Origin of the sequence: Cysteiniphilum sp. 19S12-1 (genome assembly GCF_052030685.1) — a bacterium.
Classification (GTDB): domain Bacteria; phylum Pseudomonadota; class Gammaproteobacteria; order Francisellales; family Francisellaceae; genus Caedibacter.
In genome coordinates this window covers 57,672-99,436 of sequence record NZ_JBQAJM010000006.1, presented here as the reverse complement: position 1 = coordinate 99,436, position 41,765 = coordinate 57,672, and the positions used below count along the sequence as shown (strand labels likewise).

Sequence of the window (41,765 nt, the reverse complement as noted above, 5' to 3'; positions counted from 1 at the left end):
AACGTTGGCATCAAAGGATTGCGTAAGAAAGCAGCCTGGGGAAATCAGACTTTAAGCACTATTTTGGCTCAAGGTTTGTAGATGGGACAGCCGTGCAATTTTAAACAATAGATCTTCCGTTTTATTATGCATTGCTGCCAAGTCTCTTATATCTTGGGCAATGGTTAATAGTGATTGTGCTTTGTCAATAATCTGCTGTCCAATAGCGGTCACAAGTACGCTTTTTTGGAAACGTTCAAAAATGGCAACACCTAACTCATCCTCAAGCTTTTTGATTTGCATGCTAAGTGCCGGTTGGCTGACAAAGCATTCTTGTGCTGCTTTATTGAAGTTTTTATGTTTAGCAACGGCAATAATGTATTCTAGATCACGGATATTCATAATTTTCCATTCGAGGCAGCATTTAGATTTAAGATTACTCGATTTTGTGCCAGAATAAACGATAAAATTAGACATAAAATAATAAGCACCATTTTGTTATGAATCAATACACTGCTCAATCCATTGAAGTTCTATCAGGTCTTGACCCTGTTAAACGACGTCCAGGGATGTATACTGATACACAAACCCCTAATCATGTCGCACAAGAGGTGATTGATAATGCAGTGGATGAGGCATTAGCAGGACATGCCAATAAACTTAACATCAGAGTTTATGATGATGGCAGTTTTGAGGTTGAAGATAATGGTCGAGGGATGCCGGTTGATATTCATCCAGAGGAAGGAATATCAGGTGTTGAGCTCATTATGACACGGCTGCATGCGGGTGGTAAATTTTCAAAAGAAAATTATCTTTATTCAGGTGGACTTCACGGTGTTGGTGTGTCTGTAGTCAATGCATTAAGTTTGCGTGTTGAGGTGTTTATCAAGCGTGATGGTAAGCGTTATTTTATTGCTTTTGAGCATGGTGATAAGGTTGAAGAATTAAAAATAGTATCTGAAGTTGGAAAAAAGAACACAGGGACTACGGTGCGCTTCTGGCCAGATCCTAAATATTTTGATACACCCAAATATGCAACGCGTAAATTAAAAAATTTATTAAAAGCCAAAGCAGTATTGTGTCCAGGTCTTATTGTTGACTATCAAAACGATGAACAAAACGATCGTATGACTTGGCAATACGATGGTGGATTATTGGCGTATTTGCAAGAGAAAATTGACGGTCTTGAGATATTGCCAGCGGTTCCCTTTTCAGGCTCTTTTAGTGATGGACAATATGTTGTTGACTGGGCGCTTTGTTGGCCACAAGAAAGTGATAATCTGATTACAGAAAGCTATGTTAACTTGATCCCAACACCGTTAGGTGGCACGCATGTTAACGGCTTAAGGTCGGGACTGTTAGATGCAATGCGTGAATATTGTGAGCTTCATAATATTTTGCCGCGTGGTGTTAAGATTATGCCAGATGATATCTTTGCAGGCCTTTGTTATGTATTATCACTTAAGATGCCTGAACCGCAATTCTCAGGGCAAACTAAAGAACGATTATCATCACGTGATTGTGTGAACTTTATTGCCACACATGTCAAAGATGCCTTTAGTTTATGGTTAAATCAAAATATTGAGACGGCAAATCAAATTGCTGAAGCCATTATTTCGCGGGCGCAAAAACGCCTTAAAGCCGAGAAAAAGGTTGTGCGTAAGAAAGTAACACAAGGCCCACAATTGCCTGGTAAACTCACAGATTGTGTAACGCAAGATACGCAATATAGTGAGCTATTTCTAGTGGAAGGGGATTCCGCAGGTGGTTCGGCAAAACAGGCGCGAGATCGTGAGTTTCAAGCCGTAATGCCATTAAGAGGGAAAATTCTAAACTCATGGGAAATTGATTCATCAGAAGTACTATCATCACAAGAGATCCATGATATTGCAGTGGCCATTGGCGTTGATCCAGGTAGTGATAATATAGAAGGGTTAAGATATGGTAAGATCTGTATTCTCGCGGATGCGGATTCAGATGGTTTACATATTGCGACATTACTATGTGCTTTGTTCTTGCGTCACTTTAAACCATTGGTTGAGAAAGGGCATATCTATGTTGCTATGCCGCCGTTATTTAGAATTGACGTTGGCAAAGAAGTGCATTATGCGTTAGATGAAGCAGAGAAGAATGTGATCTTACATAAAATAGCTCAAAATAAAAAATCAGCTAAAGCCAATGTTTTGCGCTTTAAAGGGTTGGGTGAGATGAACCCAATGCAACTAAGAGAATCAACAATGGCAATGGATAGCCGACGCCTTGTGCAGTTAACGTTATCCACTGATGAGCGTTTTGATCTGGAGGAAATGGATGAGATGCTTGCTAAAAAGCGTTCATTAGATCGCAAGCATTGGCTAGAGCAAAAGGGTAATTTAGCTGATTTAGAATGATTCAGTAAGAGAAGTTACAAAAAAGAAACTTCTTTATTGTCATAAACATAAGTCAAATATGAATCTAATGTATAACCCTGTGAACGTACTGCTTTAATTGGTGAGCTTGAGTTGTGTCCTTGGGTTAATTTATTACGCAGTCGGTGAACATGAATATTGACATCACGCACGATGCTCTCTTTGACATTTAGATTAAGATATTTGGCAATTTCTTCACGCATAAACGTTTTACTTGGATCAGATAGCAACAGCTTAAGTAAAGCACCTTCTTTGTCGGTTAGGTAAATGTCTGCGTTATCTGGGTGTGTAACTAATGACTTACGCGGATGGTATACCCATTTACCAAATTGGATTTGGTTATAATCACTAATGTTTATATCCTCAATATTGACTGAGCCTGTAATAGCATATGGTGATTGCGTGGTATTGCGATCACGTAGTTTCGCCTTGATACGCGCCATAAGAACGTGCTGGTTGTAAGGAATTTCAATATAGTCATCAGCGCCTGCTTCAAAGCACAATACAATTTCGGTGGCATCGGTACTTTTTGAGACAAAGATAATTGCCATGTTTGGATAGCGTTCGCGAATGTTTTTGCATAGTTCAATGCCGTACATATCGGGTAGTAATAAATCAAGGAGCACTACTCTGGTATTTTTATTAGCAGCCAACCAGTCCAGAGCTTCTTGTCCTGAAAGTGCAACGTTGGTTTGGTGTAAGTAACGTTGAAGTAACGCTTGCAGGTCTTTGGTGTTTTCTTTATTGGTGCTAACCAATAATATACTATTATCTTCTTTCATGGTCTCTCTCATCATCTTTAGGTTAAAAAATCTCCCAGATCATTGTTAATAGTAAATTGAACTCAGTAACACATGATCTTATTGAGCATAATTATATTTAAAATATTTCGGATTTTCCATGTTGTTTATAGCATAACTGCTTAAAAAGTGATTTATTATTCATAATTTGTTGCAAGTTGACAGATAAAAAATATAAAAAACCGATCGATTGTACTTTTAGTGTTTTTAGTGCTTTATGTAATTTACTCTTAATTGTGTTTGGCTTCTTTGTGATCTATAACTTAATAGATTGATAGATAAATTGGAGTGATAAAATGTTGCGATATTTAAAGTTTGCGAGTTTGCTAGGGTTTTATATTTTGACGCAATTTAGCTATGCTGAGTCAAAGATAGCAATTTTTGCTGGAGGTTGTTTTTGGTGTGTCCAAGCGGATTTTGACAAACTTAAGGGCGTTGTCAAAACTGAAGTGGGTTACGATGGAGGGACGGCCTTATACCCAAATTACAAACACGTATCACAAGGGAAAACAGATCATTTAGAAGTTGTTAAAATTTGGTATGAAGATGATGTTCTGGGTTATACTCAACTTTTGAATTATTTCTTTAAACATATTGATCCAACGGTTAAAGATCGACAATTTTGTGATTTGGGTGCGCAATATCAAAGTGCCATTTTATATCTAAGCAATGAACAAATGCTAATAGCGCAAACAGTGATTGAAAAAACTAAAACTTATCTAAACAAGCCAATATATACACAACTACGTCCGAGTACCATGTTCACGGCAGCCGAGGAGTATCATCAAAAATATTATCTAAAAAACCCCGTTAGTTATGCATTTTATCGTTGGCAGTGCGGACGTGATGCGCGGCTAAAGGAAATCTGGCAATGAATCTACAATCTATTTAATCCATTTAAAGCGGCAACTCGATAGGCTTCTGCCATGGTAGGGTAGTTGAACGTTGTATTGATAAAATACATCAATGTATTGGCTTTACCTTTTTGTGACATGATCGCCTGTCCGATGTGAATAATCTCAGAAGCTTGACTACCAAAACAATGAATTCCTAATAACTGCAGTGTCTCACGGTGAAAAATAAGCTTAAGCATGCCAGCGGTTTTGCCTGAGATTTGCGCGCGCGCAAGATCCTTAAAAAACGCGTGCCCCACTTCGTAAGGAATTTTTTCTTCGGTGAGTTCTTGTTCTGTTTTACCAACAGAGCTGATTTCAGGCAAGGTATAAATACCCGTTGGAATATCTTTGATTAAATGATTGGTGCACCTGCCTTTAGCAATATGCGTTGCGGCAAAGCGACCTTGGTCAAAAGCCGCAGAAGCAAGAGAGGGGTAACCAACAACATCGCCAACAGCATAAATATGTGGGTGTTTGAGCGTTTGATAGTTTTGATTAACCTCGATTGATCCACGTATGTTCGCCTCAATATCAATCGCATCAAGCCCTAGTTGATCGGTATTTCCCGTACGTCCTTGGGCAAATAATAAGTAGTCTGATTTGATAATTTTATTTGACTTTAATTTTAGAATTACCTCGTTATCATTGGCATCAATGGTATCATAGTGCTCGTTATGATGCGTGCGAATACCGTGCTCGCGAAAGTGGTAACTCAAAGCATCAATAATTTCATTATCAAGAAAAGATAATAAGCGCTCTCGGTTATTAATCAAATTGACACGGATTTTTAATGTGCGGAAAATAGAGGCATACTCGCAACCAATAACCCCCGCACCGTAAATGGATATGGTCTTGGGGTTGTCATCAAGGTGCAGAATACTATCACTATCCAAAATACGAGGATGATTGAAATCAATATCTTTAGGGTGATAAGGTCTGGAACCTGTGGCAATAACAAAATATTTTGCTTTGAACTGTTCCTTGGTTTGTTCGTCTTCGTCTGCTGAGCAAATACAAATGGTATGTGGGTCTATAAAGCGTGCAAAGCCATGCAACATGTCAACATTATTGCGTTTGTAAAACCCTGTTTTTAGCTCGGTTTGTGCATTGATAACACGTGAAGCATTCTCTAACATTTGTGGGTAACTGTAGTCATGATATTTTGCATGAAAAGAAAAGTGAGATACTGCATGTCGCAGTGCTTTACTTGGGATTGTGCCTTTATGTGTGCAGTTGCCACCGATAGTCTCGGATTCAACAATTGCCACTTTAAGACCTGACTTAGCCGCTTTGATTGCAGCGCCCTCACCACCTGGCCCACTGCCGATGACAATGACATCGTAGTCAAAAGAGTTAAAAGAATCAAAAGAATCGAATTGCATGATATTTACGCCTTTCTTGAAATTTGCTGCAAATTGTAGCATATGGGCTGTGGGCATGTGGAACTTTTTAAGCATTGTTTCAGCACAATGATTGCCAAGTGTCAAAAGCGCGCTACAATAAAAGCTGTTTTAGGCTTATAAGGAAGAGTAATGTCACTGCTAAATTGGCTTGATTGGGTTTTTATTATTATCGTGTTTGGTTTTGCAATTATTGGCTTTTCACAAGGATTTGTGCGTGGATTAATCTCTTTGCTCACTTGGTTGATTGCCGCAGTATCTGCCTACTTTTTTGCAGATTCTCTTGATATGAATATTGTTACAAATTGGTTTAATTCACCTGAAGTGGCATTTTGGATGTCGTTTTTTGCGATTGTACTCTTTGTTTGGCTTTTAGGCGGTGTGGCGCATATTATTTTTGGTGTTTTTCGTAAAGATCATCAGACAGTTACAGATCGCTTATTGGGCTTTTTGTTTGGCGTTGTTAAATCAACGCTTGTTGTTAGTTTAATTGTTGGTGTCCTTAGTTATAACAAGGCATTGACTGAGCAAGAAGCTTGGCAGGGTTCATTATTGGTACCATGGTTAGTCAAAGGTGCAGTTTGGGTTGACCATAAATTGCCAGAAGATGTCCATCAGAAAATACATGATAATAGTATTTATAAAAATGATGATAATGATAAAAGTGGGTTTGGAAGTAGCGATTCTGATCGCAGTAACTCAAAGGGTCATCAAGAGCAGGAGTTTCATAAATCAAAAGCTGAATTGGAGGCCATAGGCTAGTCAGAATTTTTATAGTGCCGCCCATATCTGCCGCTGCTTACATGGCTCTTGAACCCTCAAGAACCAAGTGGGTGCGTTTGCTGTTCGTTGGGCTTCTCAGTCAGACCGAGCATGCACGCTAAAACAAGTATCTACGCTCCCGATATAAATACATCGGCTCAAGAATGTAAGGACTGGCTAACAGCACAGGCAACACTAAACTTACACTTGAAATCATAGAAGCATATGTTACTAAGTGCAAGTGATTTGTTGTAAAAAAAATGATACGATAGCGACATCTTGATTTTAATGATAAAAACACTCATGCAAATAACGGAAAAACAAGTTTTACCTGATTACCAGGAAGTGACTGCTGCACTACGTAAAATTAATGCATTATCTGAAGCTTCTGAGGCACATGCTTTGTTGTGTGCGCTTTTCACAGGCGGTGCTGAAGTGCGTATTGAAGCATGGATGGATTCACTAATGGCTGAACCCATTGAAGCAGGTGATGTTGTCGCGCAAGGTGCATTAAAAGTATTAGCTGAAATGTATCAGCTAACAAAAGCCCAGTTTTTAGCCCAAGATATGCATTTTGACTTGTTGCTGCCAGATGACGATGAAAAATTTCATATGCGAATTGATGCGTTAGCGATGTGGAGTCAGGGCTTTTTGTCAGGACTTGGACTCATGGAGATTAACTACACCAAAGGTTCTGCCGAGGTTCAAGAGGCAATCGCTGATTTAATCGATATGTCGCGCTTGCAGTATGATGATGAAGTCACGGGACAAGAAGATGAAGAAAGGGCCTATATGGAGCTAGTTGAATATACTAAGGTCGCAGTGCTTCTTATTCATAGCGAGTTTGGGCTTAAACGCCTATATTCATAAATATATTGTAAGGAAAAGCATTCGTGTTAAATAATAAAAAAGTAATCATATTATTAATGGATTCTTTTGGTATTGGTGAGGCTAAAGACGCCAAGCTATTTGGTGACCAAGGTGCTGATACCTTGGGGCATATTGTCGATTATCGTGCGCAGTATAAAAGATCATTAGATTTACCAAATCTTGCCAGACGCGGTTTGCAGAAAGCCGCAGAGTTAAGTCGTGCGCGTAAGCTCACAATTGATTTATTCAAAGAAGAGCCTGTTGTAGAAGCTAAATATGGTTATTGTGTTGAAAATAGTAAGGGCAAAGATACGCCAAGTGGTCATTGGGAGATTGCCGGAGTGCCGGTAATGTTTGATTGGCATTATTTTGTGGAAAGTAATCATGCTGAAGATGAAGGTGAATCGGTATTTCCTAAAGCATTTATTGATGAATGGCTAAAGCGCAGTGAGTTAACACAAGGTGTTATTAATGCAGGTCATGCATCAGGCACTGAAGTGCTTAAAACATATGGTGTTAACCACTGCTTGACAGAGAAGCCGATTATCTACACCTCAGCAGATAGTGTTTTTCAGGTGGCAGCCCATGAAGAGTATTTTGGTTTAGAGCGTTTGCTTAAGATATGCAAAATTGCACGTGATCTTCTGGATGAAATGGGATTAGTGGTGGGTCGTGTGATTGCGCGACCCTTTATTGGTGAATCAGCCAATGAATATGTTCGCACGGGAAATCGCAAAGATTATTCAGTATTGCCGCCAGAACCTACCTTGCTTGATAAATTAAAAGAAGCCGGTGGCGAAGTGATCTCAATTGGTAAAATCGCGGATATTTACGCTCATCAAGGAATCACACAAAGTATTAAAGCTACAGGACTCACAGAGTTGTTTGATGTGACAGTGTCTACTTACCAGCATGCTACACCTAATTCGCTCATATTTACAAATTTTGTTGACTTTGACTCAAGCTTTGGTCATCGCCGTGATATTGAAGGTTATGCCAAAGCATTGGAGTATTTTGACTCACGCCTGCCCGAGCTTGATCAACTATTAGATGATGATACGATGGTTATTATTGCAGCGGATCATGGTTGTGATCCAAGTTGGCAGGGAACAGATCACACGCGTGAGCATATCCCTTTTCTGGTATGGGGCAAAAATATCACAACTGAATGCATTGGCGAGCGTATGAGTTTTGCAGATATTGGTCAGAGCATTGCCGACTATATGGGGTTAGCGCCCTTAAGCTTCGGGCAATCTATTTTCAAGTCAGCGGATATAGCACATGTTGATTGATCAAAATCAGTTAGCGGAAATTGTTTCTCTTATTGATCTGACATCACTCAATAAGGCAGACACTCAGGCAAATATCGATCAATTGTTACAAAAAAGCGTTAATCATCTAGGTACAGTAGCTGCAGTTTGTATTTATCCGGAGTTTATTTCATATGTTAAACCCAAACTTAATCCAGATATTGAGATTGCAACGGTGGTTAACTTTCCTCATGGCAAGGCTTCTGTTGATACTGTCGTCATCGAAGTTAAAAATGCGATTAAACTTGGTGCTAACGAAATTGATCTAGTCATTCCCTATACAGAGTATCTTAAAAATGGCGCATCGCCACACGCGATAAATATGGTGAAAGCGGCAAAAGACTTATGCCAAGATCATAAGCTAAAGGTGATTATAGAATCTGGTGAGTTACCACCTGAGCTTATCCAAATCATCAGTCGCGATATGATTAATGCCAAAGCAGACTTTATTAAAACCTCAACAGGTAAAACAGCTGTTGGTGCAACGCTAGAAGCGGCTAAAATCATTTTGCAGGAAATTGCTTTATCAGATCGACTGGTTGGCTTTAAAGCGTCAGGTGGCATTAGAGATTATGTTGGAGCATTAAAATATATTCAATTAGCACGTTCAATATGTGGTGATCACTATATTAATAAACAGTATTTTCGCTTTGGCGTTAGCGGTTTATTGGATAATTTATTAAATTTTGATTCAAGCATAAGCAGTTATTAGAGATGAAAGAAAATAGACAGAATAATCAAAATAACCAAAATAACCAAAAAGCACAGTTTATTGCCATTGAAGGCTTAGAGGGGGCGGGTAAAAGTACCGCGATTGAATTTGTTCGTGAAATATTGGCGCAAAAAAAAATTGAGTCCGTTTTCACACGTGAACCAGGTGGTACTTTCTTAGCTGAAAAGATACGTAATATTTTAATTACATCGTATGACGAAGAAGCGTTGTGCCCTGAAGCTGAGTTGCTGCTTATGTACGCAACACGTATGCAGCATGTTGAAAAGTTGATAAAACCTACACTTAACAGTGGCAAGTGGGTGGTGAGCGATCGTTTTAATTGGTCAAGTTTAGCTTACCAAGGAGGTGGTAGAGAGCTTGGGCTTGATAAAGTTAAGCAATTAAATGATTTGTTGCTACCATCCTTTCGCCCAGATTTAACGATTTACTTGGATATTGATCCAGTAATTGGACTTGAGCGTGCCAGATCAAGAAATGTATTAGACCGTATTGAGCAGGAGAAAATAGCGTTTTTTAATCGTGCGCGCGAGGTGTTTTTAAAGCTTGTTACAGAGAACCCGCAAACGAGTGCTATGATTAATGCCAATAATACCCTTGAAGACGTTCAGGCACAGTTAACCGACGCGTTTTCAAGGTTTATTAAGTAGTGAATCAAGAATAAGTTGCGCTTCAATTATTCCCCTCACCCGTGCAGCTTAAGCTGAACGACCTCCCCCGCAAGGGGAGAGGTACTAGCTGACGCAACTTATTATTGATTCATTACCATAATATTCTTATAGTTTGTTACCAGCAGTCGTGACTTGATCTAATGCGCCTTCAGGGATATTGAGTGTGGTCGTTGGAAAAGCAATTTGGGCACCATTTTGTTCAATGATCTCGCCAATTTTTAGCATGATTTCATCTTGTGCGGCTTGAAATTTGACCCAGTTGGTGGTTTTGGTAAAGGTGTAAACCATAAAATTAATCGAATATGAACCAAAGACGCCTTCAGTATTTGAGCCCATATTGGTGTTACCATTGACAATGCATACCAAAGTTATACATTTTTGATCGATTGCAGGGTGTTTTTTTAGCATCTCACGAGCATCACTTAAGATCTTATGCACTTTACTAAAGTCTTGATAACGCACACCAATATACTGCAAAATTCGACGATTAGTCATGCGTGATGCATTAACAACAGCAGCGGTTAGGAAAGTGGCGTTTGGTACATAAATAGGGCGTCGATCAAATCCACGAATAATGGTGAGTCTAAAGCTGATTTTTTCAACCGTTCCTTGAATACTACCATCAACGGTATAGATCCAATCACCAACAGCAAAAGGTCGGTCAAGATACAGTACGGTGCCGCCAAAAAGGTTTTTGATAAGTTCTTGTTGTGTAATTGCGAAAAAACCCGTTACTACGGTAGCCATACCTGCTAAAGCGACAATAGGGATATCAAGAGCACCAAGCACGCTGAAAAAGAGTAAAATTATAATGATTGCTTGAGCAGCCTTATAGACCGTTTCAATCATGCTAAAGTCATTATAACCGCCATCGGTACGCGTGTTTTTGTCAATGAACAGTTGGCGCATGCCGCGAGCAAATCGTAACAGTATCCATGCGATGCACAAGATGACTAAGATTTTCACAGTTTTATTGGCGATTGCAAAGATCATTTGCGGCTGCTCACCTTGCCAATTAATGAATTGAGTTAGAATGATCCATAACCCAATGATCCATGTGACGTAACGTACAGGGCGATTAACTGCTTGATAAAATATGCGCAAGTAAGGTGACTTTTTAGCAAGACTCTTATCAAAAATAGCAAGTACAATACGAATAATTACATTAACCAGTAAAATAGCGATAATCACAATCGCAGCATGAATATATTCAGCATAAGCTTTGTTAACATCCATATATTGTGTAATAGGATCCATAAATCACTTAATAATATTTTGTAATGAATGTTATTTTAGGGAAATTCTTGAGAACTTCAAGATGGCTATTGTTGCAAATCGTTGTCAAAAAAATGTTGAAAGCACTGCCAACGGTCATTAAAGGTTTTATCATCCTGATAATTATCATTATTAAAAACATTGAGTATTTCATTGATGATAGCAAACTCATTACATAGTAAAGCGATGTCTCCTCCAGCATCAAAGAATTTTTGACAGTTATATAGTTGATGTTTATCAGTTTGAGTTGCAGCAGCCATGCCGAAATCGTCACTAAAAATAATGCCATTAAAACCAATCTTTTGGCGCAGATAAGTGTTAAGCCAAAAGCTTGATTGTGAAGCAATTTCACTATCTATTTGCGGATAAGACAGGTGAGCCACCATAATGCTGTCAGCCTTATTTGCGTTAATAAGTGTGGTGAATGGCAACAAATCGGTTTGCTCTACCTCATTCAACGTTCGCTGATCGATAACGCTTTCTGTGTGGGAGTCAGCCGCGAGGCTACCATGCCCTGGGAAGTGCTTTAAAACACTAGGTAAGTTGTGTTGATGCATGGCGTCAATGTAGTCAGTCGCATGATGTATTACTTCATCGGCATCTTTAGCAAAAGCGCGTGTATTAATCACGCGGCTTGCTTGAGAATATAAGTCAACCACCGGAGTGAAGCTAAAGTCAATGCCATGATATTTTAGCTCATTGGCAAGTGTTGCAACATGCTGTTTAAGTTGTGTTTTATCATTTGCTTGTGCAAGTTCATAGAGTGAGGGTAGTGGTGTGAATTGGTCGCTTTTAAAGCGTTGAACACGTCCACCTTCTTGGTCGACACAAATAATAAGATCATTACGACATGATTTGATGGCTGTCGTTAGTTTCTGTAGTTGATCTGTATTTATGAAGTTGCGAGTAAATAGAATGACGCCAACAACATGTTTGTTTTGTAGGCGGCTAATGTCACAAGTCGTCAGTTGAGTTGATTCAATGCCAATAATAAAGCGAGCAGTGGTTGAGTTACTGTGCATTTTGTTGCTCAGTTAATTGTTGTTGTGTTGCATCACTTGGTTGAAGTGTTGTAGGTGCTGCAGTATTTATTGCTGCTGATTCGCTTGTAGGATTAATTGTTGTCGCATTACTTGTATTAGGTATTGTTGTGTTTGGTGTTGCTACAGTATCACTTGTTTGGTTATTAGCTGGAGGTGAAGTTATTGGACTTTCTTGTTCGGCTGAGCTAGAAACAATAGGTGCACTCAAGGTAACAATACTTTGTTTTAGTGCATTAGCTTTTTGTTGTTGATATAGCGCATAAACCGTGTGCCCTAATAGAGCAATTAAAATAAGAATAACCAAGCGATTAAGGTAATCAAATGGCTTTATTTTGCCTTTGCGTGAGCGCTTATAATCCAAATAATCAATTCTATTTAACATACTCACAATCTTGCGCTCAGGCATCCCAAGGCATTCGCCATATTTGCGATAATAGTTTTTAAGTGATTGAGTGGGTAATTCAAGCGAAAATAAATCGTCTGTATCCTCTAGCATTTGAATGGTTTGTGCCGTGAAGCTCATTTTGCTGGCGACACCGTCGACGGTTAGTTGTTGATGTTCACGTAAGTGCTTAAGTTGTTGCTGAAAGCTATTCATTATAATTGATGCTAGATTTATTGTGACTGCACTGAATTATATACTCAACATAAACCATTTTATAGTCTTTCTTGCGTTGCTTTAAGGATGAATCTAATCAAATGTCAATTTCTTTTAGGTTTTTTAGAAAAAATTTGATAGAATGCTGCGAAATTTCGACATCCGTATTTATCAAATCGTGCGAGTTAATGCTTGAATAGTCAGGCGATTAAAAAGCATTGAGATGTAATATATAAACAAAAGGGTATATAAAACGATGGCACTAGAGCATTTGCTACATCCGACAACAGTGAATAATCTTGAGAAAAATGACAAAGAAGCAAAGATTATTTTGGAACCTTTAGAGCGTGGCTTTGGCTACACGCTTGGATTCTCATTAAAGCAGATTTTAGCTAATGCATTGGCAGGGACTGCGTTAACACGTGTTAAGTTCAATGATGGTGATGATCTTTCTGTTCAGTTGCCAACGGTTGAAACAATCGAAGAGATCTTACTTAACTTGCAAGCTATTGAGTTTAAGCTTTCACCTGAACATAAATCAGCAGAGATTGCGATTAAACTCTCAGGTAAGGCGAAAGATATTTACGCAGCAGATTTAACAGTCTCTGAAGGAGTGGAGATTTTAAATCCTGATGTTTATATTTGCCAATATGAAGGCAAAGAAAAACTATCAATCGATGGACAGATTGAACTTGGTGTTGGCTATGTTGCTGCAGAAGAAGCTTTTGCTGATGGCTGGTTTGTGTTGGATGCGTCTTATTCACCTATTGTAAGTTGCAGCTATAATGTTGAAAACGCGCGTGTTGCGCAAAAGACAGACTTAGATAAGTTGATTCTTGAGATTAAAACAGATGGTAGCTTAACACCGTCTGAAGCGTTGAGTTTGGCAGCACAAAAAATTAAAACACAAATGTCGAATATCGTTGATGAAGACGAATTGGCAGAGCGCTTATATGTTGAAGAAGAGCCACAGATTGATCCGTTCTTATTGAAAACAGTTGAGGAGCTAGATTTGACGGTGCGTTCAGCAAATTGCTTAAAATCAGAGAATATTCGTTACATCGGTGAATTGGTGCAGCGTACTGAGTCTGAGCTAATGAAAACACCAAACTTTGGTCGTAAATCATTAAATGAGATTAAAGAAAAATTATCTTCTTATGGTTACTCATTGGGTACGATCGTTGATGATTGGCCAAAAGAGTTGATCTAAAACTAACTAACGTTGGCTGAGCGTTAGTCGAAGCCAAATTCCCTCATGCGTGATATTTCCTGTTTGACTTGCCTTAGGATGTAACTTACAGCGATTATTAGGTGATCGTTTGATTGAGATTTAAATCCATTAATTATATTTTTTTATCTCGTTAGCTGTGGTAATTTAAAGACACTTTAAATCTAAAAAATCATCACATGCCATCATTAGCACAATCCAATCTTTTTTCACGTAAACTTCTCAAAGGCTGGCTTTTTTTCTCATTAGCGGGCATTTTCTTTTTGTATGAGTTTTTCTGTCGCGCTTCATTTGGCTCAATGAATGCGATCTTCGCCCATGATCTGCATCTAGATGCATTAACGGTCAGTAGTATTTCATCGGCATATTTTTTGGCATATTCCTTGATGCAATTGCCAGTGGGGATACTGATTGATCATTTTGGCGTGCGCAAGGTTGGTACTTTTGCGATTATTGTTACCGCACTTGGCGCTTTATTATTTAGCTTTGCGACAACGGCAATTATTGCTTGGGTTGGGCGTTTTGCCATTGGTTTGGGATCTGCTTTTGCTTTTGCAATGATGTTTAAAATTATTCTTGATTGGTTTCCGCATCAGCATCTTGGCGTAATGGGTGGTATGACGCAAATACTTGGAATGATTGGACCGATTTTAGCGGGAGCCCCTTTTGTGCTCATGCTTGTTATCACGGATAATGACTGGCGACTAATCTTTCATGGCGTATTTGTTGCTGGATGTATTTTGGCGTTGTTTTTCTTTTTATTTGTTAGAGATAAGTCTAAACATCAAGAGGATAAGACGGAAGTAAGTAGCAAGAGTGCATTAACAGTTAAACAAAAACTTGTGATGTTGATCAAAATAAAGCAGGTGTGGTTAATTGCAATCTTTGCTTTTTTTGTTTATCCAGCAGTTGAAGTGATTGGTTCAATGAGCGGTGTTGGTTATCTGCAGCATTTTTTTAGTCAAACAATATCTGCAAGTGCCGTATCATTTGTGTGGCTTGGTCTGGGTTTGGGCAGTCCATTGATCGGACTATTATCAGATAAGCTCGGCAGACGCAAGCAAGTGCTTTTAGCATGTGCTGTATTTGGTGTGGTTATTAGCTTGTTACTTAATTGGTTGGCTGTTGATAGCTATGTGATATTTTCAATCTTAATGTTTTTGCTTGGTGTGGCAGCGGGTGCACAAACCTTATCTTTTGCCATTATGATTGAAAATGTACCTACCTCATTAACGGCAACTGCTGTGGGATTTAATAATATGTTTGTGCTATTAGGGGCTTGGGCTGCGCAAAATGTCACAGGTATTGTGCTCAATCAATTTTCTAAAAATGGCGAGAGTATTAGTGTTCATGGCTATCAAGTTGCACTTACTATTGGTTGTACTTTGTTTTTTGCCATTGCTTTTGTCATTGGTTTGTTGACTGTCAAAGAAACTAATTGCAAACGTTTGTCGACTTTGCCGGAATAAAGCTTAGGACAACGGCAATAATTAACCCGATTAAGATAGGTAGTAAGGCGGTTTGAAACCCACCTAAGGTGTTAGCGCTACATTGATAAGCTGATTGATACCAACTTAAAATCCAACCGATGAAAGGTTGCAGTATGGGACCACCTAGACCAATAATAATCATATTGGTAAAGCCCATTGCCATGCCTTGAGCATCAGGGTGCGATAATTTCTCTATTGAGCCAAATGGCAGAATATAGGCACCTGAACCAAAGCCCATTAGGAAAAGCAAAATATTGCCAAGATAAAAGGGAATGGCAATATATAAAAGGACGATAAAGCTACTCAGGGCAATAAGGCTAAATAACTGCATAACATGGATACAGCGAATTTTGTTAGCAAGCCAGCCACTAGATGCAGCACCTAAGGCGGCACCAATAAAAATAAGTGCTGTAGCATGCGATGCCTGACTGCTTTGCTCAGGATAAAGCACTTGGATAAAGCCAATACTCCAAAGAGATGCAAAGGCGCTGATAATGGTGAAAATCAAACCGCCAAATAGGCTATAGCGCCATACATCAGCATTCTTTAATAGTGCCATGAAGTGCTTTAAGGTATGTGTTTGGCAGTTGCTTTGTTTGTCAACTTCACAGCATTCATGGGCATTTCCCTTGACGAAAATCAAAATCAAAGCAGCAAGAACCAAGCCGATAATAGCGCAAATAATCATCGCGGTGCGCCAGCCATAACCATTTATCGCATGCTCAAGAAAATAATCACCTGCAGCACCTCCAAGCATCCCCATCATTTCAATCAAGCCTGCGACAATAGTGAATTTCTTGGGAAACCAACGTGCAGCAAGATACATAGCGCATGCAACGCCTGGCGCACTTGCAATACCCATAATGATTCGAGAGATATTAGCAGTGGCAAAGCCTTCAGAAAAAGCGAATCCTAATGTGCTCAAACCTAAGATAAGCGCACCAATAAATAAGGTTTTCTTAGGGCCGAATTTATCAATGATAAAGCCAGATGGAATTTGCAAAAGAATATAAGGATAGAAAAACGCAGAAGATAAAAAGCCGATTTCAGTGAGGTTAATGCATAAATCACGCATTAATGTTGGCACCATTAAACTGGTTGAGCCTTGCAGTAGGAATTGGTAAAGCACAAAAAAGCCGCCAAGAAAACAAATCCAAGCGGCTAGTATATTGCGTTGTTTTTTGATCATAAGCTTATCACTAGCGCATTTTTTTATGCGCTTATTTATACTGAAAAACAGATCAAATGTCGAAGGATGTTTTGAGTTTTCAGTGAATGTTTTTACTTATGCTAGATTTTTATTAACTAATTCTGCAAGTTGGTAAGTAATCACATAATAAGCTTGCTCATCAGTAATATGAAACTGTTGATCTTGCGTATTAGCATTGATGTTTTGTGCAAGCATCATTGACAAGGTAACCATTAAACGTGCAAACATATTATCATCTTGTGCATTTTTGATGTTGTTATAATCTGCAGCTACTGGAATATTTGTTTGACCGTCTGTTGTTGTGGCTAATAGGAAGTTCAATGCACTTGTCGTATCGTTAAAACCAGATTTTTGTAATGCACTTTTCACCATATCCTGCAGCTGTTTAGGGATTAATTTAATTTCAATGGTTTTACCTAAAAACTTAAAGCTGTAGCTTAAGTTCAAGAAATCATTAATAGCGACATTAATATCGTTAGTTGTTTCAGATAATTGTTGAACTTTGGCGTTATTTTGTACATTTTGTAAGACTGAAATAACCATGTCTTTATTGATGCCGTAAACCGCGTCAATTGCCATATCACGTGCTTTATAGTAAATATCAAAAGCACTCATTGGAATGCTATAACCTTGCTTGTTTAGTTTTACGTAAAAAGCTTTGGTTTCATCAATGCTTTTACCTTTTTGTAAGACATTAACACCATTGACCGTCAGGTAATTTAATAAATAATTAAACGCATAAGCTTCTTGCTCGCCTGACTCACCGTTTAAGAAAGTAACACGGTGATCCCAGGTTAACTGTAATTGCTTATGTGCCTCTGTTAAGTATTGATCCATGATATCTAGTTTAGGATATGCAGTAATAGTATCTTGAAGCGCATCATTAAAACCAACGAAAAAACTGGTGTATGCTTCATTCAAGTCTGTTGATTTTGTGAATGCTTGATATTGTGGTACAACGATTGAAACTAAATTGGCTGTGTTGACAACAGAGGCAATATAGTTTTTTGCTTTGGCATTTTGTACTAATTTCTTAAGCTGTTGAATGTTTTCAGTGCCTTCTTGGTCTGAAAAGCTGACATCGTTGACATGTGTTACGGCATTGGCAACATCATCAGATGTTACATTTGTTGCAGCAAAAGCGCTTGTTGATATGAATAAAGAGCTTGCGATTAGTAGGCTTAGTTTTTTCATTTTTTTCTCCTTGTGTTTGTGTTGCAGGAAGAAATTTACCGTTTTTTGATCACCAGTGGAAATTAGTATTCCTAATAGGGATATTAGTTTTTTAAATAACTAGAACTTTTGCGCTAAAATCCTATGCGTATTTAGGCTTTGCTTGTGTATAATGACGTTACCTTTTTCCAAGTAAAGTAGTCATGAAATTTAATAAAATCACTGCATGTACACTTGCAATTTTAAGTATCAGCACGTTGGCGGGGTGCTCGTCAACCAGTCATTTTTTCCGTAATCGTGATTTTGATTACGCGCGTCAACCCGTTGAACAAAACAAACCATTGGAAGTACCAAAGTCCGTCTCAACAGATCCTAATATCCATCCAGCATTGGTGATTCCAGAAGGGCAAACGAGCTTTACAAAGAATCAACTGTCTCAGGCACAAAATGCGATGTTACCACCTAATTTCACATCGAATTATGATGTGAGTGCAGTTGAGCAAAAGCAGCTTTATGTTGTGACAGCGAAATTAAATTATGATAAAGACAATCAAGCTAAATTAGTCATTTACGAACCACATGCGGTGACATGGATGATTGTAGAGTCTGCACTAAAAGATAAGCTGTCTAATGTGGCAATTGAAAAAACAGATAAAGAGAATAGCCGCTTTGTGATCAAAGACAAAGCTTCTGGTGAGTCTTATTATGTATTTATTGCGCACGTTAAAAATGAATTTAGACGCGCTGAGTTATCTTTATTCACAATGGATGAAAAGCCAGCAGTTACCAAAGAAGCAACTAGCATCGTTGAGCAAATTCAAAAATCAATAGAAGGTCAAAAAGTCACTGAGGAAACTTTGGTTAAAGCCCAATTTGGCTTTATCAATAGTGAGAGTGGTTTGAAGTTCCAGCTTTATACTAAGGATAAGGTTGCCTCTATTGTATTTGTTGGTGATGAGAAATCAGCAAGAAAGACCTTGGAAAGCGCGTTAAAAGCAGCAGGCTATAAGTACGTTGCCTATGATGCTAAAGAACAGACTATTCTGTTTGAAGATAACAAAGATCAAAGCTATTTGTTGTATCTGTACCCATATACACAAAACGGCTCGATCTTTAGTGATATGAGTAATTGGCGTAATTTCTTCAGAGAAGAGCAACACCAGTTAAGAGTTTCATTGTTTGATACCAAACAAGTGTTGATTCCAGTGGATAAGGCAAAGCCAATTTTAGCGGCAATTGCATCGCACATCCCGCTTAAATAACACCTAAATAGCTAGAAAGTAAGAAGAGGATAATGAAAATGGTTAAAGAGTTGATATACCAAGGAAAGGCCAAGTCTGTTTACCAAAGTGATGATGCCGATCATGTTATTATTGAATATCGTGATGATGCCACAGCATTTAATGGTGTTAAAAAAGAAGCGTTAACAGACAAGGGGCGTGTTAATAATCTTTTTAATGCTTATATTATGCAAAAACTTGAACAAGAAGGGGTTAAAACGCACTTTGTCAAAACGTTAAACGATAATGAAAGTTTGATGAAGCGCCTTGAAATGATCCCTGTTGAATGTGTTGTGCGTAATTATGCAGCCGGTGGAATTTGCAAACGCTTAGGTCTGGAAAAAGGCATGAAATTTGAGAAGCCGGTGTTTGAATTCTTTTTAAAAGATGATGCATTGGGTGATCCAATGATTAATACATCACATATTTTAAGCTTTAATTGGGCAACTGCGTCAGAGATTAAGTTTATGCGTGAAGCTACTTTCAAAGTAAATGATATTTTATCTAACGTTTTTGATGATGCAGGTTTATTGCTAGTTGATTATAAGCTTGAGTTTGGACGATTTAAAAATGAGATCCTATTAGGGGATGAGTTCAGTCCAGATGGTTGTCGATTGTGGGATAAAGAAACAAAAGAGGTGTTTGATAAAGATCGTTTTCGTCAAGATCTAGGTGATGTGATTGGTCACTATAAAACGGTTGCTAAACGTATTGGGTTGATTTTATAAGCTCTGATTAATCGTCAAACTGTTTGTTTTCGCGTTCATAAGAAATTTCAACTAATTTATCATTAACAAATTTAAGTTTGGTTTTGTTTTCGATGGAAGCAGTTGCTTCAGGTGTTTTATAAAATAGCGTTGTATTATTATATTTCTTAGAGTTTCTAGTATAGCTAGCCTCACCACAGGTTTTAGTGATTTCGGCTTGACTTTGCCCCAAGGTTAACGCTGAACCATTACAGTTTAATTGAATATCAGGTGTGGATGCTTTGCTCTCTGTGGCAGCATGAACGCTAGTACTGGCAAAGAAAAAGCTTGTTGGAACAAACAATAAAAAAGCTAATTTTTTCATAAATATTCTCCTTAGTTCATTGAATAGTGCGGGGCACTTCTAAGCGTAGAATATCATTTTAATTCGTCAAGGTTTTTATTGTAAGGAAGTCCTAATACTGCACATTGCTGATATGCGTAATCAGCAATCATTTGACCAAAAAACTGTAGGCGCCATCCATTATTTAGTTTATTGGCTCCTATATGTTTAGGATTAATCAGCTTCTGATAAAGAAAATGTTTTAACTCTTGCTTTGATGAGATCAATGCCATTGGCAGTTGTTGTTTTTCAGCGGCCTCAGTGAGATGCTCAAAGCATAATTGTAATAGATCTTTATTAATCTTTATACGAGTGCGTTCGACAAGACTGCTCTCATAGTCAAAATCGGTTGATTGTAGTACTTGGATGATTTGATCTCCAAAGCGCTGCACTTTCTTGTGCGATAGAATATGCCTATCAATAATAGTCTGTATATCAGGAGGACTGAATTTAGCTAAGTTGACAAGCTCTTGATCTGAAAGCACATAACGCGTCACCCAGTTTCTATTTTGTGCATAGGCTTCGCGCCAAATTGATAATTGGATTAAATGTGTGCGGGCAGATGCATTTAAGCGTGCAAGGTGATGCTTAAATTTTAAGGGCGCATCCTGTGTGTTATTGAAATGCGTCTTTTGGATGAAATGCATTTCTTCTTCAAAAGCCTTAAGCCATGGCGTGTATTTAAGCTTATCGGTTAGTAATTGTTGACATTGAATTAAAGAGATAACATCGGATGTGGCATAGGCTATTTGTGCACTAGATAAAGGGCGTTTACGCCAGTCAGACATTTTCTCATCTTTGTTTAAATCATCAAATCCTAAATGAGTTAGCGTGTTACTCAGTGATAATTGATGATCATGACCTAGAAATGCCATGGCAACTTGTGTGTCGAATATGCCGTTAAACTCACAATGTAAGTAATGTCTCAAAATCTTGATGTCATTTTCAGATGCATGCATGATTTTCAGTATGTGCTTATTTGCAAACAGCGGATTGAGTAATTGTAAGTTAATGTCAGCTGATAAAGCATCGATCAAATAGATATGATCGATTGTGGCAATTTGAATAAGGCATAATTCAGGATAATAGGTGTTACGCCAATAAAACTCAGTGTCTACTGCAATCATTGGTTCTGCCATAAGTAGTGGCATAATGTGTTGTAAATCATTACTATTTGTAATCATTGAGGGTGACTGTCATCTCACAAATGCCTTATCTTACAAACAAAAGGCAGAAATACAAGTAAAATAAGCTCAAATTGCTACAGCAACATTGGGAATTTTGCGCTATACTATGGTCAAAGTCTCACAAGTGAGTATGCGTATTAATCAATGTCGGCTTTAAGCTTTTGACTTAAAACGTTTAAGCTAAAGCACAAAGTAGATAGGCGTATTTCCTTAAGAGGTGACCTAAAACATGGGAGCAAGGTAATGATAAGAGTGCTTTTGGTTGATGATCATGATTTGGTAAGATTAGGGATTAAGAAGCTGCTCAGTGATGTCCATAATATTGAGATTGTCGGTGAAGCAGCCAGTGGTGAGGAGGCAATTACGTTAACTTCTAAACTGTTACCGGATGTCATTTTGATGGATGTTAAAATGCCTGGTATGGGCGGTTTGGAGGCAACAAAACGCATTGCCAAGACCTATCCGCAGATTAAAATTTTGGTTGTGACTGTTTATGGTGAAGAACCTTATCCAACACGCGTATTACAAGCAGGCGCTTCTGGGTATATGACTAAAGGGGTTAGCATCGATGAGATGATTCAAGCGATCAAAACAGTGTATGCCGGAAGACGTTATTTATCACCTGAAGTTGCGCAACAACTTGCTTTAAAACATTTAAGTCATGATGATGAATCACCATTTGATGTGTTATCAGAGCGGGAAATGCAAGTCTTAATCATGATCACAAGTGGTCAAAAAGTCAATGAAGTAGCAGATCAGCTATGCTTGAGTCCAAAAACGGTTAACAGTTATCGCTATCGCTTATTTGAGAAGCTAGATATTGATAGTGATGTTGAATTAACGCATCTGGCAATTAGGCATAAGTTGATTGACCTTGAGAGTAACAAAGAATAATCCCTTTTAATTTCCTCTTATCTATCATTATATGTTTCATCCAGATAATTCTGAAAATGCTAATCAAGTATTTGATCTAGATTCCTTTTTAAAACATTTAACAACGCATCCTGGCGTTTATCGCATGTATGATAAAGCGCATACAATCTTATATATTGGTAAAGCCAAAAATCTCTATAAACGTGTTAATAGTTACTTTAAAAAAGGTGCTAAAGACATCAAAACACAGACTTTAGTTGAGCAAGTCGCATTTATTGATGTCACGGTGACACCTAGTGATTATGATGCTTTCTTATTAGAAAGTGCACTAATTAAAAAGCATAAACCTAAATATAATATTCTATTTAAAGATGATAAAAGTTACCCATATCTGCATCTAAGTGATCATCTATTTCCAAGGTTGTCTGGTTTTCGTGGCAAGCCGCGCAAGGCAGGGCAGTTTTTTGGACCCTTTGTCTCATTATCATCAATGAAAGAAACATTGATTTTACTGCAAAAGCTTTTTCCTATCAGGCAATGTGAGGATAGTTATTTTAACCATCGCTCACGTCCTTGTTTGCAGTATCAAATTAAGCGCTGTAGTGGTCCTTGTGTTAGTAAAATCAGCATTGAAGATTATAAAATGCAAGTTGATCTTCTGGCGAAATTTATGCGTGGCAAGCTTACCCCTGTATTGGAAGAAATCTCACAAAAAATGCAAGATGCCGCCAATGACGAAGACTTTGAGCTTGCCGCGCAGTTACGTGATCAATTAGCGCTACTGACCAAGTTACAGCAGCAGCAATTTTTGGATAAATTGAATAATAAACGTTTGCATGTGCTGGGTATTTTACAAGAAGCCGATAAGGTTTGTATTACATTGGTCAATATTGAGCAAGGTAAAGTAGCAGATGATAAACATTGGTTTATTAGTCAAAATGGCAGCACGTTGACGGATATTTTAGAGGCTTTCTTATCACATTACTATTTGGCAGAACCACGAACAATTTGGCCTGAAGAGGTTATTTTGCCCAAGGAGATCAATATATCAGAGTCGCTACTTATAAGTATTGCACAAAAGGCTGAACGACATATTAAGTGGATCACAGAAGCGATAGCTGATAATGCCAAATGGCAGAAACTTGCTTTAATCAACGCGCGCCAAAAATTACAGATGAATTTGCAATCTAGGCAGCATTTTGTCAAACGTTTTGAAGCTTTGGCAAAGTGGCTTGATACCCCAGAGATTAAACGCATTGAATGCTTTGATATTAGCCACCATCAAGGTGAAGCGACAACTGCTTCATGTGTTGTCTTTGATCAAAATGGCGCGCTTAAATCTGCGCATCGACGTTATAATATTGAGGGTATTACCCCTGGAGATGATTATGCGGCGATTGCGCAAGCCGTTACAAGACGTGTTGAATCAGGAATAGAGGCAAATAATCTGCCTGATGTGATGATTATCGATGGTGGCAAGGGGCAGATCAAAAAGGTTGAAGACATATTGTTGCAATATAATCAGCAGCATAATATTAAACTATTGAGCCTTGGTAAGGGTGTTGAGCGAATCAGTGGTAAAGAGGATATTTTTCAAGGTTTTGATGATGAAGTGTATCATTTGCCAGAGCATGATTTAGCCTTTTTGTTGTTAAGACAAATTCGTGATGCAGCACATGATTTTGCCATCAAAGCGCAGCGCAAAAAACTAGCAAAACGCCAAACTGAATCCATACTTGAATCGATTGAAGGGGTGGGTAGCAAACGTCGACAAGCACTTTTGAGGCACTTTGGTGGTTGGCAAGAGCTATCACGTGCTTCAATTGATGAGATCGCAAAGGTCAAAGGTATTAGTCCTAAACTTGCTGATCATATATGGCATGCGTTTCGTTAATAGGTATAATTACTTTTTGAATAACTCAGCATGCGAACCAGTCCGAGCAAGCCTTAAAAGTTTAACATTTCCATCATGCACTTTATAAATCAACAACCAATCAGGCGTAATATGACACTCTCTGTAGCCTCGCCAGTTGCCAACTAACTCATGATCACGAAACTTTTTAGCTAGTGGCGTTTCATGTTGTAATGAGGTGATCACAGCATTAAGCTTGCTTTTATCTCTGCCTTGTTTAATTATCTTTTTTAGGTCTTTTTTGAATTGCGTTGATAGTTCAAGTTTAAGCACCTGTTATATCACTCCATACGTCATCCATAGAGTTATAGTGATGTCCTTTACCTGATTCAAGTTCATTGAGTGCGTTAAGTGTTGTGGTGTTTGGAATTTTAACCTCAAAGGGTAACCCTTTATGCAGACATATCTGTGTATAGAAAAGCCGAATAGCTTCAGCTGTGGATAAGCCAACATCATGTAGTATGGTTTCTGCTTGATGTTTAAGTGTTGGTTCTATGCGCGCATTAATTGTTGCTGCTTTATTCATTGGACCACCTAAATGTTTGAATGTTGTGTGTTATTGTAAGACACATGTTTTACATTGTACAGGTTGAATTTGAAAATTCGTTATTAGTCGGTCGAATTAAAAACTGGATGTTGTTATGCTTTAATATACTCATCGGCTTTAGCTAACCAGCGCGTTATAATCGGATCAATTGCTTTTGGATATTTCTTTATAAGATCATCAGCAATAGCGGTAACTTCATCAAATAGATTTTGATGTTGACTTAAATCCGCTACCTTAAATTGAATATCACCGGTTTGGTTTTTGCCAAAGATATCCCCTGAGCCCCTAAGTTTCAAATCCTCCTCAGCAATGATAAAGCCATCTTGGGTTTGGCGCATAAGCTCTAAACGCTTTTTGGCAGTGAGTGATAAAGGGGATTGATACAGTAAAATACAATTACTTTCTTTGTGTCCGCGTCCAACGCGACCACGCAATTGATGCAGTTGTGATAAGCCTAAGCGCTCAGCATTATCGATAATCATAATATTGGCATTGGGCACATCAACACCGACTTCAATCACAGTGGTTGCAACCAATATATCTAATTCATGCGCTTTAAACTGCTGCATAATAAGTGTCTTTTCTTGTGCTTTCATCTTACCGTGAATAAGACCAATGCGTGCGCTTGGTAGCATTTCTTTGATCGTTTCAAAGAGTGATTCAGCGTCTTGCAATGTCACTAACACTTCGGATGATTCAATTAAAGGGCACACCCAATAGGCTTGTCCATTGGCATTGATATGTGCTTGAAGTTTATTGATTAGCACTTGCTTTTTATTTTGATTTAACACACTGGTCGTGATTGGTTTGCGATTAGGCGGTAACTCATCAATGATCGATAGATCAAGATCACCATATATGGTCATCGCCAATGTTCGTGGAATAGGGGTTGCTGTCATCACAATTTGATGCGGCTGCCAGTTATTATTAGCGGATTTATCAATTAATGCCAAGCGCTGCTCAACGCCAAAACGATGTTGCTCATCAATGATCACCAATCCAAGTTTAGGATAATCAATATTTTGTTGAAATACTGCATGCGTGCCAACAATTACACAGTTGTGTTGTGTATTTATTATCTCAAGCGCGTTTTTACGTTCTTTTGCAGTCAATTTTTGAGCGATAAACACAACGGGGATATCGAAAGTACTAAGCCAGTTACTTAGGTTTTGATAATGTTGCTCTGCCAAAATCTCTGTGGGTGACATCATCACTGATTGTAAATTATTGGCAGCAGATTGAATTAAGCTTGCAGCGGCAACAACGGTTTTACCTGAACCGACATCACCTTGAATAAGGCGAGAGCATGGTTTGGGTTCGACCAAGTCAGCAAAAATCTCAGCAATAACACGCTCTTGGGCTTTGGTTGGGGCAAAAGGCAACTGATTAATGAACTTATCAAGTAATTTGGGCTTAATTTTTATCTTTGCAAATGGTGTCGATTGATTGGTTAAGCGTACCTTTTTAGCATTAAGATTATGTGCTAGCATTTCCTCAATCGCTAAGCGATAACGTGCGTGTGTGACGCGCTTAATCGACTGCTCAAAGTTATTGTTTTGTGGGAAATGAATCTCCATTAAAGCGTTATTAATATCCATAAAGCCACGGGCTTGCAAAATCTCAGTAGGCAGCAGTTCTTTAAAAGATATCGATGATCTAATTTGACTTATCAGTTTATGAATAACTGTCGAGCTTATACCTTCAATTGTTGGATAAATGGCAGTGATCTCGCCAGTTAATGCTTCATTTGTATCATTGATAATTTGCCATTCAGGATGGATGACTTCAATGCCGTGATGGGTATGATTGATCTCACCAAAGCAGCGAATAATTTTACCCTTTTGCAGTAGCTTAGTTTGATTGGGATAAAACTTAAATAAATGCATTTTGCACATGCCGCTGTCATCAGAGAAATAGCAGTTGAGATGCTTCTTGCCAAAGCCGTTGATATTTACTTGGCGAATAACGCCAGATATTTGCTGTTTTTGTCCTGAGATGGTACGTCCAATCGGTGTGATGGTGCGTCGATCTTGATAATCTTTGGGCAAATGGAGTAATAAATCCCATAGCGTATGAATGTTAGCTTTATTAAGCTTTGCTAATGTTGATTGTCCAATGCCTTTTAAGCTTGCCAGATCTATACTCATGCACTTACCTAAAGAACGAACCGAGTTTATTATTTAAGGCATTTGTCAGAGCCTTTTCAATAATAGGTTGTAAGTTTTTTTGCAGTTGAGTTTGATTAATGGCAGCACTAAATTGCTTGTCTTGATAGTTTAGGCTGTATGGGATAGTCAAGCTTGGGGTGCCTTTAATATGAATCGAAAGTGGATAGTTTAACTCGTGTGTGTTTAAATTGATTTGGCCATAGCCTGTGACCGTAAATTCGGGGGCTTGCCACTTAATAGCCGTCGTCTTAAGTTGATTATTATCAACAGTGCTTTGAATGCTAAGTTGTTTTAATTGCGTGCTTTTTTTTGGATCAGCAATGAGTTTGTCTTTAGCAAGAAGCGGTAGTAGCTGAGATTTCAATGTTTGAAAGGCGCTACCAATACCGTCACCTTGATCAACAGCACTTAATAGATTGTGCGTTGAAGAAGCAATGGCATTAAGATCAATACCAGTAAGATTAGCACTTTGGGCATTAACATTAATGTCTGCTTTTGCTGCTGAGTCATTGTGTGAGAAAGCAAAATTAAGTGCAAATGAATTTAAATCTAATTTGAAACCATTAAGATTCATTATTTGCGCTAATGCAAGATGAGGCGCTGTAAATTGTCCTTTAAACGAAAGCTTAGGTTTGAGTATGATTTGGCTAATATTACCCATTAGTAGCTGATCATTGATTTTCAGGCGAATATGATCAATATTGTTGAGCATATTATTATTGTTTAGATAAATACTGGGCACTTTAAGGCAAGCGGGTAATCTATTAAGCGTGGTTTGTATGCTTAAATCGGTAATTTCAGTGCTGTTAGGGTGTGGGGTTAGCGTTAATTGAATATTTAACTGCTTGATATCGTTCGTTAACTCCGTGCTGATGCTATAGCGTTGATGTTTTTCGATAATATTCAAAAGGGGGGCTTTAAACTGTTGGTGTGCAGCCCTAATCTCACCGTTTTGTAGTGTCAAAGATTCAAAAGGATTGCTCGGATGAATGAAAAAGTCTAGCGGATTAATCTTGATCGTTGCGTTTTGCCAGTGACTATTAAATGTGCCATTTTGCGCATTAATGGTGACTTCTTTGGCATTAAGTTGCATTGATTTTAGCGAGAAATCCAGTGGTCCATTAAGTATAATGTGGATATTGGGGTCATTATTTATTTTGTTATTAATCCAGTTTTTATAGTCATTGGGATTGAAAATAAATATCAACCAGATCAATATTAATATAATTAACAGCGTAATAAGAGCGGCAATACTAAGTAAGAGTTTTTTAATCACACATATTCCTTCGTAAAAGATGTCAAAATTAACGCAGAAAAACCATAATTCTATTTGGCTTCATGCATAATGTTTCTTATTATGTTGGGAATTATTTTAACGAATATTTACATAGCGCCAAGCGGATTATGACAAAAAGATTTATAAAACTATTTACATTACTTATTCCTATGACCTTATTAGTAGGTTGTGGGCAAATGGGACCTTTATATTTGCCTACGGCAGACACTGCTAATGCGGCAAAGTCTACTGAAGCCTCTAGTGCAGCAAAAACAAACGCAACAGCAGCAGATTCTACAGATACTAGTAGTAATGATAAGGCATCTAACAAAGCAGTTGATAAAACAGATGACAGGGATAAAAATAAGCAAAGTGATCAAGACAATACAACGTTATCATCGAGTAATGACCAAGCGGAGGCTGATGATGTACAAACTAAGCAAGATATAGAAGGCGCAGAGAATCAGCAAGATCAGCAGAGTTCAGATGGTCTGCAAAATTAAAGCGAATAAAAGGTAAAGAAAATAAAAAATAACTGGAGTGAACAATGACAAAAAAGCTAACTTCTTTAGCTGTATTGATAGGGGCGCTTAACGTAACAGCAGTTTATGCAATGAACTCTGATGATGCACAGACCATGGCGCAAAAATATCGAGCATTAGCACAAAGCTATGAAGATTTAGCCAAACATTATCAGGCAATTGCTGATGCGGGTAGTCCTAAAGCTAATCCAAGTGATAAAGCACAAAGCGCAAAAACAAGTGCAGTTACACAAAAAATGGATAGCTCCGTTGCGGATGCCAAAGTCCCAGTCGCCAGTGACGCAGTACTTAGTCCGTGGGGTGACGCATTGCAAAAGCAGAAAAAATCAGCAGTTCAGTCAAAGCAGGCATCGAAATCAAGTGCCGATACTACGGCAACATCACAGGCAAAATCTACGTCGTCACTTAATAGTCTAAATCTGCCAGAAGGTATTGCCAATGATGATGCCCTGTCGCAGAAGAAACCAAACATAGCGGTAGCAGATCCTTGGAAGGGAACGAGCTTTGGTTTAGGTGGAAGCATTGTCACAGGTAACTCTGCGGCAACGAATTATAATGCCAATGCCAATATTAGCTATAGCCCAATTATTCCATGGCAAAATACATTGGTGATGAGTTACTTATATAATCGTGATGATATGCCCGATGGTAAAGGAGTTAAAACCAATAAGTTTCAAGCAACAGGTAAAACTTCATGGAATTTTGATAAGAATAATGGTGTTTATGCACGGGTCAATTACTTGAATGACCAACTTGATACGTATACTTATATTTTATCAGAGTCAGTAGGTTATCAGCGTCAATTATATAGTAATAATACCATGAGCTTAATTGCGACGGTTGGTCCAAGTTTAACGCAGCAAAAAGTCAAAGATACTGGTGAGTTTTCCAACGCACTTGGTGCGCAGGGTGGACTTGATTATGTCTGGAACTTTACCGATAGCTCGAGCTTCAAACAAAGCTTCTTAGTAAACTGGACAGCTGATGATGCAACAACCTATGAAAGTAATAGCACATTATCTACAGAAATATACAAAAATTTGATTTTACAATTAGGCTTTAAGGTCAATGGTAGTAGCTGGGCAAGTGCTAATAAAAAACGCGTTAATACGACAACATCAACAACGATTGCATATTCTTTTTAATTGTATTCACATTGCAAACCATTGGTTATGACCATGTTCTTGCCCACTTCGACTGTGTGAGCGCTGGCTGAGCGTAAGTCGAAGCCTTTATTGAAGCTCAACTTATCTTTGCATTATTAATTTGTGCATTGTTATTAGTTGAGGAAGATGATGATTGTGCTTCAGATGCATCACTAGATGGCTCATTATATTTATCAAGTGTAATACTTTGCATTTGCACGATAATACTACTCGCTACTTGTGATTGTAGGGTGTTGTATATTTGCTGCTGTTGGCTATTGTTACTCAGCTGTTGTGTTGCATTCGTTGTATAAGTTTGTTGTGCTGAGTTACTTTGATTTTTGAGGATAACTTGGTTTTTGTTATTTAAAATATCATAACTCACGGTATAACTCATGATGTAGTCATTAGAAGATGCGCCACCGGTGATACCCACTAAGCGACTACTTTGTGCAGCAGATTTAATGTGAATAATAATATTGGCTTCTTTGGCGGAAGTAACAATATCAGCACCGGTTGAGGTGACAATGGAGCTTAATGCGTTAATAAAGCCAAATTCACTGCCGTTATAGCTGATATATACTTTTTGCATAAACTTAGGCATGCCTTCATTCCAGCCGCGTAAGTGAAAGCCGCAGCCGTAAAGCAAAGTAATAAACAGTGCGATAAGCAGTAACTTTAGATTAAAGGTTTTAAAGCGTAAATACTGCATCATTCATTAGGCTCCAATCACTAGATTCATTAATTTTTTCGGCACGTAAATTGCCTTTTTAATGGTTTTACCTTCAAGGAATTTACTCACGACGTCATCGGCAACAACCATAGCTTCAATCTCCTTGGCAGTAAGTGTGCTTGAGACATCCATCTTGGCACGCAGTTTACCATTGACTTGTACGACTAAGGTGAAGTTGTCACTGATAAGTGCCTGATTATCGATTTGTGGGAATCCGGCATTTAAAATATCATCGCCAAAGTGAAGCTCTGACCACAAAGCTTGTGCAATGTGTGGAGTAAATGGCGCTAATAAACGCAGCAAAATGCTTACACTTTCAGTAATAACGGTACTATCTGAGGCGTTTTGCAAGCTATTAAAGATCTTCATGCACGCTGAAACAACCGTATTAAACTGCATCTTATCAAAGTCGAAAAGCGCCTGTTTTAATACGCTATAGATTTCAAAACGCGCCTTTGTATCATCGTTACTTAATTTATCAAAGCTTAATGTGCTTTGTGGGTTAATCTTGTCATGGTTGTTATGAATATAGCTCCATATTTTCTTTAAGAATCTGTGTGCGCCTTCCACACCTGAATCAGACCACTCAAGTGATTGCTCAGGAGGAGCGGCAAACATACTAAATAAACGCACGGTGTCAGCGCCATATTGCTCAATCAAAGTTTGTGGGTCAACCGTGTTGCCTTTTGACTTGGACATTTTGGCACCGTCTTTAAGTACCATGCCTTGTGTTAATAGGTTGGTAAATGGCTCGCTGCTTGTTACAAGACCGGCGTCACGCATCAATTTGTGGAAAAAACGGGCATATAATAAGTGCATGATCGCATGCTCAATACCGCCAATGTATTGATCTACTGGCAACCAGTAGTTGGCTTCATCATCGAGCATTTTATCAGCAGTTGGGCAAGTGTAGCGTGCGTAATACCACGAAGATTCCATAAAAGTGTCAAAGGTATCTGTCTCGCGTGTTGCCTTGCTGCCACAATGTGGGCAGGTTGTTTGGTAGAACTCAGGCATGATCTTAAGAGGAGACGTGGCACCGGTTAATGTGACATCTTGAGGTAATTTGACAGGTAAGTTTTCTTCTTTTTCAGGAACAATGCCGCAGTGATCACAATGAATCATGGGAATAGGGCAGCCCCAGTAACGTTGGCGCGATACACCCCAATCGCGAATTCTAAAGTTGGTGGTGATCTCGCCTGTGTTATTGCTAATTAAATGCTCAGCAATTTTGTTGAAAGCCATCTTGAAATCAAGACCATCAAATGGACCTGAGTTAATCAAAGTGCCTTTTTCAGTAATTGCGCCTTTACTAAGATCGGTATTACCCTCAGTAGTCTCAATGACTTGTTTTAATGGAATGTTATACTTATGGGCAAATTCCCAGTCACGCTCATCATGTGCTGGAACTGACATCACAGCACCTGTGCCATAGCTCATTAAGACAAAGTTAGCAATCCACACTTCAACTTTGTCACCTGTAATGGGATGTGTCGCATAAAAAGGCGTTTTAATGCCAAGCTTTTCTTGGGTAGCAAGGTCAGCTTCCATGGTTGACGTCTGTTGACATTGTTTAATAAACTCAGCAATCTCAGCATTATCTTTAGCTGCTTGTAATGCCAGTGGATGCTCTGCAGCAATTGCCAAATAAGTAACACCCATTAACGTATCAGGACGTGTGGTAAAAACATCAAGTTTTGTGCCATTGACATCAAAGGTTACCGTTGTACCTTCAGATTTTCCAATCCAATTGTTTTGCATGATTTTAACGGCATCGGGCCAACCTTTTAGTTTGTCTAGATCTTGCAAAAGTTCATCGGCATAGTCAGTGATTTTAACAAACCATTGTGGAATCTCTTTTTTCTCAACAAGTGCGCCTGAGCGCCAACCGCGACCATCAACGACCTGTTCATTGGCAAGAACGGTTTGATCCACGGGATCCCAGTTTACTACTGAATTTTTGCGATAGACTAAGCCTTTGTTGTAAAGCTCGATAAAAAACCATTGCTCCCACTTGTAATAACTATCATCACATGTTGCAAGCTCGCGATCCCAGTCATAGCCAAAACCTAAAGATTGTAATTGCTTTTTCATATAAGCGATATTGCTATATGTCCAATCAGCGGGTGCTTTTTGATGTTTGATCGCCGCATTTTCAGCGGGCAAACCAAAGGCATCCCAACCCATTGGTTGCAATACATTTTTACCAAGCATACGTTGATAGCGACTAACGACATCACCAAGGGTATAATTACGAACGTGTCCCATATGTAATGTGCCGCTAGGGTAAGGCAGCATTGACAGGCTATAAAACTTTTCTTTGCTGGTATCTTTAACAGCTTTAAAAGATTGATTATTTTGCCAGAAGGCTTGGATGTGTTTTTCTAATTGGGTGAAATCATAAGTTTGTTGCATTCTATTATCCAATTTTATGTTCTAAGTAGCGGGTAAAAGTATTTACTAAATTGCCAGTATGTTAGCGAAATTTTTAAGAAACGACTAGTGTCAATAGTGTTTATCTTGCGTTACTGTTATTAATGCTTTAACTTTTATGGCGCGGAGTCTAACTATTAATGTTTGCATTACTAAGGTTTAAGGCTAAAATATGGATATAGTCATTATAGGTGGTCATTTTTTATGAGTAAGCAGATTTCTAAATCAAATTTTAAAACACATGCTTTAGAGTGTTTCCGTACAATAGAAAAAACGGGACAGCCATTTATTATCACAAATCATGGTAAGCCATCATTAATGGTCTCATTAATAAAAAAGAAAGTGCCTTTGGATGTATTGAAAGACTCAGTAATGAAATTTGAGGATCCAACTAAACCGGTGGCAGATAATGATTGGGATCTGGCATAAATGGATATTGTCTTGGATACGCATATTTTAGTTTGGTGGGTTGACGGTAACGATAAGCTAAGCACTAAAGCAGTAAAGGTTATTAATAAGGCTCAGCAAGAGAAAAGTCGAATTCTATTATCGTCGATTACAGCATGGGAAATTTGTATGCTAATTAACAAAGGGAGGTTGAGTCTACGTATTGATATTAGAAAATGGCTTGAAACAGTGCAGATGATAGATTGTGTTGAGTTTGTCCCAGTTACCAATGAGATAGCAATGACTTCGACATCTTTACCAAATTTTGATTATCATAAGGATCCTGCTGATCGTATGATTATTGCAACTGCAAGTATTTATGGCGCAACATTAATAACAGCGGATGAAACAATACGTAGTTATGAGCACGTCAGAACGCTCTTTTAAAATAAACAACTTAAGGAAACAAGATGAAAGGAAAATATATAGCATTATTAGCTTCAATGTCTGTAACTGCCAGTATCGGGCTATCACAAGCAGTCACTGATCAAGCTTCAGTGAAGTCGTATAATGATCAAACAATTGCTACAATGCATAAAGCACAAAATCTGTATTCGCCCATTGGCTATTGGTTGCAGTATACCGATGATGGCAAACAAGCACAGTCAATTTTACAAGTTTACAAAGGTAAAGATGGCAAACTTGAGGGTAAGATTATTGTGCCTTTTGTAAACATTGTTGATGATAAAAAACAAGTGCCTGACGTATCCTGTAAAAAGTGTGGTAAGGGTGACGAAAATGGTTATAAGTTTGACTATTCAAGCTATCCAAACAATCAAGTACAAGGCTTGAAAATGATGTGGAGTTTTAACAAGGATGGTGACAAGGATGGAACAGATGGCGCGTTATATGAAGATGGTTCAATCTTGGATCCATCCAGTGGCAAAGTCTATAGTTGCAAGATTCAAACACAAGAAAATGGCAAGAAACTTTATGTGCGTGGTTATGTCGGTTTCTCATTATTTGGACGTACACAATATTGGTACCGTATTGATCAAAAAGATGCATTGCAATGTGCTAAGGTCTGTGGCTTAACCAAGGATGGACATTATGCTTATGCCGATAAAACAGGAAAAATTACCAATGAGAAGTTGTGGCAACAATGTTCAATGATTAATTTAAAGGGCAATGGTCTGTGTGATTTTGGGGCTTAGCTGTAAAGTTAATAGACAAAAACTAAAATATATATGTTTGCACAATAAATACAATTTGAAAGTAAGGTTTTTTTTCAATAGAATCTCGTTTGAATTTTGGATTCTAAGGATTATGGAGTGAATACAATGAATATGAAACAAAAGTTAAAAACCAAATCAATTTATATGCTACCGGCATTGCTATCTGTTGGCTTATTAGCCGGCTGTGCAAGCTCTGGCAATAATGTTAGCTATGTAGATCCGCAAGGTGTCGATACGACATCGATTAATTTCAACTCAACAGACTTGCAAACGACAACGCAAAAAATGGTTGGGGGTATGTTAGCCTCTCCTGCCATTGCGCGCATTACTGCAGGTGGTAAGCAACCGGTTGTATTCTTTAGTACGATTAAAAACGAAACAGCTGAGCATATTAATACAGGTATGCTAGCGAATACGGTTTCGACTGAGATTATCAATAGTGGTAAGTTTCAATTCACCGATATGTCGCAAGTCAAACACATGAAAGAGCAGATGGATTATCAATCACAATCTGGCATGGTTGATCAAGCAACAGCAACAAAGATGGGACAGCAAATTGGTGCACAATATATGATTTACGGCAGCATTGCCGATATGCAGTCGATGAATAGTGATCAGCAATCTTTATTCTATTTAATTACCTTAAAAATGATTGATCTTAAAACCGGCATTATTACATGGCAAGATCAAAAACAAATCCGCAAAGTACAAAAGCGTAGCTCTTTTGGGTGGTAGTCTATTAATAAATATTGATTAGATGTTTTTTGGGCTCTCGGATCAAGCTAGGGAGTGATCATGAGTTGTCATATTTGGATGTGATCTAAATATCTAGTATTGCCAATAACTATTGTTTAGGTGCTGCATTTTCTAAAATAAATAACTGGAGTTACGCACTTTGGGAAAAACTATGATTTTATAAACACCCTGTCAGCCTAGGGCTGCCACCCCTCTTGCAAAGAGGGGAATTAGGCAAAGGTGATTTTATTCCCCTCTTTACAAGAGGGGTGCCGAGCTTGTGAGTCGGGGTGTTGTAATAGAAAAAGTGCGTAACTCCAGTAAATAAGGACTTTTATGAAACTAAAAGCAATTGCTGCCACTTTATTTATGGTGGCAGGTATTAATGTATATGCTGCACAGCAAAATCAAGTAACTACAGACGTAGGTGCAAGTGGTGCAAAAACACCGGCAAAAGTCGAAAAGACGTCTGTTGAAGGTACAATAAATCAAGCGGCTGCTAAAGATACAGCTATTTCAGAGAAAGTAGGACAAGATGATCGTACTGCTCAAGAAGTCATTATGGATAAGGTGGGCGCCTATATTGCTAGTAATGGCTTGAATTTTAATAACGAAGATACGCGAGTGTATTCTGCCTACGCTAAAGTGGCTAAAAGTGATAATGATAATAACGTGATGAATGCAACGACTTTGCAGCTTGCATTTCAAGAGGCGATGTTAAAAGCGCAAGCTGAACTGGTAAACAGTGTGGTTAGTAAGAACTTAACCAAAATAGTATTTGAGAACCATCAAGATGACAGCTCAAATAAATATGACATTGACAATGATCAATTGCCCGGAGGTGGTGATGGTTTTTGGAGTACGATGAGCTCCTTGTATCATAAGTATATTGCGATAAAGAGTAATGATTTAGACAAACAGTTAGCAAAACAAGGTGTTGACGCTGAGAAAATTGCTCAAGATCCGATGCTTAAAAAACAAGTAGCATTTCAAAAGATGTTGATTGAAGCGTATAAAAACGCTTATCTAGAGGTTGCAGGTTTGTTGCCGTTAAAGACATTTGTCGTGACTAAAGATAATCAGCAATATGTTGCAGTTATTGCGTTATATTCTGAGAAAATAAGGACTTTGGTGACGGATGTTAAATCAGGTAAAGCATCATCAATACATTATCAAAAAGGTCTGAGTATCAATGAGGTTGTCAATAAATCAGCCAATGTGTTGAAAAATGATTTTGGTATTCGTATTGTATTTGATGAGCGTGGTGAGCCAGTTATTTTATCGTATGCGCAATTTGCTTATCAACGTCGTGGTTCAGCTAACTCTTTGGATATCGCAGTGGCGCAAGCACGTGCAGTTGCTGAAGCAAATTATGCTAACTTCTTAAACTCCTCAATGACGACCAGTCAGCTAACAAAATTAGGTAGAGAAAGTGCTGAGTATGTGTTTAGAAATCTCACTACCGACAAAGAAAACATTAAGTCAACAAATAACCTAATTAATATGCTTGATAATGAAATTAAAAACACGGCAAGCACGTCATTATCCGGTGTTCAAGTGGCAAAAACATGGCGCTATATACAAAAAGGCAACAATGATGCTATCTATGGTGTAGTGCTTGCGTGGTCGCCAACGAGTATGCGCTTGGCGCAGAAGGTTAAAGATTTTAATGCCAACACATATAATCAAGCACAGCAAAAACACAATACTGATAAAACAAATGTGGTAAATAAACAAAATAAACAAAGCAATAAGGCGATTGTGAGCGAGAGTGAAGACAATCCTTATTTACATCAGTTTTAAGTGAGAATCGATAATGATTAAAAAAACGATATTAGCACTTTCATTGCTTCCTGCTGTGTTATTTGCACAAGTGACAGAAGTATCAAAAAATGTCACAGGCGTTGGTAAGACTTATGACAAGGCTTTAAACAGCGCATTAGTTCAAGCGGTATCACAAGTTAATGGCGTTGATGTGTCATCAATTGAGCAGTCGATTAATAAAACTTTTGATGCGAATATTAATGCTAAAAGCAGTGATTATGGTGATGTGAAGGCAGATGTTAAACTATCAAAAAGCTATGAATCAAGCATTAAAACCGCAACCAAAGGCTTAATCAATGGCTATGATGTGATTGATAGCAAAGAAGTCGATGGCGTATGGCAATTAACGGTCGTTGTCAAAATGAGTGAATATCAAAGTGTTGATGAGCGTGAGAAACTGAAGCTTTACTCCATTGCTTTGACACCTTTTCATTTTATGCCTGGATCAATTAATGGCTTGATCGGTCTAGAGCAAGTAAAACCAATGATTCAAGAGGCATTGCAAAACCAGTTTGTCCAGTCACGCAAGTTTAATGTGGTCAGTCGCAGTGCTGAAGATTTTGGCGCATATAAAGATGAAATGGCAGTACTGGAATCAGGGCATGCAAAACCTGCTGAAAAGGCGCGTATCAAGCAGTTGATTGGTGCTGATTTTATGGTGGTTGGTGATATTGCAAGCTTTGATTTTTATCAAACTAAAAAATCATTTTATGGTGAGGACTTTAAAACTTGGCATGTCGGTGTTGTGATCAATTATCGCGTGATTGAAACGGCAACGATGGCAATCAAATGGTCGGATAGTGTTAAAGTTTACTTACCATCATCGGATGTTGCAAAAGAAATAAATTCAGAAAACACAGCGGTAAATGCGATTGCACAGTCTTTGTTTGACGAAGCAGGGCAGAAGATCGCTAATCAAGTGATTGGGCTAATTTATCCACTAACGATATTAACCGTTCACGGTGATGAGGTTTATCTTAATCAAGGTGGTGATCGCGTACAGGTTGGTCAAAAGTTTGAAGTGCGTGCTAAAGCAGATACGGTAATCGATCCAAGTACAGGCGAGCATATTCCAATACAAGGTAAAAAGCTTGCTGAGCTTGAAGTGATGAGTGTGATGCCAAAATATGCAATAGCAAAAGTGCTCTCAGGTCAGGCTGATACGGTTGTCAGGGGTTTACAGGTTTATCCTACAAAGTAGTGGTTTGGATTAAAGACAATGGAAAAAACAATTAAAAATAGCGCATTAAGTCTATTGTGTGTTAGTGCGTTGATGTTATCAGGATGTGCGACTTTTTCAGCGTCCTACCCAAATAAAATGAAGCAAGTAAAGGCAGATGCAGCAAGTGGTAATATACCCGAAGCACAAAAGGCATTTGTTGAAGCGTTTGGTGATAAACCTACAACTGATAACTTATATTTATTAGAGCAAGCGCGTTTAGCGCAACTAAATGGTAATGTTGCCGAGTCTAAGAAAGATTATCAAGCAGTGATCCAAACAGTAGCAACCAGTAAAATGGCAGCGAAAATTCAAGTATCTAAAGTGCTTGAGAATATGGGCGCGGTACTTACCAATGATCGTGAGTTGCCATTTTCAACACCTGATTATGCAATGACATTCTTATACCCATATCAGGCACTTAATTATTTATCTGAGAATGACCTAAGTGGCGCACTTGTGGCTATTCGTCAATTAAGTAATGCGCAATATTGGACGTATCAGCAAAAGTTAATGGCAGGAGATTTGCAAAGTAAATATCAAAAAGATACAAGTAAGGCAGGGATTAACCAAGACAAATTAGGTCTTAATAAATCACAAGAAATCAATGCAATGTTCAGTGCGGTAAAGGATGCAAGCAATGCCTATGAAAATGGCTTTGGCTATTACTTGGCAAGTATCCTATATGAAGCATTTGACGATAATTACAATAATGCTTTTGTCTCGATTAAAGATGCTAAACGCCTATTGCCAGATAATCCATACGTAGTGCAAACATACAAAGAAATGGAGCGTGGGTTTAATGGTGGCAGTGCGTATGATAATAATAAAGGACGTCTGGTTGTGCTGTATGAGCAAGGTTTTGTCACCCCGCGAGAGGCGTTTAAACTGCCGCTGTTTTTAGGCAAACTTGGTTTACAAGAGGTGGCTGTGGCGTATTACCCTTCAAAATACACCTTGTTGCCAGCAAAAGACCTGTATATCACACAAGATAAGAAAATCATCGATAAAGGTCAGACATCACTGCTGGTGAATACCACGCAAATGGCAATGAAGTCATTGACTGAAGAATATCCTGCGATTATTACCCGTGAAGTGATTCGCTTGGTCGTAAAATCATTAGCAACGTATGAAGCGAGTAATCAAGCCGGTGGCTGGGGTTTGTTGGCAGGGTCGATTTACAGCTTCATGACCGCGCAAGCCGATGAGCGTAGTTGGTTGCTATTGCCTAATAATATTCAACTATTTGAGCAGCAGTATAAGCCAGGAAAGTATACGTTAGACATTGCATTAAAAGAGACACCGGTTGACATTAAGTCGAATAAAACAACCTTACTATGGATTGTAAATATGGGTGATTTCACGAAAGTATATCATTTTATTATTTAAGATTTAGAAGGGGATAACGTGCATTCTAATCATTCTGATACCGTAAATAACACCGTCAAAAAGCTCACGGCATTGGGGCTATTTATTTGGAGTATTTGTGCGCTTTTTTATGGCTTTGAATATTTTGTGCGCTCATCAACCAATGCCTTGGCATTGTCATTACGTGATGACTATGGTTTTGACTCATCAACGATTGCAATTCTAGGCTCAGCATTTTACCTATCTTATGTGATATCACAAATCCCAGCAGGACTATTGGTAGATCGCTTTGGTGTTAAGCGTATCATGGTTTGTAGTACTTTTTTGTTTACTATAGCCATGTTTATGTTTTCATTAAGCCATAACCCCATTGTGATGATCTTGGCACGCGTCATCGCGGGCTTTGCTGGTGGGTTTGGCATTCTGTGTGCGTTAAAATCATTGTCATTATGGTTGCCAGATCGATTGTTTTCAATGTTTGTAGGCTTCACTCAGTTTAGCTGTTATGCCGGTGGTGCGCTCTCTGCATTGCCTTTGGTTTTATTTTTGGATCATTACACGGTTTCACAAGTGTTTTTTGTGGTCGCAATAATCAGTTTGGTATTGTTTTTGGTGAGTGCGCTTTTTATGCGTAAACATCCATCAATGGATAAAAAGCGTCATTTAATTCATCAGGAGACGGTTTGGCAGCAGATTTTAGCACTAGGTAAAATGGTTAAAAATCGCCAACTTTTGTTAAACGGACTGTATTTTTTCACCATCTATGGCACTACTGTTGTTTTTGCTGATTTATGGGGAATTAGCTACTTAAGCAGTGTTCATCATATCACTGAAGCGCAAGCGGCATTTGCTTGCAGTTTAATTTTTATTTCGGTTGCTATTTCAAGTCCAATCTGGGGGACATTAGCGACAATTATAAATAAAGACAAAGTTTTCTTAATATGGGCGCCAATTATTGGATTTGTCGTTGTGCTATTGCTCATTTACGTAGATTTAAATGTATATCTCATCTACTTACTATGCTTTTTATTTGGTGCGATGCAAAGTGCGCATGTGCTTAATTTTTCGATGATCAAAGGGCATGTTGAGAATAAACAACTTGGTGTTGGTATTGCTTTTATTAATTTGTTCTTACCATTAAGTGGTGCAATATTGCAGCCATTGTCTGGTTTCTTGTTACAGTTTTTTAAAAGTACGCATGGACTGAATCAAGCGTATCAATATATGATGATTTTAATTCCTATTTTAATGTTACTATCTTTTGTGATTGCACTTTTTTTCAAAGAGGTTAGAACAAAAGATATTACTTTGTGATTGTGTTTTAATCAAAGGTCACAAGCTTTTCCGCTAAAATGCTAATTCGCCTATATTTTCAGGTATCTTAGGTTTATAATTGTCGCCGTTTTTAATACTTAGCTTTATTAAGCTTTAACCGTCTATGGAGGCAACATGTCTGAAAGGTTTCATGATATTGATACAACCGAAACGCAAGAGTGGCTAGAAGCATTAGAAGATGTGGTGACGCGTGAAGGTGCAGAGCGTGCTAGTTTTCTGGTAAATCGCTTATTGGATCGCGCTGGCGAAATTGGCATTGATAGCGCGTATGCGCCTGCCAAAAGTATTTCGTTTATGAATACGATTAAAGTGGCTGATCAGTCTGGTTATCCAGGGGATTTGGAAATTGAGCAAAAAATCGAGAATCTTAATCGTTGGAATGCTGCGGTGATGGTTGCTAAAGCCAACAAAAAAGATGGCACGTTAGGTGGGCATATTGGCTCAGGTGCGTCCATTATGACGCTGTATGAAGTCGGCTTTAATCACTTCTTTCATGCGCCAAATGAAACAAAAGCCGGAGATTTAGTATTTTATCAAGGGCATACAACGCCTGTGATTTACGCGCGCTCTTATCTTGAAGGGCGTTTAACTGAAGAACAGCTAAAGAACTTCCGCCAACAAGCATTCAATGGTG

General features: G+C 38.4%; 40 protein-coding genes and 1 other RNA gene (1 of these 41 only partly in view). 24 read left to right on the top strand and 17 right to left on the bottom strand.

Features of this window, described 5'->3' with window-relative positions; genetic code table 11:
- Window positions 1-51: 51 nt before the first annotated feature.
- A complete protein-coding gene (locus tag ACTS4L_RS03365; protein WP_440651700.1) occupies window positions 52-381 on the bottom strand; it encodes a LysR family transcriptional regulator in 330 nt (109 codons plus the stop codon).
- A 98-nt stretch (window positions 382-479) separates the two neighbouring features.
- Here ACTS4L_RS03365 and parE point away from each other — a divergent pair, with 98 nt between their 5' ends.
- Window positions 480-2,369: a DNA topoisomerase IV subunit B gene (gene parE, locus ACTS4L_RS03360; RefSeq protein WP_440615254.1), complete on the top strand. Its 1,890-nt coding sequence runs from the start codon at window positions 480-482 to the stop codon at window positions 2,367-2,369.
- Window positions 2,370-2,383: 14 nt separating this feature from the next.
- Here the strand turns inward: parE and ACTS4L_RS03355 are convergent, their stop codons facing one another.
- On the bottom strand, window positions 2,384-3,169 hold the full coding sequence (locus ACTS4L_RS03355) for a response regulator transcription factor (protein WP_440651698.1): 786 nt from the start codon (window positions 3,167-3,169) through the stop codon (window positions 2,384-2,386).
- Between the two features lie 314 nt (window positions 3,170-3,483).
- Between ACTS4L_RS03355 and msrA the strand changes: the two genes are divergently transcribed.
- On the top strand, window positions 3,484-4,062 hold the full coding sequence (gene msrA, locus ACTS4L_RS03350; protein WP_440615252.1) for a peptide-methionine (S)-S-oxide reductase MsrA: 579 nt from the start codon (window positions 3,484-3,486) through the stop codon (window positions 4,060-4,062).
- Between the two features lie 2 nt (window positions 4,063-4,064).
- Here msrA and sthA read toward each other — a convergent pair whose 3' ends face one another.
- The gene (gene sthA / locus ACTS4L_RS03345) at window positions 4,065-5,465 is read right to left on the bottom strand and encodes a Si-specific NAD(P)(+) transhydrogenase (RefSeq protein ID WP_440615251.1); all 1,401 of its coding nucleotides are present in this window, start codon (window positions 5,463-5,465) and stop codon (window positions 4,065-4,067) included.
- A gap of 150 nt (window positions 5,466-5,615) precedes the next feature.
- Between sthA and ACTS4L_RS03340 the strand changes: the two genes are divergently transcribed.
- A complete protein-coding gene (locus ACTS4L_RS03340) occupies window positions 5,616-6,245 on the top strand; it encodes a CvpA family protein (RefSeq protein ID WP_440615250.1) in 630 nt (209 codons plus the stop codon).
- A 14-nt stretch (window positions 6,246-6,259) separates the two neighbouring features.
- Here the strand turns inward: ACTS4L_RS03340 and ssrS are convergent.
- Window positions 6,260-6,440: non-coding RNA, 6S RNA (gene ssrS / locus ACTS4L_RS03335), on the bottom strand.
- 108 nt (window positions 6,441-6,548) lie between these two features.
- Here ssrS and ACTS4L_RS03330 point away from each other — a divergent pair.
- From ACTS4L_RS03330 to tmk, 4 genes are read left to right on the top strand one after another with little or no spacing between them, the layout of a single operon-like run.
- Window positions 6,549-7,115: a UPF0149 family protein gene (locus ACTS4L_RS03330; protein ID WP_440615249.1), complete on the top strand. Its 567-nt coding sequence runs from the start codon at window positions 6,549-6,551 to the stop codon at window positions 7,113-7,115.
- A 23-nt stretch (window positions 7,116-7,138) separates the two neighbouring features.
- Complete coding sequence (locus tag ACTS4L_RS03325) at window positions 7,139-8,407, top strand: phosphopentomutase (RefSeq protein WP_440615248.1); 1,269 nt, start codon at window positions 7,139-7,141, stop codon at window positions 8,405-8,407.
- Window positions 8,397-9,137 (top strand): deoxyribose-phosphate aldolase, encoded by a 741-nt coding sequence (gene deoC, locus ACTS4L_RS03320; protein ID WP_440615247.1) that lies wholly within the window; start codon window positions 8,397-8,399, stop codon window positions 9,135-9,137. The genes ACTS4L_RS03325 and deoC overlap by 11 nt, the downstream gene beginning before the upstream one ends.
- Before the next feature lie 2 nt (window positions 9,138-9,139).
- Window positions 9,140-9,805 carry a dTMP kinase gene (gene tmk, locus ACTS4L_RS03315; RefSeq protein WP_440615246.1) on the top strand — a complete coding sequence of 222 codons (666 nt, stop codon included), beginning with the start codon at window positions 9,140-9,142 and terminating at the stop codon, window positions 9,803-9,805.
- A 126-nt stretch (window positions 9,806-9,931) separates the two neighbouring features.
- On the opposite strand, the gene ACTS4L_RS03310 is transcribed toward tmk, so the two are convergent.
- From ACTS4L_RS03310 to ACTS4L_RS03300, 3 genes are all read right to left on the bottom strand, one after another.
- Window positions 9,932-11,083: a mechanosensitive ion channel family protein gene (locus ACTS4L_RS03310; protein WP_440615245.1), complete on the bottom strand. Its 1,152-nt coding sequence runs from the start codon at window positions 11,081-11,083 to the stop codon at window positions 9,932-9,934.
- Window positions 11,084-11,148: 65 nt separating this feature from the next.
- Window positions 11,149-12,123 (bottom strand): beta-N-acetylhexosaminidase, encoded by a 975-nt coding sequence (gene nagZ / locus ACTS4L_RS03305; protein WP_440615244.1) that lies wholly within the window; start codon window positions 12,121-12,123, stop codon window positions 11,149-11,151.
- Window positions 12,113-12,742, bottom strand: a complete 630-nt coding sequence (locus tag ACTS4L_RS03300; protein ID WP_440615243.1) for a hypothetical protein — start codon at window positions 12,740-12,742, stop codon at window positions 12,113-12,115. Before ACTS4L_RS03300 ends, nagZ begins: the two co-directional genes overlap by 11 nt.
- 256 nt (window positions 12,743-12,998) lie before the next feature.
- Between ACTS4L_RS03300 and ACTS4L_RS03295 the strand changes: the two genes are divergently transcribed.
- Window positions 12,999-13,952: a DNA-directed RNA polymerase subunit alpha gene (locus tag ACTS4L_RS03295; protein WP_440615242.1), complete on the top strand. Its 954-nt coding sequence runs from the start codon at window positions 12,999-13,001 to the stop codon at window positions 13,950-13,952.
- Window positions 13,953-14,149: 197 nt separating this feature from the next.
- Window positions 14,150-15,439 carry an MFS transporter gene (locus ACTS4L_RS03290; RefSeq protein ID WP_440615241.1) on the top strand — a complete coding sequence of 430 codons (1,290 nt, stop codon included), beginning with the start codon at window positions 14,150-14,152 and terminating at the stop codon, window positions 15,437-15,439.
- Here the strand turns inward: ACTS4L_RS03290 and ACTS4L_RS03285 are convergent.
- On the bottom strand, window positions 15,405-16,649 hold the full coding sequence (locus tag ACTS4L_RS03285) for an MFS transporter (RefSeq protein WP_440615240.1): 1,245 nt from the start codon (window positions 16,647-16,649) through the stop codon (window positions 15,405-15,407). The genes ACTS4L_RS03290 and ACTS4L_RS03285 overlap by 35 nt on opposite strands.
- 96 nt (window positions 16,650-16,745) lie before the next feature.
- Window positions 16,746-17,864: a hypothetical protein gene (locus ACTS4L_RS03280; RefSeq protein ID WP_440615239.1), complete on the bottom strand. Its 1,119-nt coding sequence runs from the start codon at window positions 17,862-17,864 to the stop codon at window positions 16,746-16,748.
- Between the two features lie 182 nt (window positions 17,865-18,046).
- Here ACTS4L_RS03280 and ACTS4L_RS03275 point away from each other — a divergent pair, with 182 nt between their 5' ends.
- A complete protein-coding gene (locus ACTS4L_RS03275; protein ID WP_440615238.1) occupies window positions 18,047-19,105 on the top strand; it encodes a hypothetical protein in 1,059 nt (352 codons plus the stop codon).
- Between the two features lie 32 nt (window positions 19,106-19,137).
- Window positions 19,138-19,851 carry a phosphoribosylaminoimidazolesuccinocarboxamide synthase gene (gene purC, locus ACTS4L_RS03270; protein ID WP_440615237.1) on the top strand — a complete coding sequence of 238 codons (714 nt, stop codon included), beginning with the start codon at window positions 19,138-19,140 and terminating at the stop codon, window positions 19,849-19,851.
- A 7-nt stretch (window positions 19,852-19,858) separates the two neighbouring features.
- Here purC and ACTS4L_RS03265 read toward each other — a convergent pair whose 3' ends face one another.
- Both ACTS4L_RS03265 and ACTS4L_RS03260 read right to left on the bottom strand, forming a co-directional pair.
- On the bottom strand, window positions 19,859-20,194 hold the full coding sequence (locus ACTS4L_RS03265) for a hypothetical protein (RefSeq protein ID WP_440615236.1): 336 nt from the start codon (window positions 20,192-20,194) through the stop codon (window positions 19,859-19,861).
- Between the two features lie 53 nt (window positions 20,195-20,247).
- Window positions 20,248-21,396, bottom strand: a complete 1,149-nt coding sequence (locus ACTS4L_RS03260) for a ribonuclease D (protein ID WP_440615235.1) — start codon at window positions 21,394-21,396, stop codon at window positions 20,248-20,250.
- Window positions 21,397-21,642: 246 nt separating this feature from the next.
- On the opposite strand from ACTS4L_RS03260, the gene uvrY reads away from it, so the two are divergent.
- Together uvrY and uvrC are read left to right on the top strand one after the other, a co-directional pair.
- The gene (gene uvrY, locus ACTS4L_RS03255; RefSeq protein WP_440615234.1) at window positions 21,643-22,293 is read left to right on the top strand and encodes a UvrY/SirA/GacA family response regulator transcription factor; all 651 of its coding nucleotides are present in this window, start codon (window positions 21,643-21,645) and stop codon (window positions 22,291-22,293) included.
- Between the two features lie 31 nt (window positions 22,294-22,324).
- Window positions 22,325-24,166, top strand: a complete 1,842-nt coding sequence (uvrC, locus tag ACTS4L_RS03250; RefSeq protein ID WP_440615233.1) for an excinuclease ABC subunit UvrC — start codon at window positions 22,325-22,327, stop codon at window positions 24,164-24,166.
- 9 nt (window positions 24,167-24,175) lie between these two features.
- On the opposite strand, the gene ACTS4L_RS03245 is transcribed toward uvrC, so the two are convergent.
- The 4 genes from ACTS4L_RS03245 to ACTS4L_RS03230 all read right to left on the bottom strand — a co-directional run bounded on the left by ACTS4L_RS03245 (window position 24,176) and on the right by ACTS4L_RS03230 (window position 28,175).
- Window positions 24,176-24,457 carry a type II toxin-antitoxin system YafQ family toxin gene (locus ACTS4L_RS03245; protein WP_440615232.1) on the bottom strand — a complete coding sequence of 94 codons (282 nt, stop codon included), beginning with the start codon at window positions 24,455-24,457 and terminating at the stop codon, window positions 24,176-24,178.
- Complete coding sequence (locus ACTS4L_RS03240; RefSeq protein WP_440615231.1) at window positions 24,450-24,710, bottom strand: type II toxin-antitoxin system RelB/DinJ family antitoxin; 261 nt, start codon at window positions 24,708-24,710, stop codon at window positions 24,450-24,452. Before ACTS4L_RS03240 ends, ACTS4L_RS03245 begins: the two co-directional genes overlap by 8 nt.
- A 113-nt stretch (window positions 24,711-24,823) precedes the next feature.
- Entirely contained in the window at window positions 24,824-26,878 is a 2,055-nt protein-coding gene (gene recG, locus ACTS4L_RS03235) for an ATP-dependent DNA helicase RecG (RefSeq protein ID WP_440615230.1), read from the bottom strand.
- A 4-nt stretch (window positions 26,879-26,882) separates the two neighbouring features.
- Window positions 26,883-28,175 carry a hypothetical protein gene (locus ACTS4L_RS03230; RefSeq protein ID WP_440615229.1) on the bottom strand — a complete coding sequence of 431 codons (1,293 nt, stop codon included), beginning with the start codon at window positions 28,173-28,175 and terminating at the stop codon, window positions 26,883-26,885.
- 128 nt (window positions 28,176-28,303) lie between these two features.
- Between ACTS4L_RS03230 and lptM the strand changes: the two genes are divergently transcribed.
- Window positions 28,304-28,678 carry an LPS translocon maturation chaperone LptM gene (gene lptM, locus ACTS4L_RS03225; protein WP_440615228.1) on the top strand — a complete coding sequence of 125 codons (375 nt, stop codon included), beginning with the start codon at window positions 28,304-28,306 and terminating at the stop codon, window positions 28,676-28,678.
- A 44-nt stretch (window positions 28,679-28,722) separates the two neighbouring features.
- Complete coding sequence (locus tag ACTS4L_RS03220; protein ID WP_440615227.1) at window positions 28,723-29,862, top strand: DUF481 domain-containing protein; 1,140 nt, start codon at window positions 28,723-28,725, stop codon at window positions 29,860-29,862.
- A gap of 97 nt (window positions 29,863-29,959) precedes the next feature.
- On the opposite strand, the gene ACTS4L_RS03215 is transcribed toward ACTS4L_RS03220, so the two are convergent.
- Both ACTS4L_RS03215 and leuS read right to left on the bottom strand, forming a co-directional pair.
- On the bottom strand, window positions 29,960-30,577 hold the full coding sequence (locus ACTS4L_RS03215) for an LPS-assembly lipoprotein LptE (protein ID WP_440615226.1): 618 nt from the start codon (window positions 30,575-30,577) through the stop codon (window positions 29,960-29,962).
- Window positions 30,578-30,580: 3 nt separating this feature from the next.
- A complete protein-coding gene (gene leuS / locus ACTS4L_RS03210) occupies window positions 30,581-33,010 on the bottom strand; it encodes a leucine--tRNA ligase (protein WP_440615225.1) in 2,430 nt (809 codons plus the stop codon).
- 222 nt (window positions 33,011-33,232) lie between these two features.
- On the opposite strand from leuS, the gene ACTS4L_RS03205 reads away from it, so the two are divergent.
- The 9 genes from ACTS4L_RS03205 to aceE all read left to right on the top strand — a co-directional run.
- Window positions 33,233-33,457 (top strand): hypothetical protein, encoded by a 225-nt coding sequence (locus ACTS4L_RS03205; RefSeq protein WP_440615224.1) that lies wholly within the window; start codon window positions 33,233-33,235, stop codon window positions 33,455-33,457.
- On the top strand, window positions 33,458-33,862 hold the full coding sequence (locus tag ACTS4L_RS03200; RefSeq protein ID WP_440615223.1) for a type II toxin-antitoxin system VapC family toxin: 405 nt from the start codon (window positions 33,458-33,460) through the stop codon (window positions 33,860-33,862).
- 23 nt (window positions 33,863-33,885) lie between these two features.
- On the top strand, window positions 33,886-34,629 hold the full coding sequence (locus ACTS4L_RS03195) for a DUF2147 domain-containing protein (RefSeq protein WP_440615222.1): 744 nt from the start codon (window positions 33,886-33,888) through the stop codon (window positions 34,627-34,629).
- A gap of 126 nt (window positions 34,630-34,755) precedes the next feature.
- Window positions 34,756-35,385: a penicillin-binding protein activator LpoB gene (lpoB, locus tag ACTS4L_RS03190; RefSeq protein ID WP_440615221.1), complete on the top strand. Its 630-nt coding sequence runs from the start codon at window positions 34,756-34,758 to the stop codon at window positions 35,383-35,385.
- A 336-nt stretch (window positions 35,386-35,721) separates the two neighbouring features.
- The gene (locus tag ACTS4L_RS03185; RefSeq protein ID WP_440615220.1) at window positions 35,722-37,188 is read left to right on the top strand and encodes a DUF6844 domain-containing protein; all 1,467 of its coding nucleotides are present in this window, start codon (window positions 35,722-35,724) and stop codon (window positions 37,186-37,188) included.
- A 13-nt stretch (window positions 37,189-37,201) separates the two neighbouring features.
- On the top strand, window positions 37,202-38,410 hold the full coding sequence (locus ACTS4L_RS03180; protein ID WP_440615219.1) for a CsgG/HfaB family protein: 1,209 nt from the start codon (window positions 37,202-37,204) through the stop codon (window positions 38,408-38,410).
- Window positions 38,411-38,428: 18 nt separating this feature from the next.
- Entirely contained in the window at window positions 38,429-39,817 is a 1,389-nt protein-coding gene (locus tag ACTS4L_RS03175) for a COG3014 family protein (RefSeq protein WP_440615218.1), read from the top strand.
- A gap of 18 nt (window positions 39,818-39,835) precedes the next feature.
- Window positions 39,836-41,110 (top strand): MFS transporter, encoded by a 1,275-nt coding sequence (locus tag ACTS4L_RS03170; protein WP_440615217.1) that lies wholly within the window; start codon window positions 39,836-39,838, stop codon window positions 41,108-41,110.
- A 135-nt stretch (window positions 41,111-41,245) separates the two neighbouring features.
- On the top strand, window positions 41,246-41,765 hold the start of the coding sequence (aceE, locus tag ACTS4L_RS03165; RefSeq protein ID WP_440615216.1) for a pyruvate dehydrogenase (acetyl-transferring), homodimeric type. Its footprint extends 2,162 nt past the window's final position; only the first 520 of its 2,682 coding nucleotides appear in the window; it begins with the start codon at window positions 41,246-41,248; its stop codon lies beyond the right edge, outside the window.

What these genes read in the sequence shown, in the direction of transcription:
- ACTS4L_RS03365 (WP_440651700.1), bottom strand. Translation starts at nt 381, where the DNA reads ATGAATATCCGTGATCTAGAATACATTATTGCCGTTGCTAAACATAAA.
- parE (WP_440615254.1), top strand. Translation starts at nt 480, where the DNA reads ATGAATCAATACACTGCTCAATCCATTGAAGTTCTATCAGGTCTTGAC.
- ACTS4L_RS03355 (WP_440651698.1), bottom strand. Translation starts at nt 3,169, where the DNA reads ATGAAAGAAGATAATAGTATATTATTGGTTAGCACCAATAAAGAAAAC.
- msrA (WP_440615252.1), top strand. Translation starts at nt 3,484, where the DNA reads ATGTTGCGATATTTAAAGTTTGCGAGTTTGCTAGGGTTTTATATTTTG.
- sthA (WP_440615251.1), bottom strand. Translation starts at nt 5,465, where the DNA reads ATGCAATTCGATTCTTTTGATTCTTTTAACTCTTTTGACTACGATGTC.
- ACTS4L_RS03340 (WP_440615250.1), top strand. Translation starts at nt 5,616, where the DNA reads ATGTCACTGCTAAATTGGCTTGATTGGGTTTTTATTATTATCGTGTTT.
- ACTS4L_RS03330 (WP_440615249.1), top strand. Translation starts at nt 6,549, where the DNA reads ATGCAAATAACGGAAAAACAAGTTTTACCTGATTACCAGGAAGTGACT.
- deoC (WP_440615247.1), top strand. Translation starts at nt 8,397, where the DNA reads ATGTTGATTGATCAAAATCAGTTAGCGGAAATTGTTTCTCTTATTGAT.
- tmk (WP_440615246.1), top strand. Translation starts at nt 9,140, where the DNA reads ATGAAAGAAAATAGACAGAATAATCAAAATAACCAAAATAACCAAAAA.
- ACTS4L_RS03310 (WP_440615245.1), bottom strand. Translation starts at nt 11,083, where the DNA reads ATGGATCCTATTACACAATATATGGATGTTAACAAAGCTTATGCTGAA.
- nagZ (WP_440615244.1), bottom strand. Translation starts at nt 12,123, where the DNA reads ATGCACAGTAACTCAACCACTGCTCGCTTTATTATTGGCATTGAATCA.
- ACTS4L_RS03300 (WP_440615243.1), bottom strand. Translation starts at nt 12,742, where the DNA reads ATGAATAGCTTTCAGCAACAACTTAAGCACTTACGTGAACATCAACAA.
- ACTS4L_RS03295 (WP_440615242.1), top strand. Translation starts at nt 12,999, where the DNA reads ATGGCACTAGAGCATTTGCTACATCCGACAACAGTGAATAATCTTGAG.
- ACTS4L_RS03290 (WP_440615241.1), top strand. Translation starts at nt 14,150, where the DNA reads ATGCCATCATTAGCACAATCCAATCTTTTTTCACGTAAACTTCTCAAA.
- ACTS4L_RS03285 (WP_440615240.1), bottom strand. Translation starts at nt 16,649, where the DNA reads ATGATCAAAAAACAACGCAATATACTAGCCGCTTGGATTTGTTTTCTT.
- ACTS4L_RS03280 (WP_440615239.1), bottom strand. Translation starts at nt 17,864, where the DNA reads ATGAAAAAACTAAGCCTACTAATCGCAAGCTCTTTATTCATATCAACA.
- ACTS4L_RS03275 (WP_440615238.1), top strand. Translation starts at nt 18,047, where the DNA reads ATGAAATTTAATAAAATCACTGCATGTACACTTGCAATTTTAAGTATC.
- purC (WP_440615237.1), top strand. Translation starts at nt 19,138, where the DNA reads ATGAAAATGGTTAAAGAGTTGATATACCAAGGAAAGGCCAAGTCTGTT.
- ACTS4L_RS03265 (WP_440615236.1), bottom strand. Translation starts at nt 20,194, where the DNA reads ATGAAAAAATTAGCTTTTTTATTGTTTGTTCCAACAAGCTTTTTCTTT.
- ACTS4L_RS03260 (WP_440615235.1), bottom strand. Translation starts at nt 21,396, where the DNA reads ATGATTACAAATAGTAATGATTTACAACACATTATGCCACTACTTATG.
- uvrY (WP_440615234.1), top strand. Translation starts at nt 21,643, where the DNA reads ATGATAAGAGTGCTTTTGGTTGATGATCATGATTTGGTAAGATTAGGG.
- uvrC (WP_440615233.1), top strand. Translation starts at nt 22,325, where the DNA reads ATGTTTCATCCAGATAATTCTGAAAATGCTAATCAAGTATTTGATCTA.
- ACTS4L_RS03240 (WP_440615231.1), bottom strand. Translation starts at nt 24,710, where the DNA reads ATGAATAAAGCAGCAACAATTAATGCGCGCATAGAACCAACACTTAAA.
- recG (WP_440615230.1), bottom strand. Translation starts at nt 26,878, where the DNA reads ATGAGTATAGATCTGGCAAGCTTAAAAGGCATTGGACAATCAACATTA.
- lptM (WP_440615228.1), top strand. Translation starts at nt 28,304, where the DNA reads ATGACAAAAAGATTTATAAAACTATTTACATTACTTATTCCTATGACC.
- ACTS4L_RS03220 (WP_440615227.1), top strand. Translation starts at nt 28,723, where the DNA reads ATGACAAAAAAGCTAACTTCTTTAGCTGTATTGATAGGGGCGCTTAAC.
- ACTS4L_RS03215 (WP_440615226.1), bottom strand. Translation starts at nt 30,577, where the DNA reads ATGATGCAGTATTTACGCTTTAAAACCTTTAATCTAAAGTTACTGCTT.
- leuS (WP_440615225.1), bottom strand. Translation starts at nt 33,010, where the DNA reads ATGCAACAAACTTATGATTTCACCCAATTAGAAAAACACATCCAAGCC.
- ACTS4L_RS03205 (WP_440615224.1), top strand. Translation starts at nt 33,233, where the DNA reads ATGAGTAAGCAGATTTCTAAATCAAATTTTAAAACACATGCTTTAGAG.
- ACTS4L_RS03200 (WP_440615223.1), top strand. Translation starts at nt 33,458, where the DNA reads ATGGATATTGTCTTGGATACGCATATTTTAGTTTGGTGGGTTGACGGT.
- ACTS4L_RS03195 (WP_440615222.1), top strand. Translation starts at nt 33,886, where the DNA reads ATGAAAGGAAAATATATAGCATTATTAGCTTCAATGTCTGTAACTGCC.
- lpoB (WP_440615221.1), top strand. Translation starts at nt 34,756, where the DNA reads ATGAATATGAAACAAAAGTTAAAAACCAAATCAATTTATATGCTACCG.
- ACTS4L_RS03185 (WP_440615220.1), top strand. Translation starts at nt 35,722, where the DNA reads ATGAAACTAAAAGCAATTGCTGCCACTTTATTTATGGTGGCAGGTATT.
- ACTS4L_RS03180 (WP_440615219.1), top strand. Translation starts at nt 37,202, where the DNA reads ATGATTAAAAAAACGATATTAGCACTTTCATTGCTTCCTGCTGTGTTA.
- ACTS4L_RS03175 (WP_440615218.1), top strand. Translation starts at nt 38,429, where the DNA reads ATGGAAAAAACAATTAAAAATAGCGCATTAAGTCTATTGTGTGTTAGT.